We start from the raw sequence: 57,028 nt of genomic DNA on the forward strand, positions 1-57,028 counted from the left end.
CACCTGCAACGAGCGTCTTAAAGACCGAACCGGGTTCATACGCATCGGTGACCAAGCGCAAGTTCATATCCTCGGTCTTGGCGTTCTCCAGATTGGTCGGGTCGTAGGTCGGATACGAACAGGCGGCCAGAATCTCGCCGGTAGTAGGGTCTGTCACCAAAGCCGAACCGTTCTTGGCTTTGGTCTTCTCGACCGCCTCCGCCAGAGCGTCCTCTGCTGCACGCTGGATATTGACATCCAGCGTCGTCACGATGTCAACGCCATCGATGGCGGCAACCTTTTTATAGGCGCCACCCGCAATATAGCTATCGTCCCTCGCACGCTCTCGTACCAGCGTGCCGTTTGTTCCGGTCAGCAATTTGTCATATTGCTTTTCAAGTCCCGTTAGGCCCACGTTGTCAACGTTCACCACGCCTAGAACCTGCGAAGCCAGATTGCCGTATGGATACACCCGCTTCATCGCCTGCTCAAAGAGCACGCCGGGCAGATTTTTCTTCTTCAATGCCGCGGCATCGTCCTCGTCTACCTGGCGCTTGATATACACCCAGGTGCCATCGGACTGAACCAGCTTGCGGCAAGTCTTCTTATCGATTCCAGTCGCCTTAACCAAGGCCGATACCGTTTTATCGACATCCTCGATCAGCTGTGGATTCACGGCGACATTGCTGCACTCGACCGACGACGTCAGCACGTTGCCGTTTCGGTCGTAGATCGTGCCGCGTTTGGCGTAAAGCGTCTCCGCAAGCAGGCGTCGAGCATCGGCGCGCCCGCGCAACTCATCGGCATTTACGATCTGGTAGTCGGTAAGGCGGATGGCGTCCGCAGCCAGGCCCAAACCGATACAACCCATGACGACATTACGGCGAGGCAATGGCGTCCCCGTAAGCCATTCGGTCGAAGATCGTCTATTCGATCTGCTATTGCGTACTTGAGGGTCATCCGAGCCGCGAAGGCGCGACGTTGGGTCGTTGCCACGATTCGACCCCAAGTTGTAAGATGACCGACCCGATCCTTGATAACCAGAACGTCCCCGCGAAGAGGGACGTCCCTGCCCGCGACTCCCGTCTGGACCGCGGTGATAATCATTTGTCATACTCAGCTACCGCCTTATTACTGGACAGCCGCAGCCGAGCTAGCGCCCGCGGCTGCATCCTGCGAAAAATCAAGTGTAACGCTCTCACTGGGCTCCACCATGCCATAAGCGCCCGCAAGATCGCGAATGCGCGTATCGGCACCATAAACAGAGTGCATGACCTCAAGGTCAGAGCTCTCATCGGTCGCCTTCTCGAGCGTGTTGGTAAGCTCGGCGTTGCTGTTGAGCACCTGGGCCGTAACGCTTGCAAGCGCCACGCGGGCGACGCCAATCGTCATGAAGATAGCCGCAATGATGCAAAACGTTTTAAGAACGCTCATGAAAACCGGGCTTACCGCCTGGTTTGCCTGACGGCCCGCGCCCGTGTAGACATCAAAGCGCGGTGTGCGCTGCTCACGAGGAGCAGCGGGCGCCTGCGGTGCCTCGCGGTAGGCGGGCATGGCGTTCATATCATAGGCGAGTGCTGCGTTTGAGGTGTTGTAGCCCATGATATGCCGCCTCCCATCCCGAGTACGTTGGTAGTGTGTTTAAGCTTCGTTTATGGCGCGAGCGGGAGGTCCAATATCGCGCGCGTAACGCTACAAGCGCTCCGCCACGCGGATTTTGGCTGATCTCGCCCGAGGGTTGCGCGCAACCTCATCGGGTTGGGCAACCAAGGGTTTGCGGGTGATGACCTTGAGTATCGGCACGTTGCCGCACACGCACACCGGAATCTCCGGCGGACACGTGCACCCCTGGCTCATCTCCTTAAAGTGGTTCTTTACGATACGGTCCTCGAGCGAGTGATACGAGATGACGCAGATGCGTCCGCCCGGGTTGAGCCACCTGGTGGCGGCGTCAAGTCCTCTCTCGAGCACATCGAGTTCATGATTGACCTCGATGCGAATGGCCTGGAAACTTTTCTTGGCCGGGTGTCCGCCATGCCGACGAGCGGCAGCCGGAATGCCAGCCTTGATGATCTCGACAAACTGACCGGTGGTTTCAATCGGTTCGGACTCGCGTCGACGCACGATCTCGCGTGCGATCTGCGAGGCGAACTTCTCTTCGCCATAGACGCGTAGAATCCGGGCGAGGTCGTGTTCGTTATAGGTGTTGATGACCTCAGCTGCGTTTAGGGTGTTGTTACCCGGATCCATCCGCATGTCCAATGGGGCATCTTCGTTATACGAAAAGCCCCTGCCAGGGATATCGAGTTGCGGTGACGAAACGCCCAAATCGAACAGGAAGCCATCGACCCCGGGCACCTCGGCCGAGCAAAGCAGCTCGTCCAAGTCGCCAAAGTTGCCCTTCAGCAGCTGATGCGGGACGCCGGGGACCTCGCGGTCCAGACGGGCACCAGCGGCCTCGAGGGCCATGTCGTCCTGATCGACGCCAAGCAAAAGACCCGTCTCCCCCACCTGCGCGGCCATCTTTACCGAATGACCGGCACCGCCAAGGGTGCAATCGCAGACGACAGATCCGCTCTTTAGCTGCAGCGACTCAAGCACTTCGCCGAGCATGACAGGTTCATGCCGATATTCTTGTGTCAAGATCCCACGCTCCATCCGTTACTCATGCCTTGCCCTTACGAGAAGAAGAGGTCCAGCAGAGCCTCATCGTCATCGTCCTCATCGGCCGTAGCACGGTCCCAAACCTCGAGGTGGTCGTAGTTGCCCACAACCGTGACCTCGCGGTCGAGGTTCGCCTGCTTGCGGAGAGACTCAGAAAGACCGATACGACCGGCGCTGTCCACATCCATCGAGGTGGTGCGCTTGTTGATCGCCCTCATGAGTTTCTGGTCGTTGATGTCACGAGGGTTAAAACCCTCGTGGCCCTCACGACCCGCGAAGAGTCCTTCGACCCACTTATCGAAGGCCTCGGCAGAGAACACGTACAGAGCATCGACATCCAGGGCTTTGAACACGCGAACATGCTCTCCAAGCTCCTCGCGAAGGGGTGCAGGCAGGGACAGACGACCTTTTGCATCGAGATTGCGCTCGTATGCACCCGTCATTCCCATGTGCGCCCTCCCCTCGGTTACTCAGATGGCACGTACGCGGGGAACCACCCCGCCTGTCGACGTCATTAATAATATGGGGAACTGCCCCATTTTTCAACATCTTTCCCCACACCTTCCCCCACAACACCCCACCACTCCACCCTTTATGTGCTGTAAAACACCCTCGATCATATGTTCGAAAACACAACATGTTGTGTTTACAGCAAAGCCGGGATGCCATCTGTAGCAGCCCGGCTTTCAACCTCAACCTTCAAGTTGACCTTGAGGCGAATTTTGTGTCCCTTTACGCGCCGTTCACATCGCCCCCCAAACTTCCCCACCAACGTCACGCGCGACCCACCGGCGCATCGGCGCAAGACAAAAGATGGGGCGGGCCCCAGATTGCCGATACGCGCACAAAACCGCGTCACGACAACCTGGGGTCCGTCCCCCATTAGTTGTAAATATGCAGGTCAAAGAGTCGCTAGCGATGCGCCAACGGATGAGCCGCCAGGTAGACCTCGGTCAGCTGCGTGCGGTCGACATGCGTGTAGACCTGTGTGGTCGAAATGTCGGCATGTCCCAAAATCTCCTGTAGCACGCGCAGGTCGGCACCGCCCGCAAGCATATGGGTCGCAAAGGAGTGACGCAAGGTATGAGGATGAAGCCCCACCAGTCCCACCTGACGCCCGTATCGCTCGCATATGACGTGAACACTCTGACGCGACAGGCGACCACCGTTCTTATTTAAAAAGACTGCCGGCGTCTTTGACCCGCGGGCATGAGCGGCCAGGCGCCGACGCCCATCAGCAATATATTGAGCCATAGCCCGTGCGGCACTTCCCGCGAGTGGGGCAAGCCGCTCCTTCGAGCCCTTGCCGCGCACCAGCACAAAGCCGTCGTCAAAATGGACGTCGCCCACATCGAGCCCCACCAACTCGCTCACGCGCAGGCCACATCCATAGAGCACTTCCAAAATGGCATGGTCCCGCAAACCCATCTCCCCTTCCGGGAAATCTTGGTCGAGGAGCGCCGAGACATCCCCTACCGAGAGACACTCCGGAAGGCGCTCCGCCTTTTTGGGCAGGCGCAGTGCAGCCGTCGGGTTTTGGGCGACGATTCCATCGCGAACCAAAAAGGCATGCAAACCTTTCACGGCCGCAACTGCACGCTCCACCGAGGCATCGGAGTAGCCCCCGTCGCGCCGATCACCGACAAAACCCTCTATTATCTGACGGTTCACGCCTTCAAAGGACTCAACACCGGCCCGCTCCAGGTAGGAACAGTAAGTCGTCAAGTCACGACGATATGCCGCGATCGTATTGCGCGCCAAGCCTCGCTCGACCGCAAGGTAATCAAGATACTCCCCCGTCACCGTATCGAGCAACGAGGGAGTATCTTCGGTATGTCTTTCGTTCGCTGACACCCTTAGTCCGTCGCGAGGTTCATGGGCGTCACCTGCAGGCGATCGACACCCTCGTGCTGGCCAATCGAGGCGCGCACGAACTCGCGGAACAGAGGCTGCGGCTTGGTCGGACGGCTCTTAAACTCGGGGTGGGCCTGGGTGGCCACATACCACGGATGCACGTCACGCGGCAGCTCGACCATCTCGACCAGACGCTCGTCAGGCGAAAGACCCGAGATAACCAAACCCGAGTCCTCGAGCTGGTCGCGGAAGGCATTGTTGAACTCAAAGCGATGACGGTGGCGCTCATAGACAAGCTCCTCGCCATAGGCCTCGCGCGCAAGGGTATCGGCAGCGAGCTTGCACGGATAGGCGCCCAGGCGCATGGTGCCGCCCTTCTCGGTCACGTCCTCCTGCGAGCTCATCAGGTCAATCACGCTAAACGGACCGTCCGGATCGAACTCGGAGGAGCTAGCGCCGGCAAGGCCGACCACGTTGCGGGCAAACTCGCACACGGCGACCTGCATGCCCAGACAAATGCCCAGATACGGAATCTTATGCTCGCGAGCAAACTCGGCAGCAAGAATCTTGCCCTCCAGGGCACGCTTGCCAAAGCCGCCGGGCACCAAAATGCCCGATGCGTCGCCCAGCACCTCGGAGACGTTCTGCTCGTCGAGGCTCTCGCCGTCGACCAGCTGCACGTCCACATGACGATCATAGAAAACGCCTGCATGATGCAGGGCCTCGATAACCGACAGGTAGGCATCGGGGAGCTGGGTATACTTGCCCACAACGGCGATCTTGACCTTGTCGGCATGGTGGTTGGCATGATTCTGTTTGCGCAGGAACTCGTTCCACTCGCTCATGTCGCGCTCGCGCGGGTCCAAGCCCAGGCGCTCGCAAATGCGCAGGTCAAAGTCCTGCTCGGCGAGCAGCTGCGGCACATCGTAAATACTCGCGCAATCTTCGTTGGTAAAGACGCAGTCGGTATCGACGTCGCAGAAGCTTGCGATCTTGCCACGGATGGCATCGTCGATATGGTGATCAGAACGCAGCACAATGATGTCGGGCTGAATGCCAAAGCTGCGAAGCTCCTTGACCGAATGCTGCGTGGGCTTGGTCTTGACCTCGTGCGCGGCGGCGATATAGGGGACGAGCGACACGTGGATGTAGCAGACGTTCTCGGGACCGGCCTCTTTACGATACTGGCGGATGGCCTCCACGAACGGCTGCGACTCGATATCGCCAATCGTGCCGCCCAGCTCGGTGATGACCACGTCGGAACCGGTCTGCTCCTCGATGCGGCGGAACTTATCCTTAATGGCGTTGGTGACGTGCGGAATCACCTGAACGGTGCCGCCTAAAAAGTCACCGCGACGCTCGCGGGCAATCAGGCTCTTGTAGATAGCGCCGGTCGTAAAGTTGGAATCACGGGTCAGATTCTCGTCAATAAAGCGCTCATAATGGCCCAGGTCCAGGTCGGACTCGTAGCCATCCTCGGTCACGAAGACCTCACCATGCTGAAACGGGCTCATGGTGCCGGGGTCGACGTTCAGATACGGGTCGGCCTTCTGCATCGTCACCTTGTAGCCGCGCGATTTGAGCAGACGGCCCAACGAGGCCGCAGTGATGCCCTTACCCAAGGACGAAACTACGCCGCCGGTTACAAACACATGCTTGGTCATATTGAATTACCTGCGCTTCCCGTAGAAGTTTTCCATTCACATCTTACGGGTCTTCATTGTAATACTCGAAAAGCAAGCCGCTCGCTATTTTTCACCCGCATGCCCGCATTTCTCCATCTCGAAACAAAACACCGCCCAAGTAGCTTTGGGCGGTGCAGGCTCGTCGAAACTGCCGTGTTGTTACCGATCGGCAGTCTCATCCTTCAACATATCTTGAACAAGCATGCCGGCACGAACACCCTTAAGGTACCACTCGCCTCGCCCGGTCAGGCATATGCCATTTGCAAGCTGGCCGCCATCATCGTTATAACGAGAAACGACCTCGATAAGGCCTTCAGAATCCAAACGGTCGATTGCAGCGCGGGCACGATACGGCGAAACCCCTACGCACTCGGAGAGTGTCTTGCGCGAGAAACCGTACGGCACACCGTTTCCCTTAGATTGCCGAGCGATCTCCATCAGCACCAGCACCTCGACACGCTTCATATCGTTGACACTCGCACGACCCTTGCCCGCCATGGCAGCCTCCTCAAACCGAGCACGAGCATCAAAAGCACCGCGCATGACCGGCGCATCCCTCGATGGCCGGCAACATCCATCATGGGTAGCCCCGCAAAGGATGTATCCACTGAGGTAATTGTATACCGCGCAAATCGCTTTTGGGCAGGTAAACGGCCTAAATTTCGGCAAATTAAGCCCTAAAAACCCCTAAGCGCCGCATCGAGTGCGCACTCCGATGCGGCGTCTCATCTCAATCTTAGCGATGGAAGAAACCGCGGCGCTCAAACTTGGGCTCACAGCACACGTTAATGCCCAGCTTGCGCAGCACCGTCTCGTCCGTAGGCGAGATAATCACGCTAAAGAAGGCGTCGCAGCCGCGCAGCTGCTCAAGACCCGAAAGAACACGAGTAGCCGTCTCGCTCGTGGCCGAGGTGATAGAGAGCGCCATGAGCGTCTCGTCGGTGTGGAGACGCGGGTTTTTGCTGCCAAGGAAATGCGTCTTGAGCTTGCTGATAGGCTCAATCGCCTCATCGCTGATGACCTCGAGCTCAAGATCGACGCCCGAAACATGCTTAAGCGCGTTCATGATGAGCGAGCTCGCGGCACCCAGACGCGTTGAGGTCTTTCCGGTCACTACCGAACCGTCCGGCATCACCATGGCGCCCACGGGACCGCCCGTCAGTTGCTCCCTGGTGAGAGCAGCCGAGCGTGCCGGCGAATAGTTCTTGTCGATGCCGGCTTTTTTCATAATGAGTTTGAGACGGTCGACCTGCTCATCGCCCACGCCAGTACGGCGCACGCTTTCAACCGCGGCAAAATAGCGGCGCACGATCTCCATCTTGGAGGCATCTCGGCATGCATCGTCATCGGTAATGGCAAAACCGACCATATTGACGCCCATGTCCGTGGGGCTCTGATAGGGGCTCTCGCCCAAGATCTTTTCCATCAGGGCGCGAACAACCGGGAACGCCTCAACGTCTCGGTTGTAGTTGACCGTGGTCTTGTTATATGCCTCAAGGTGGAACGAGTCGATGATGTTGGCGTCATCGAGGTCTGCCGTGGCAGCCTCATAGGCAATGTTCACGGGATGCGTGAGGGGGAGATTCCAGACCGGGAAGGTCTCAAACTTGGCATAGCCGGCAGCGGTGCCATGCTTGTGCTCGTGATACAGCTGCGACAGGCAGGTGGCGAGCTTACCCGAGCCAGGGCCGGGCGCCGTCACGACAACGAGCGGACGCGTGGTCTCGACAAACTCGTTCTTGCCGTAGCCTTCATCAGAAACGATCAGGTCGACATCGTGCGGATAGCCCTCGATGGGATAGTGCAGCTTGGCGGGAATGCCGAGCGCGTTTAGACGATTGCGGAAGACGTCGGCAGCGGGCTGACCGGCATACTGCGTGATGACCACGGCGGCAACGGCAAATCCGTTCCCGCGGAACAGATCGACCAGACGCAGGACGTCCTCGTCATAGGTAATGCCCAAGTCGCCACGGGCCTTGTTCTTCTCGATATGGTTAGCATTGATTGCGATGATGACCTCGACGTCGTCGGCAATGCTCTTGAGCATGCGGAACTTGCTGTCCGGTTCAAAACCCGGCAGCACGCGGCTCGCATGATAGTCATCGAACAGCTTGCCGCCAAACTCCAAATACAGCTTGCCGCCAAACTGCGAGATGCGCTCCTTAATGTGAGCAGCCTGCAGCTCGATATACTTCGCGTTGTCGAAACCCTGGCGCATGTATGGCTCCCGTCCCGTTTCCATTTAATGTCCTAGGCGATTATAGCGGAGCAGACCCTCCCCCACCGACGAGGCCGGGGCAGCTAATTTGGGACGGGGCTTTTTTGACTACTCCCACATAAAGGGTAGTCAAAAAAGCCCCGTCCCAAATTAGCTGCCCCAAACGCACTTCCCCTGCACCAACAATGGCAACATCGCAGGTTGAGCATAAGTCAGCGAGCGCCGTCCAGAACGTACAATTTGTCATTCTGGGCGGCGCGCAGCGTCAACTGGTTGCGCGGTTCGTAGAACCGCGCAACATAAGAGCGCCCCCTCCCGCGCACGGAACGGGAGGGGGCTAAAGGTAGGAGTCTACCGGTGGGTTGACCCCACCGGACAGACGATGACCAAGTGATCCTCTACAGGATCGTCAAGGTTTCCGTGGGGCACCCGTTGGGTACTTAGATCAACACGCAGGCGACGGTCAGGATGATGGCGCAGACGACGGAGAGAACGACGATGAGCTTAAGGGCAAACTTGAGCCAGGTCGTCCACTCGATCTTGGCCAGGGCGAGACCGCCCATGATGGCACCGGAGGTCGGGGTGAACAGGTTCACGACACCGATGGCGGCGGAGAAGATCATGACCATGACCTCGGGCGAGAAGCCGAGCTTAACAGCCAGCGGTCCCATGATGGGCATGGAGACGGTAGCCATACCAGAGGTCGAGGGGATCAGGAAGGACAGGCCGAAGTAGACCAGGAAGCTCATGGGAGCGAAGATCACGCCGGACAGACCAGCCAGGGCACTGGCGGCAGCGTCGAGGACGTAGACGTCGAGACCGGTGTTGGCCATGAGGACGGAGATGCCACGGGCGAGGGCGATGACGAGAACAACGGACATCATGTCGGCAGCGCCGGTGATGAAGGTGTTAACGATCTGCTTCTCGGACAGGCCACCGATGATACCGATCAGGATAGCCATGAGGAAGAACCAGGTGGAAGCCTCGTCGAAGTACCACTGGCCAATGGGCAGGCCGGTGATCAGGGCAGACCAGCCCTGGACGACGGTGTTACCGTCGGCATCGTAGACAGCGCCAGCGTCAAAGAAGTTGGCAACGCCCTCGTTGAGGTCGGCCAGCGGAATGAAGCCGACGATCATGACGACGAAGGTGAAGGCGAAGGCGATCAGAACACCCTTCTGACGACCGGTGAGCTTGACCTCCTTGTTAACCTCGGAAGCAGCCTTGCCGTGAGCCTCTTCGGCGTCCTTGAGCTCCTGCATCGACAGGATGGTGGAACCCTTGTCAGCCTTGACCTTCTTGGCATAGCCCATGACGAAGAAGATGGAAATGGCCGTGGTAACAATCCACAGGACGGCACCGAGGCCGATGATGATGGACTGGTTGACCTCAATGCCAACGCCGGTCAGAGCGTCGACGGCAGCGCCGACGGCGAACGGGTTAACCGTGGAGCCCAGGCAGCCGCAGCCAGCGCCGAGCAGGACGGTAGCGGCGCCGACCATGGGGTCGAAGCCGGCAGCCATCATGGTAGCGGCGAGCAGGGCGTAGAAGGGAACGGTCTCCTCGCACATACCATAGGTGGTACCACCGAGGGAGAAGATGAGCATAAGGACAGGAACGAGCATGATCTCGTTGCCCTTAAGCTTCTGCACCAGAACGGCGATGCCGTTGTCCAGAGCGCCAGTCTCGGTCATCATACCGAGGAAGCCGCCGAGGATCATAACGAAGAGGCAGACGGGCAGAGCGTCAGCGAAGCCCAGAATCGGGGCGGTGCAGAAATCGCTCAGGCGGGCTGCAGTAACAGCGCCGCCGGACGTGCCGGAGACGATAACGGTAATCACTGCAACAATTGCCAGCAGAGCTAGAAGAATGGTGAACGATGAAGGCATACCGCGCTTTTTCTTAGCGGTCTCAGTCATAGTTCTCATCCCCCCTTCATAAATCAATTAACTTTCTCGCGCGAAGCGGATCTTCCGTGCCGTGCCCACCGCCCGACGCAAGATATTTACCAGACAAACCGCTCGGGGTGTGCAGCAATACACCCCGAGCGAAATGCTTAAAGGCTCTTACTTGAGCGTTGCGTACATGACAGCCTTGATGGTGTGCATGCGGTTCTCGGCCTCGTCGAAAACCTTGGAAGCGGGGCTCTCGAAGACCTCGTCGGTGACCTCCTGCTCGGTAATGCCGAACTGCTCGCACTTCTCGGCGCCAATCGTGGTGTTGGTGTCGTGGAAGCTGGGCAGGCAGTGCAGGAAGATGGCACCCGGGTTGGCCATAGCCATGACCTCGGAGGTGACACGATACGGGGTGAGCTGAGCGATGCGCTCGGCCCAGACCTCGTCAGGCTCGCCCATGGAGACCCACACGTCGGTGTAGATAACGTCGGCACCGGTGACGCCGTCCTTGACGTCGGTGGTCAGCTTGATGGTGCAGTCGTTAGCCTCGGCGATGGGCTTGCAGGCCTCGATGACGTCGTCAGCGGGCATGCACTCCTCGGGGCCACAGGCCACGAAATTCATGCCGAGCTTGGAGCAGACAACCATGAGGGAGCGAGCAACGTTGTTCTTGCAGTCGCCCATGAAGACGAGGGTCTTGCCCTTGATGTCGTAGTTGAAGTTCTCCTGGACGGTCAGGATGTCGGCGAGCATCTGGGTGGGATGCCACTCAGTGGTCAGGCCGTTCCACACGGGCACGCCGGACTTAGCGGCGAGCTCCTCGACGTCGTCCTGGGCAAAGCCACGGAACTCGATGCCGTCATACATGCGGCCGAGAACGCGGGCGGTGTCCTCGATGGACTCCTTCTTGCCCATCTGCGACGAACCCGGATCGAGGTAGGTGACGCCCATGCCCAGATCCATGCCGCCGACCTCGAAGGCGCAGCGGGTACGAGTGGAGGTCTTCTGGAAGAGCAGAACGATGTTCTTGCCCTCGAGATAGCGATGCGGAACGCCAGCGCGCTTCATGTCCTTGAAGTTCTTGGAGAGCTTGAGCAGGTACTCGATCTCCTCGGTGGTGAGGTCGAGGAGCTTGAGGAAGCTACGGCCAGAGAGGTTAACACCCATGGTTCGTTTCCTTTCGAAAAAATAAATTACGCAAGTATTCGTGTTGCCCGTTTGACGGGCGAAACCGGTGCGGTTGTAGGGGGACCGCACCGGAAACGGAAAGACTTAGAGGTCCTCGCGCCAGAAGGGCATGCTCATGCAGCGCGGGCCGCCACGGCCGCGGGAGAGCTCGGCGGAGGGCACGACGAGAAGGTCCAGGCCCTCCTTGTACAGCACGTCGTTGGTGACGGTGTTGCGGGCGTAGACGCAGATCTTGCCGGGCTCGACGCACAGGGTGTTGGAGCCGTCGTTCCACTGCTCGCGGGAGGCCGCGATCGGGTCGCCGCCGCCGCAGGGGATCAGCTTGACCTGGTCGACGCCGGTGGCGTCCTCCAGGACGTGCTCGAGGGTGTCCTCGATCAGGCGGATGTTCACGTCGCCCGGGTTCTTGCCGGCGGTCAGCTCGTAGACGCGCAGGGTGCCCATGATGGCGGGGTGGATCGTGAACTTATCGACGTCGATCTGGGTGAAGACCGTGTCGAGGTGCATGAAGGCGCGCGAGACCGGGATGTCGAAGGCCAGGATGCGCTCGACCTTGGAGTCGGAGTTCCAGAAGATGTTCTGGGCCATGACGTCGATAGCGGCGGCCTGGGTGCGCTGGGAGATGCCGACGGCGAGGGTCTTCTCGTTGATGTTCAGCACGTCGCCGCCCTCGGTGTGGAACTGGCAGTCGCGGCGGAAGTACAGGGAGACGTCCTTGTAGTCGGGGTGGTACTTGAAGACGTACTTGCCGTACAGGGTCTCGCGGTTGCGGGTGACCGAGTACATGCGGTTGAGGTTGACGCCCTCGCCGACGACCGCGAACGGGTCGCGGGTGAAGTAGAGGTTGGGCATCGGGTCGATGATCAGGTCGGACTCGGACTCGGAGTTGACCAGGGAGTCGAGGGTCGTGGAGGCCGTGAGGGGCATCTCGATCTCGGCCTTGGTCATGCCGGCCATGGTCTTCTTGACGAACTCGAGGTTGTCCTCGATGGAGTCCAGCTTCTCGCGGACGATCTGCGGCATGTGCTTCCCGCGGATGCCGGCCTCGGCGATGTACTGGTCGGTGAACTCGGCGCGGGCGCCGGGGACCTGGTCGAACACCTCGGCGACGAGGTTCTCGAGGTAGAGCACCTCGACGCCCTGGTCCCTCAGGATCTGGGCGAAGGTGTCGTGCTCCTGCTGCGCGACCTCCAGGAACGGGACGTCGTCGAACAGGAGCCGCTCGAGCTCGTCGGGCGGCAGGTTGAGGAGCTCGTCGCCGGGACGGTGCAGGCAGACCTTCCTGAGCTTGCCGATCTCGGAAGGCACGTGCAGACCTTTCGTCATGGCCTCCTACCTTTCTTTCGGGCCCTTGTCAGGGCCGATTCGTTAGCGCCCCTCCGTGTGAGGCGTTATTGCTGACGACATATTTATATCCAAAATCAACCCATACTTCCACCTTGCCCCCGAACGGTTTTTTATAGGGGGTGAACGGCATACACATATACTTCACGCATGGCACACTTTGATTTAATAAAGTTTATTTACGTGCTTAAACGCGTTTTCAATCCAAAAATCAAATGGAACTAAACTTTGTTAAACCACCCTCAGATTGCATATTTCGTGCAACGATTTGAATAGAATTCGCAATTCTTGCTGTCTCTCAACCATTTTAATTTTTATTCATAAAAAAGTTTGTCCTATTCATTTTTAGCAAACAGATTACCGTTTACCAGACGTTGGATACCGTTCACCGGAAACTTAGTATAAGGCCCGTCGAATACCCGATCGATCTTGCGTCCCCATTTGTAACAACTTGACTTTTCCGGCGGCAAAGACATGCAGACCCGCTCCCCAAAAGGGAGCGGGTCTGCATTCGGTACACCTAGGGCCAAGTAAGGTTTAGTCCTTCGAGGGCCTCAAGGGATTAGCGATCGAACTCGGCCAGAGCCTCGCCCAGAAGCCTCAGGCCCTCGCGAAGAACATTTTCGCTCGCGCAGTAGCCCAGGCGTGCGCCGCAGGGAAGCTCAAAACGGCTGCCGGGCACCAGCAGCACTCCCCTCTCGGACAACAGGCGCTTGCAGAACTCCTCGTCGTCCTCGGGAATATCAAGCTGGATAAACGAGGTAGACACGCCCTGCGGGGCCGTCCAGGAAACGCGATGTTGCGTATCGATCCAAGCCTGCGCGATATCGCGATTGCCAGACACGATCTTGCGGTTGCGCTCGAGAATCTTGTCCTTGTGCTCAAGCACATAGGTCGCCAGGGCATCGTTGAACACGCCGCCGCAGATCATGGTGTAATCGCGATAGGTACGGATGCGATTGGACACCTCTTCGTCGGCCACGACCCAACCCACGCGGGCTGCAGGCGTCGAATAGGTCTTAGACACCGAGTTGGTGACAATGGCCTTCTCATACACGTCGACCATCGACATAAAGGACTCGGTGTTCTCGAGCGGCAGATACACCTCGTCACACAGCACGTAGGCGCCCACCGAACGGGCGATCTCGGCAATCTGACCGAGCGTATCGGCATCAAGCACCGTACCGATGGGGTTCGATGCGTTATTGATGCAGATAAGCTTGGTGTTGGGGCGAACCAGGCGCTTGAGTTCCTCGATATCGGGCTTCCAGCCGAGCTCCTCGCGAAGCTCCCAATACTCGACCTCGGCGCCCAGTGTACGCGGGATCTCGTAGAGCGGCGCATAGGTAGGCCACTCGGCAATCACGTGGTCGCCGGGCTCGACAACGGCCATGATGGCGTTGAGGTTGGCACCCGTGCAGCCATTGGTCTGAAGAATGTGATCGGGATTGACCTCGCGACGATAGAGCTTGGCGACCTCGGCCTTAAAGTCGGGCGAGCCCTCGATCCAGCCGTAGTTCATCTTCTCGCGGTCCAGGCGCTCGTAGAAGGTAGCGCCGTCCTGCTCGTCGAGCGCGCGCAACTCGCCCATGGTAAGCGAGGAGATCGTCGACTGGGCGATATCCCACGTAGCGCTCTTCTCCCAAACGTTGAGCCATTCCTCAACGCCGATTGTCTTGATATCCATGGCTAGGCTCCAATCGCTAGAACACGGGGATGATGCCGGCAAAGGTCATGGGAATCGAGATGATGCCCAAAAGGCAAAGAAGCCGACACCGTTGGGGGGTATCAACGTGACTGCCCCTGGTCATATGGGCCGCCTTATCTGATGTTAATTAAGCTTCATTAAACAAGAACGGGGCGGTGCGAAAACCCGCACCGCCCCATTGGAAGACATCTAATGGCAGCTAGATGTTTGTATTAAGACCCGTACGGGTCTTTGAAAACCTTAGAGGTCCTCGCGCCAGAAGGGCATGCTCATGCAGCGCGGGCCGCCACGGCCGCGGGAGAGCTCGGCGGAGGGCACGACGAGAAGGTCCAGGCCCTCCTTGTACAGCACGTCGTTGGTGACGGTGTTGCGGGCGTAGACGCAGATCTTGCCGGGCTCGACGCACAGGGTGTTGGAGCCGTCGTTCCACTGCTCGCGGGAGGCCGCGATCGGGTCGCCGCCGCCGCAGGGGATCAGCTTGACCTGGTCGACGCCGGTGGCGTCCTCCAGGACGTGCTCGAGGGTGTCCTCGATCAGGCGGATGTTCACGTCGCCCGGGTTCTTGCCGGCGGTCAGCTCGTAGACGCGCAGGGTGCCCATGATGGCGGGGTGGATCGTGAACTTATCGACGTCGATCTGGGTGAAGACCGTGTCGAGGTGCATGAAGGCGCGCGAGACCGGGATGTCGAAGGCCAGGATGCGCTCGACCTTGGAGTCGGAGTTCCAGAAGATGTTCTGGGCCATGACGTCGATAGCGGCGGCCTGGGTGCGCTGGGAGATGCCGACGGCGAGGGTCTTCTCGTTGATGTTCAGCACGTCGCCGCCCTCGGTGTGGAACTGGCAGTCGCGGCGGAAGTACAGGGAGACGTCCTTGTAGTCGGGGTGGTACTTGAAGACGTACTTGCCGTACAGGGTCTCGCGGTTGCGGGTGACCGAGTACATGCGGTTGAGGTTGACGCCCTCGCCGACGACCGCGAACGGGTCGCGGGTGAAGTAGAGGTTGGGCATCGGGTCGATGATCAGGTCGGACTCGGACTCGGAGTTGACCAGGGAGTCGAGGGTCGTGGAGGCCGTGAGGGGCATCTCGATCTCGGCCTTGGTCATGCCGGCCATGGTCTTCTTGACGAACTCGAGGTTGTCCTCGATGGAGTCCAGCTTCTCGCGGACGATCTGCGGCATGTGCTTCCCGCGGATGCCGGCCTCGGCGATGTACTGGTCGGTGAACTCGGCGCGGGCGCCGGGGACCTGGTCGAACACCTCGGCGACGAGGTTCTCGAGGTAGAGCACCTCGACGCCCTGGTCCCTCAGGATCTGGGCGAAGGTGTCGTGCTCCTGCTGCGCGACCTCCAGGAACGGGACGTCGTCGAACAGGAGCCGCTCGAGCTCGTCGGGCGGCAGGTTGAGGAGCTCGTCGCCGGGACGGTGCAGGCAGACCTTCCTGAGCTTGCCGATCTCGGAAGGCACGTGCAGACCTTTCGTCATGGCCTCCTACCTTTCTTTCGGGCCTTACTGGCCAAATGTATCAGCGCCCCTCTGTATGGAGCGCTGCTTGCTGACAGCTCTAGTTATATCCAATTTCCACCCGCAATTCCACCTCGCCCCCGAACGGTCAACAAAGTACGATGAACGGTATATCGCATATGATTTCCCATGATGCACTTCAGTTTCATAAAGCAGATTTTCCTAGGTAAACGTTATTTTTCTAGGAAATCAAGATTGAACACTCAAAGTTATCCATGATTCAAAATTGCATAGCGAAAACGGTTTTCTGCATATAAATGACGCTTGTCCTCGATTCGACCTAAATTCGATTATATTCAGCTTGCTATCATTCTTATTCATACATTCTCACCAGTTGAGTGAGGATATAGATCGCTTGCTCAAAGCACCGGACGTTAGTGCTTCGGATCGTCAGCGTAATAAGTAGGTAAAGATACCGTTCGCGCGATACGTCCGCGCCATAGGTCGACTAAATTGAGACAATAAGAAATAGTGTTAGGCTACCGTCCCCTGTAGGGACTGAACGGACAGATGCATATGCCGAGCAAAATCGAAAAGAAGCAGAACGCCGCCAAGCTGCGCAAGAAACCGCGCGATTTCTCGTATACGCAAAATCGAGAGCTTAGCTGGCTGCGCTTTGATAACCGCGTACTCGACGAAGCCTTCGATGAGTCTGTGCCACTGTTCGAGCGCCTTAAGTTCGTCTCGATCTTCGAGTCAAACCTCGACGAGTTTCTCATGGTGCGCGTGGGCGGCTTGTCCGATCTGGCAGAGCTCAAAAAACAGCCCGTCGACAACAAGAGCAATATGACCGCCTCCGAACAGGTCGATGCTGTCATGGCAGAGCTGCCCGGGCTCCTTACCCGCTGGGAGTCAATCTTTAAGAGCATCGAGGACAAGCTCGACGCTTTGGGCGTTCACCGCGCCCGCATCGATTCGCTTACGCCCGAGGAACATACCTTTGTAACCCGCTACTTCCAGGCCTACGTATCACCGGTCATCTCGCCGCTGGTCATCGATCCGCGCCATCCCTTCCCCAACCTGCGCAACGGCGCGCTCTATCTGGCTTGTGGCCTGGACGGCATCACCGACGAGGAGAGCCTGCTGGGCCTTATCGAGATTCCCGCCTCGATGAACCGCGTGGTCGAAATCCCCTCGCCCACCGGCACCTACTCCTACATTCTGCTCGAGGACGTCATCCTCGCCTGCCTGGACAGCTGCTTCGGCTCCTATAAGCCGCTCGACCGCGCGCTCATCCGCGTCACCCGCAACGCCGACATCGATCCGGACGGCGAGGGCGTCGAGGAGGAAGAGGATTACCGCCAGCACATGAAGCGCATCCTCAAGAAGCGCCTGCGTCTGCAGCCGGTGGTGCTCGCCGTATCGGGCTCGCTCGAAAAGCCAACGCTCAAGACCATCCGCAAAGCGCTCGAGCTTTCGCGCCGCTCGGTTTTTACCTGCGATATCCCGCTCAACCTGGGCTATGTCTTTGGCATTGAGGGCAAAATACCCGAGCATCTACGAAACGAGTTGCTCTTTACGCCGTTTAGGCCGCAGCCCAACCCCACCATCGATATGACCCGCTCCATCCGCGATCAGGTGCTGCAGCACGACAAGCTGCTCTTTTACCCTTACGAGACCATGAATCCGTTCTTGGACCTGGTGCACGAAGCAGCCTACGACCCCGAGTGCATCTCGCTTCGCATCACGCTCTACCGCGTGGCCAAACAAAGCCGCCTGTGCGAGTCGCTCATCGATGCTGCCGAAAACGGCAAAGAGGTTACAGTGCTCATGGAGCTCCGCGCCCGCTTTGACGAGCAAAACAACATCGAATGGGCCGAGCGGCTGGAAGAAGCCGGCTGCACCGTTATCTACGGCTCCGAGGGCTTTAAATGCCATTCCAAGATCTGCCAGCTCACCTATCGCGAGGGCATGGCGCTTACCCGTCTGACGCTTTTGGGTACCGGCAACTTTAACGAGAAGACGGCCAAGCTCTACAGCGACTTTATGCTCATGACCGCGCATCCCGGCATCGGCGAGGACGCTAACCTGTTCTTCCGCAACCTGTCGCTGGGCAACCTGCGCGGCGACTACCGCTTCCTGGGCGTGGCGCCCGTGGGCCTCAAGCCGCTCATCATGCGCGGCCTGGACCGCGAGATTCAGCGTGCCCTTGTCGGCGAGCCCGCCCGCGTGTTCTTTAAGCTCAACTCGCTTACCGACCGCGAGGTCATCGACAAGATCGCCGAGGCATCGTGTGCCGGTGTGCGCGTGGACATGATCATCCGCGGTATCTCGTGCCTCAAGCCCGGTGTTCCGGGCAAGACCGAGAACGTGCACGTGCGCTCCATCGTCGGACGCTTTTTGGAGCATGCGCGCGTCTATGCCTTTGGCGTGGACTCGGATATGATCTACCTGAGCTCGGCAGACATGATGACGCGCAACACCGAGCACCGCGTGGAGATCGCCTTCCCCGTGCTCGACCCCACCTGCCGCGCCCAGGTGCACGAGTACATGGGCATGCAGCTGCGCGACAACGTGAAGGCACGCAGTCTGACGAGTGACGGCACCTGGATTCCCGTGGAGCGCAAAGAAGGCGAGAAGCCCTTCAACTCGCAGGAAGCTCTGCTGGAGCGTGCCTATCGCAACGCCGAGGCCGTCGCCAAGGCAGAACCTACGCTCGCATCCAAGCCTGAGCTCGAACCGCAGCCGGCCGCACCCGAGGTCCAGAAGGTTCAGGCAACCGTCATAGAGCCTGAGTCCGAGCCTGCTCCTCGGCCCCAACCGCAGACGGCCAACCCCGCGTCCGAGAAGGGCGCCCGCCGCGAGAAGCCCGCTGGCAAGACCAAGACCATCGAGCGCCATCGCCCCGGTCGTGTGCGCATGGGACTGGGTCTGATCGGCCTAGGCCTTAAGACGCTCATTACCGGCAAGACGAAATAGACGTTTGTAGAAGCGCCCCGTATTTGAGGAATACCCCAAATACGGGGCGCTTTTCACTGCTACCATGGTTGCGAACAATACCGCGAATGACAGGCAGGAACATGAAGCTCACCATAGAATCGATGACCTACGGCGCCGACGGACTGGCGCACGCCGACAACGGCAAGGCCGTCTTTGTGCAGGGCGCCGTGGCAGGCGACACCGTCGAGGCCAAGATCGTGCAGGACGGCAAGTCGTTTATGCGCGCCCGCACGACCGAGATTCTGGAGCCGGGCCCCGATCGCATTCAGCCCCCCTGCCCCTTCGTGGGCGTCTGCGGCGGTTGTTCGTGGGGCAATCTCTCGCGCACCGCGCAGCTTGCCGCCAAAGAGCAAAACCTGCGCTCCACGCTCGAGCGCATTGGCAAGTTCGCCCCCGAGCAGGTCAACGATCTTGTCCAGCCCATCCGCCACACCAAGGACGACTGGGGCTACCGCAACAAGATTGAGCTGGAGCCCACCCTCGTTAACGGCCGCGTTCGCCTCGGCATGCACGGCGTCGATCCCAGCAAGATCGTCACCGTAGATTCGTGCCCGCTGTTCGATAAGCGTTTTCCCAAGGCGCTCAAATCGGTCGTCGGCGCGCTCAACTATCTGAGCGGCAGTCACGATCTGGGTCTGGAGCGCGTGGGCATTCGCGCTTCGCGTCGCACCAAGGCACTCGAGGTCGCACTTTGGACGCCCACGGGCTCCTTCCCGCGCTCGCAGGTCTCGCGCGTGTTGGCAGACGCCGCTCGCCCCACGAGCGTAGTGCGCGTCATGAGCAAGGGCGAGAAGAAGGCCCGCCGCGTCTCCAAGGTGGAGGTGCTCGCCGGCGAGGGCTCCTGGACCGAGAACATCGCCGACGGCCAGATGCGCCTTTCGGCCCCATCGTTTTTCCAGGTCAACACCAAGGGCGCCGAGATTTTGATCGAGCTTGCCATGGAGGCGCTCGACCCGCAAGAAGACGAGCTTGCCATGGACCTGTACTGCGGCGCCGGCACCTTTACCCTGCCGCTCGCCCGCCGCTGTGATTTTGTTGCCGCCGTCGAGGCCTACGGCCCGGCCGTGCGCGACCTGCGCCGCAACCTCGAGATCAACAAGCTCGATAACGTCGATGTCATCGGCGGCGATGCCGTGCGCGAGTTCCCCGACCAGGATGCCGATGTCCTGGTGGTCGACCCGCCGCGTGCAGGTCTGGCACCCGAGGCAATCGACCTCATCGCCAGCACGAGCGCCCGCGACGTGGCCTACGTGAGCTGTGATCCGGCGACTTTGGCACGCGATCTTAAGCGCTTTGTCGAGGAAGGCACCTTCTCCCCCGTCAAGATCACGCCGGTCGACCTGTTCCCGCAAACCTTCCACTGCGAAACCGTCGTCCATCTCAAGCGCAACTAGACTGTTTGCCCAAGACCACACCCGATGATTTTTCTGGGACGGGGATAAAAATAAATTTGTTCCGAATGATTATTTAATCCCCGTCCCGAAATTAAACCGCCCCCCATTTCTTGGACATTGAACTGCCGCCCGAGAAAGCTAAACGCCTTCTGGCAGGTTGTCCCGGACCGAGGGCGGCCGCCTCGACCGCCCTCGGCCCTCACCCACCTCAACTGCCCTCAACTACATAGAGCTGGTCGAGAAGGGCCCAAGCTAGCAGGCGCCTTCCTCGTCGTCGTTGGGCCGGTAGGTGATGAACTCGATGACGAAGGCCAGAACGGCAGAGACGAGCGAGGCGATGATCGCGAAGATCATGTGGGAGATTCCGGCGCCACCAGGGGTCCCGTCGATGAAGTTGAGCAGGTTGAAGACACCGAGGCCACCCGAGATGTACATGAGGGCGCCCGTCATTCCCACGATGGCGCCGCCCACGGCGGAGCTCAGGCATGCCACGACGAACGCGCGCTTGTTGGGGAGGGCGATGCCGTAGATGCCCGGCTCGGTGACGCCGAAGAAGAAGGCGGAGATCATCGCGGGAAGGGCGATGCCGCGGAAGCGCTCGTCCTTGTTTCTGAGATACATGGCAAAGATGACCGCTCCGAGCGCGAACCCGTGGCCGATGGTGGCGGCGAGCACGCTGTCGTGGCCGAGGGTGTTCAGGTTCATGATGGAGATGGGGATGAGGCTCCAGTGGAAGCCAAAGATGACGAGGCACATCCACAGTCCGCCGACCAGGGCGCTGCCCAAGACGGAACCAACCACGGGAAGCTGGAAGATGAACGAGAACGCCGCGCTCAGCAGGTTGGTGATGAGGGTGGCCACCGGGCCGATGACGAGGTAGCCCAAGACGATGGAGACCGTCATCGTGGCGAGCGGGACGAGGAACATCTTGAGCGCAGCCGGCATCCAGCTCTTGAGCCAGCGCTCAATGACAGAGCCGAACCACACCATGAGAAGGACGGGGATAACCGAGCTCACGTAGCCGGACACGGGCATGATGATGGGGACCCCGAGGGCGGTGGCGTACCACGAGAACGTGCCGGCCACGCCGAGGTCGATGCTGCCGAGCGCCTCGCCCGAGGTCAGGGCGACCATCGTCGGGTAGAGGAGCGCCACGCCGATTGCCACGCCAGTGAACTCGTTCATGCGGAACTTGCGCGCGGCACTGAACGCCAGGGCGACGGGAAGGAAGTAGAAGAAGCCGTCAGCCACGGTGTAGAGCAGCGTGTAGAGGCCGTCGTTTGCAAAGGCTGGGACGAAGTAGGTGATGAGGGCAAGCAGTCCCTTCATGATGCCTGCGGCGGCAAGCGGTCCCAGGATGGGCTGGAAGATGCCAGAGATGAGGTCGATGATGACGGAGGCAACGGTCTTATCGCCCTGGGGCTCGTCGTCGGCGCTTGCGCCGCCCGAGAAGTTACCGGCCTCCAGGACCGCGTCGTAGACGTCCTCGACGATGTTACCCACGACCACCTGGTACTGGCCGTTGGCCTGGATGACCTGGATGACGCCCTTGAGGGCCTCGATCTTGGCCGTGTTGGCGCGGGACTCGTCCTTGAGCTTGAAACGCACGCGCGTGATGCAGTGCGCGACGCTGGCGACGTTCTCGGCGCCGCCTACGTTCTCGAGTATGGATCTGGCCAGATCGTCGTATTTTTCAGCCATTATTTTCTCCTTAGTGATATTGCCCGGGCGGCTAGCCCAGGTCGCCTCCGTTGGTGGCGATGGCCTGTTGGTACCAGTAGAAGCTCTTCTTGCGCCTGCGCTCGAGCGTGCCGTTGCCCAGGTTGTCGCGGTCCACGTAGATGAAGCCGTAGCGCTTCTCCATCTCGCCGGAGCCCGCGCTCACGAGGTCGATCGGCCCCCAGGTGGTGTAGCCGAGCATCTCGACGCCGTCCTGCTCGATGGCGTCGCGCATGGCCTCGATGTGCTCGCGCAGGTAGGCGATACGGTAGTCGTCCTCGATCGTGCCGTCGGGAAGCACCTCGTCATAGGCGCCGAGGCCGTTCTCCACCACAAAGAGCGGCTTTTGGTAGCGGTCCCAGAGGTCGTTGATCGTGATGCGGAATCCCAGCGGGTCGATGACCCAGCCCCAGTCGCTCGTGCGCACGTAGGGGTTCTCCACGCCGGCGAAGGCGTTGCCCTCGGCGACGCCGCCCACGGAATCGGGGTCGCCCGCGGTGCAGCGCGAGGAGTAGTAGCTAAACGAGATGAAGTCGACGGTGTTCTCCGCAAGGATGCGCTCGTCCTCGGCGGTCATGCCCACGTCGATGCCCTCGCGCTCGAGCATCTTGAGCGCGTAGCCGGGGTAGTGCCCGCGCGCCTGCACGTCCACGAAGAAGAGGTCCTCCTGGTTCTTGACCTGCGCCGCGCGGACGTCCTCGGGGCGGCAGGAGTAGGGGTAGTAGCTTCCCGCGGCGAGCATGCAGCCCACCTTGTTCTCCGGGTCGACCTCGTGGGCGATCTTGGTGGCCCAGGCGCTGGCCACGAGCTCGTTGTGCGCGGCGCGGTACTCGGCCTCGCGGGCATTCTCCCCGGGCTCGAGGACGATGCCGGCACCCATGAAGGGGCGGTGCAAGATCATGTTCATCTCGTTGAACGTGATCCACCAGCGCACGAGGCCGCGGTAGCGGTTGAAGAGCACCGTCACGAGCCGCTTGTAGAGCTCAATAAGGGTGCGGTTTCGCCAGGCGCCGTACTTCTTGACGAGGTGTATGGGGCAGTCGAAGTGCGTGATGGTCACGAGGGGCTCGATCCCGTGCTCGCGGCAGCAGCGGAACACGTCCTCGTAGAAGGCGAGCCCGGCCTCGTTGGGCTCCTCCTCGTCGCCGTTGGGAAAGATGCGACTCCAGGCGATGGAGAGGCGAAAGACCTTGAAGCCCATCTCCGCGAAGAGGGCTATGTCCTCGCGGTAGCGGTGGTAGAAGTCGATGCCCGTCTGGGCCGGGTAGTAGTACCCGAGCTCGAAGTCGAGCATGCGCCTCAGGCCGCGACTCACGTCGTTGCGCTCCGGCCCGTGTGGGATGACGTCGACATTGGCAAGGCCGCGGCCGCCCTCGTCATAACCTCCCTCGCATTGGTTGGCGGCGGTGGCTCCTCCCCAAAGGAACCCTTTTGGAAATGGCATGGTGCCTCCTTCTCTCTGGCGTCCCCACCTCTGCGGGGGACGCTTTAATAACGTCCTTGCGACCTCACGCGCCGGGCCCGTGGCCCTTTCCCTGATGCGCGCGGGCCGCCTGTGAAGGGATGACTAGCTGACGGCTTGTCCTGCGGCGGTGCGACGTGCCTCCCGGCCTCCAAGCAGGGAGGGGACCTGCGCCAGGCACACGCCGGCGAGGATGATGGCGACGCCCAGCCACTCGACGACGCCGAGCGGCTCGCCGAGGACGATCATGGCGATGAGCAGGCCGGCGGGGAGTTCCGCGGCGGCCATGACAGTGGAGAGGCCCGCGGGCAGGTGCGGAGAGCCCATGCCGAAGAGCAGGACCGGGCAGAGCATGCCAAAGAAGCCGGCGATGACGGCAAAGGGCAGGATGCCCTGGGCGAGGACGCCCGAGACGACGTAGTCTGGGCACACCGTGAGCGACATGACCACGGAGCCCGCGCATACGATGACGCCACGCTGCTCGGACGAGCAGGGGGCCTCGACCTTGCCGGAGAGGGTGACAAAGAGGGAACAGGACACGGCCGCCCCCAGCGCGCAGAGCAGGGCCACGGGGTCGTACCCGGCGATGCCGGTCTTGTAAACGCCGCTGGCGAACACCGTTCCGAAGACGATGACCAGGGCGGAGACCACTTGGAGGGCCCTCGGCGGTCGGCGCGTCATGACGGTCTGCCACAGGAGCCCCAGCCACGTGAACTGGAAGAGGAGCGTGAGCGCCACCGGGGCGGGCAGCACGCTCATGGCGTAGCAGTAGAGGATTGAGGTGAGGCAGGTGAGGGCTCCCAGGCCCATGAGCTTAAGGGCGAGCTTCCAGCCCACGCGCTGCCATCGGTGCCCGAGTGCGTGGCCCGCGAGTGTGGCGAGAGCGAAGAAGAGGCAGCCGAACCACGCCTGGCTCGCCACCACCTGCGCCGAGGTGAAGCCCGCGGCGTAGGCGAGCTTGTAGGTCGTGGCCATCGCGCCGTAGCAGGCGCCGCCCGCAAAGACCTGGAGCGCAGCCTTGGCCTGTCCCGCGCCCGTGGCTCCTGCCCCGGCGGCCTGTTGCTTGATTGTGTTTGTTCCTGCCATTAGGCTCCCTTCCGTCTGCTGTCTTGCAGATGCACGTCTCGTGCGTCTGTTCCCTGCAGTCGGAAGGTGGGCTCGTGCGGTCTTCTGGCGGTGCATGTGGCACCTGCTGCCAAGACGAAAAAAGCCACGCAACCGACTGCTCGGTTGCGTGGCAAAAAGGTGGCTAGCGCCCAGAAAAGTCCACGCGTTTTTAGACTGAGACAAAGTACTACAACAGGTGAGATTCCGTCAAGAAAAACCGAGAAAAAAGTGAGTCTCTGCCCGCCGTACCTGTGGCGGTCGTTCCCCGAACGGGGCGGTGCGTTGGGGACTGTCTCGATCTGTAACAGTAAGACCCGGTTTTGGTCCGTAGATGTTACAGATTTAGATGTTTTGTCGAGGCGGTTTCCGTTTGTCTTGATCTGTAACAGTTAGGGGTCAAAAGTGGGTCTAGATGTTACAGATTGAGATTGTTGAGGATGGGTGGGGGTAGCTAAAATAGCCCCGTCCCTTTTTAAACATTGGGAAATCGAGCGTGGCAAGCATGGGTCTTCGGGGTATAAGACGGCTAATTGTATGCCGCCTTACGAAAGGAATTCTCATGCCCAGCGTTGCCGTTCTCGCCGCCGATGGCTTTGAAACTATTGAATGCCTGACCATGGTCGATGTCATGCGTCGCGGCGGCGTGCGCGCCACGCTCGTCTCGATCATGCCCACACGCGAGGTCGTGAGCTCGCTGCAGATTCCCGTGACCTGCGATGCGCTCTTTGATGAGATCAACTTTGAGGAGTACGACTGCATCGTGCTGCCCGGCGGCCTGCCCGGAGCCACCAACCTGCGCGCCGACCAGCGTGTCTGCGATGTAGTCTGCGAGTTCGCCGCAACCAAGCACGTTGCCGCCATCTGCGCCGCCCCGTTTATCCTGGGCGAGCTTGGTCTGCTCGAGGGACGCCGAGCCACGTGCTTCCCCGGCTTTGAGAAGAGCTTCCCCGAGGGTGCTTATACCGGCGAGAAGGTCACGCAAGACGGCAACATCATCACTGCCAGCGGCATGGCACAGTCACTTCCCTTTGCCTTGGAGCTGCTGCGCACACTCGCCGGCGACAAGGCCGTCGAGAAGGTTGCCGAGGGCATCCAGCTATGATTTTGGCTTCGCAATCGCCGCGCCGCATAGAGCTGATGCGCGAGGCGGGCTATGACGTTCGCGTAATTCCCGCAGATATCGACGAAACACCTTTTGATGGCGAAGCTCCGCTTACGCTTGTCGAACGCTTGGCACGCGCCAAAGCCGCTGCCGTTGCCTCCGAGCACGCCGAACCCAACGAACTGACTGTCGCAGCCGATACCATTGTCACCTTTGACGGGCAAATTTTGGGCAAGCCGGCAGACGAGGACGAGGCACGCACCATGCTCCGCGAGCTTTCGGGCCGCACGCACCAGGTGGCAACCGGCGTCTGCATCGTTAAAGCCGGCGACGCTGCAGCTCCGCATGCCGCCGAAAGTCTGTCGTTTGTCGATGTGACCGACGTGACGTTCTATGAGCTTACCGAGGAGCAGATCGGGCACTATGTTGCCTCCGGCGAACCCATGGACAAGGCCGGAGCCTACGGTATCCAGGGCACAGGCGGCCGCATGCTCGTGCATGACATTTCGGGCGACTTCTACAACGTGGTGGGCTTACCCATCGCTCGCGTCGCACGCGCGATTCAAAAACTCTCGTAATTGCATCTGGCGCTGGGTATCCCCCGGCGCCTACAATTTTGCCGTACCGTACGGATCCCGACCGAGCATAAGGCCCGGCGGAAAACCGATAGGAGAAAACATGGACACACTGCTCGAAGCCATTGACGTTTGCGATGTCGATGGCTTTTGCTTTGGCAACTATACAGACGGGGAGGCCGGCACCGGCTGCACCGTAATCGTGGCGCCCGAGGGTGCCATCGGCGGCGTTGACGTACGTGGTGGCGCTCCCGCTTCGCGCGAGACCGATCTGCTGCGTCCCGAGAACACCGTCGATAAGGTCCACGCCGTCTGCCTTTCGGGCGGCTCGGCCTTTGGTCTCGAAGCGGCAAGCGGCGTGGCCCGCGAACTCGAGAGCCGCGGCATCGGCCTGCCCGTCGGCCCCACGCAAGTGCCCATCGTGTGTTCCAGCTGCATCTTCGACCTCGCCTTTGGCGATCCCACCGTGCGTCCCGACATTGAGGCCGGTATCGCCGCCGTGCGCGAGGCGCTCGACCATACCCCCACCACACTCGAGCAGGGCAATGTAGGTGCCGGCACCGGCGCCACCGTAGGCAAGCTCATGGGGCCCGCCACCTGCATGAAGGCTGGCCTTGGAGCTTCTGCCGTGGCACTCGGCACCGTCAAGGTGGGCGCCGTGGTCTCGGTCAACGCCTGTGGCAACGTGGTCGACCCGACCACCGGCGAGTGGGTGGCCGGCATGCGCGCCGCAGCCGATAGCGACCAGATCGTCGACATGGAGCTCGCCGCCCTTGCCGCCGCCGGCTCTATGAAAATGCCACTCGACCGCACCAACACCACCATCAGCTGCATCGTCACCAACGTGGAGCTCACTAAGGCCCAGGCCACCAAGGTCTCCCAGATGGCCGCAGACGCCTATGCACACGCCATCCGCCCCACACACACCACCAACGACGGTGACACCATCTACACCCTTGCCAGCGGCAAGCTGGGCAGCCAGGCAAGCGCCGCCGTTCCCCTAGACCTGCTGGGCATGCTCGCCGTAAGGGCCCTGGAAACCGCCATCGTAAACGGAGCCAAAACCGCCAAAACATCTCACGGCATCCCCGGCGTTGCGAAGTAATCCACTCGACCGTCGGTCGGAGGCGGGCGGGCGTTACGTTTGCTGCTCTACAGTCCTATGCAAGACGAAGGCCACATTAAGTGGCCTTCTTTGCATGCGGAACTCGCGACAAACGTAACGCCCGCCCGTCTCCGACCGACTACCAACTAAAAACTTTTCAGCCCAGGCCCCTGTGTACCGCGCGTCCAAGATCTTCAAATTCAGGCAGCCTGACAAACGATTCTTATAGCAAAGGCCCCTTGGCCTTTAGTTTGATACAAGTTCCGCACGAGCCGGAAAGCACTTAATGTGCTTTCCGTGCGAGCAGGACTGTTCGCAGTAGCAAACTAAAGGCCAAGGGGCCCAGTCAACCTATCAGCAGCGATTACTCAACAGCTAGTTGAATTTGAAGATCTTTGAGGCAAGACGGTATAGGCCGAGTGTGGTTTTGTCTCCAGCCCGCCCGTGCAGGTTGGTAAAGAAGCCGACCACACCGTAGCGTGCACGACGATACATACGCTCGTCGTAGGCCTTCAAATCACTCCACAATGTCGTCAGGCGCTCGTCGGCGCAATCCTCATCGGAAAGCTTGGTTAGCACCGAACAAATTGCCATCATCATGGTGAAATAGCCCATCATGTACGCGCGCAGACGCGACGACTCGACATCGCTGTACAGATGGAACGCCTCCATCATAATGCGCGTCACGCGAAACTGCTGGTCCAGACGTTTGACCATCGTGGCCTCGTTGACGCTCTGGCCCTCGCGACCGATAAAATAACGATAGAGGTCGATGTCGGCGTAGTACATGGTCTTGCAGCGCGGCAGCGGCACATAGGCGTAGATATTGTCGACATAGAACGTGTGCGGCGGCATAGGCAGATTGGACGCGCGCAGCACATCCGTGCGATAACACAGGCTGTGCATGAGCAGATTCTGATCGGGACGGAAGTGTCCGATCTGGTCCCAAGAGAAAATCTTTTTGCGCGGCAGGGCAAACTTGTAGCCAATAGCGGTATGCGTACCCTCGTAAACCTTCTCGTACACATAGTTCGAGATAAACAGATCGACGCGCTGGTCGCGCTCCTCAAAGCCACGCAGAATCGAAAGCATGGTCGAAAGCGCCGCACCGTCGAGCCAGTCGTCCGAGTCGACGACCTTGTAGTAGGTGCCCTGCGCCTCGCGCAGGCCCGAGAGGACGGCCATGCCGTGACCGCCGTTCTCCTGATGCACCGCGCGGATGATACCGGGGTAACGCGCCTCCCACTCATCGGCCTTAGCTGCCGTCTCGTCCTTGGAACCGTCATCGACGATGATGATCTCGATATCGGTGGCATAATCGCTCCCCTCCAGAATGGAGGTGATGCAATGGTCCATGTCCTTGGCGGCGTTATACGAGGGAATACCGAATGATATGACTTTATGCATGGCAGGCGATAATCTCATCCGAAAGATCGAGGGCAGAGTTGGTCACGGCATCCATATCGTAGTAACGATACTCGGCCAGGCGACCCACCGGGTGGAAGTTCGTCAGGTTCTGGACGCGCTCAAGATAGCGCTCATAGAGCTCGCGGTTCTCGGGCTCCAGAATGGCGTAATAGGGCGTCTCGCCCGAGCCGGGCGTATAGGCCTTGGAATACTCCTTCATGATGGTGGTCTTGCCGGGCAGGACCTGACCAGTCATGTTCTTGAACTCGGTGATACGCGTGTAATCCTCGCTCGTGGTGTAATTGACGGTGCCCACGGGCTGGAACTGGTCCATATCGAGCGTCTCGAACTTCATGTCGAGCGTACGGTACGGCAGAGCGCCCAAGTCGAGGTTGAACAGCTCGTCGAGCGGACCGGTGTAGACGATCTCGCCGCCATAGACCTTGCCGTCGATCTTGACGGTGGTCTCGTCGATCTCAAAGAGGTCGCGGGCGTCCACGTCGCAGAACACATCAATCAGATCGTGGTCGAGCATATGCTCGAACAACGCGGTATAGCCGTCCTGCGGCATGCCCTGGAAGGGGGCCTGCGGGAAATAGCGGTCATCGTCGCCCACAAAGACGGGAACGCGGCCGGTGATCGAGGGATCGATCTGGTCGGGCGTCTGGCCCCACTGCTTCATGGTGTAATGCAAAAAGACGTTCTCGTAGACATAATCGGCGACCTCGGCAAGATCCGGGTCGTTCTTCTTGCGCAGCTCCATGATGGGCACCTTGACGTCCTTGCCAAAGGTCTCCACGAGCTTCTGATACAGCTCCTCGCCGCGCTCATCGCCAAAGGCGAGCTTGAGGCTCGCGTGGTTAAAGGGCACGGGCATAAGGGTGCCGTTGATATTGGCAAGCACCTTGTGCTGGTAGTCCGTCCACTTGGTAAAGCGCGACAGAAAATTGTGGACGCGCTCGTTAAAGGTATGGTAAATGTGCGGACCATACTCGTGGACCAGGATCCCGGCCTCATCAAAGCAGTCGTAAGCATTGCCCGCAATGTGGCCACGGCGCTCCAAAACGGCAACGCGATAGCCGATGGTCTCGGCAAGACGGCGGGCACAAACGGCACCGGCATACCCGGCACCGACGACAATCATGTCGTATGCGCCGGCGTTAAAGCCTTCAGGCAGGCCTGAGGTAATCTGCATCGATACTCCTTGTCAAAAGCCACGGGCTCGTTAGCTGGGCTTTTCTCGAACATTCTTCGAGACATATTTATCAGAGCGATTATAGCGCTAATGCGTCCTATAATGAGCTTGCCACACAAGGAAAGCTCAAGCACCCCGGCGTACATATTTGAAAGGTAAACCCGCTAGCAGCGGGTTTATTCGTGGACAGCCGGGTGCCTGGAGCTTAGCGAAACGCTTGTAAGGAGTAACATGAGCGATTTCCTAAACCGTATGAAGTCTGCCGCCAAGGCCGACCTTAAGACGATCGTCCTGCCCGAGGGCGAAGATCCGCGCACCATCATCGCAGCTACCAAGATCATCGAGGAGGGCCTGGCAAAGATCGTCATCTTGGGCAACCCCGACGAGATCAACGTTCCCGGCGCTACCGTCATCGACCCGCGCAATGCCGAGAAGCACGAGGAGTACGCGCAGAAGTTTGCCGAGCTCCGCGCCAAGAAGGGCGTCACCATCGAGCAGGCTCGCGCCCAGGTGATGGACGCCACCTACTTTGGCACCATGATGGTCAAGATGGGCGATGCCGATGGTCTGGTCTCCGGCGCCTGCCACTCCACCGCCGACACCCTGCGCCCCGCGCTGCAGATCCTCAAGACCGCCCCGGGCACCAAGCTGGTCTCGGCCTTCTTTGTGATGTGCACCGACACCCCGCAGTTCGGCACCGACGGCACGCTGATCTTCGCCGACTGCGGCCTCAACATCAACCCGTCCTCCGATGAGCTCTCCGAGATCGCCATCGCCTCCGCTCACTCCTGGTCCACCTTCATGGGCAACGTTGAGCCGCACGTGGCTATGCTCTCCTACTCCACCATGGGTTCCGCCGGCGGCGAGGTCGCCAAGAAGGTCCAGGAGGCCGTGAAGTTCTGCAAGGAGAAGGCCCCCGAGCTCGCCATCGATGGCGACCTGCAGCTCGACGCCGCCATCGTCCCCAACGTGGCCCAGCTCAAGGCTCCCGGCTCCTCCGTTGCCGGCAAGGCCAACGTGCTCGTGTTTCCCGACCTCGAGGCCGGCAACATCGGCTACAAGCTGGTCCAGCGCTTCGCCGGCGCCGACGCCTACGGCCCCATCCTGCAGGGCATCGCCAAGCCGGTTAACGACCTTTCGCGCGGCTGCTCTGCCGACGACATCGTGGGTGTCGTGGCCATCACCGCCGTCCAGGCTCAGATGGCTGAGTAGCGGACGTATCCCCTCGGGACCCTACAGGGTAAAGCTCTGAAAACGTCCTCGGACATGCATGAAACCCCCGCTGCGCACTTCGTGCGGCGGGGGTTTCATGCGTCCTGCGGAATGTTTTCAGAGCTTTACCTTGTAGGGTCCCTGCCGCCACGTGGTGCTCAGGGGATCTGGAGTGGACGGCGGCTTGGCTACGAGCTGGGGCTGAGAAACTGAATGGATGGGTGCCGTTGCTGGGGGGCAAACGATGCGGATATGGTCACTTTGGATTTGAAAGGCTGATAGGGCCTCGGCGGTTGTTGTGCCGGAAAGCGTGTCCCGGTTTGGAGGCGGATTGCGGGATGCAGCTTCCGCTTGGGGCTTGTTTGGGAAACTATGGGACGGAATTTTGCTTTATTGTGGGTCGCACTTTCCGCAACGTGCCTCAACCGGAAAGCGTGTCCCAGAATTTGTGCTCGAAACGGGATGGAGTTTCCGCTGTCCTTCTGCTAGTAAAAAAGGCCTCCGGAGCTGTTGCTCAGGAGGCCTTTCGTTTACATGCAATCGGCACGCTAGTTGTTCTTGGTCAGACGCTCGACGTCGCGGGCGATCATGTATTCCTCGTCGGTGGGGATGACCATGACGGTGACGGCGGAACCGGCGGAGCTGATGACCTGCGGGCCGTTGCCCACGGCCTCACGGTTCTTGTTGTTGTCGATGCGCACGCCCAGCCACTCAAAGCAGTCGCAGAAGGCCTTGCGGATCGACCAGTCGTTCTCGCCGATGCCGGCGGTAAAGGTGATGGTGTCCACGCCCGCCATAGAAGCGATCATGGAGCCAGCCTGCTGCATGGCTTTGTAGGCGAACATATCGAAGGCGAGCAGGCAGCGCTCGTCGCCCTCGGAGGCGCGTGTACGGATGTCGCGGGCGTCGTTGGAGATGCCCGAGATGGCAAGCAGACCAGACTGCTTGTTCATCATGTCATCGACTTCCTGATAGCTGTAGCCGCCCTCGCGCTGGAGGTAGCACACGGTGGCCGGGTCAATGGAACCACAGCGGGTACCCATCATCAGACCGTCAAGCGGCGTGAGGCCCATCGTGGTGTCGCGGCACACGCCGTCCTCAATGGCGGCAAGCGAAGCACCGTTACCCAAATGGCACGAAAGCAGACGGTGGCAGCGCGAACCCAGGATCTCCTTGGCCATCATCCACTCATAGCGGTGGCTCGTGCCGTGGGCGCCGTACTTGCGCACGTGGTACTTGTCGCACACGTCCTTGGGCAGCGCGTAGGTATAGGCGACCTCGGGCATGGTCATGTGGAACGAGGTATCGAAGACGGCGACGTTGGGCAGCTCCGGATACTTCTCGCGGCAATACTCGATTGCTGCGGCCTCGCCGTAGTTGTGCAGCGGAGCAAGCGGTGCCACCTCAAGAATCTTGGCCATAACCTCGTCGTCGACAACTGCGGAATCATCGAAGTGCCAGCCGCCCTGAACGATACGATGGCCAATGCCATCAATCGTAAAGTCGGTCTTCTCGAGCTCCTCGAGCACGCGAGCGATAGCAGAGCGATGATCGGGGAAAGGGACCTCCTCGGTCTGCTTGGCGCCACCGTTCTCGGAGTGGCCAAAGATGCCCATGTCCGAACCGATACGTTCGCAGTTGCCCTTGGCGAAAACCTCTCGGGTATCGGTATCCAAAAGCTGATATTTAAGGCTTGAGCTGCCGGCGTTGACAACAAGTACGTTCATGAGACTCCTTTGCAGTGCAATACGGTCGACGCAGACCCCTTAAGGCGGCCGCATTTTAATAAGAAGTTATCACAACTTGATAAATAGCTATCAAGCATATCGCCCAACGAGCACAAAAGAGGGGCCGAACGGCGCTCGGTCGTCCAGCCCCTCCCCTCTTGCAATTACTTGCCGTTGACGATGCGCTCGACGTCGGAAGCGATCATGAATTCCTCGTCCGTGGGGATGACGAAGATCTTGACCTTGGAATCCTTAGCGGACAGGCACCAAGCGCCATCGCCACGCAGAGCGTTGCGAGCGTGATCCATCTTGACGCCCATAAAGGCCAGACGATCGGCCACACCGGCGCGGACAGCCGGAGCGTGCTCGCCGATACCGGCGGTAAAGACGAGCGTGTCCATGCCGCACATGGAGGTTGCCATCTCGGCTGCCTTGGCGGCAATCTTGTAGACGAACATATCGAAGGCGAGCTGAGCCTCGGGGTCACCAGCAGCGGCGAGCTCCTCGACGTTACGGCAGTCGTTGGTCTTGCCGCCGGTCACAGCCAAAAGGCCGGACTTCTTGTTCATCATCTCGTCGACCTCGTCGAAGGTGTAGCCGCCCTCGCGCTGCAGGTAGCACACGGTAGCCGGGTCGATGGAGCCGCAGCGGGTGCCCATCATGACGCCGTCGAGCGGCGTCAAGCCCATGGTGGTGTCCATGCACTTGCCGTCCTCGATGGCGCACAGGGAGGCGCCAGAACCGATGTGGCACACGACGACCTTGCGGGCCTCGCCGTTGGTCATCTCGGCGACCTTCTTGGAGATGTAGCGATAGCTGGTACCGTGAGCGCCGTACTTACGGATGTGCAGCTTGTCGCAGACGTCCTTGGGCAGGGCGTAAGTCTTGGCGACCTCGGGCATGTTGAAGTGGAAAGCAGTGTCGTAGACCGTGACGTTGGGCAGGTCGGGATACTGCTCGAGGCAGTACTCGATAACGTTGGCCTCGGGGTTGTTGTGCAGCGGGGCGAGCGGAGCGACCTCGCGGATCTTGGCGAGGACGTCCTCGTCGACGAGGGAGGAATCGCCGAAGTACCAACCGCCCTGAACGATACGGTGGCCGATGCCCTCGATCTTGACGCCGTTGGCCTCGAGGTCCTTCAGGACGACCTCGATGGCGACCTTGTGGTCGGGGAACTCGATGTTCTCGGTCACCTTCTTGGAGCCGTTGGCAGCGTGGGTGAAGGTACCGCCGGTAAAGCAGACGCGCTCGCAGGAGCCCTTTGCGGACACCTTGTGAGACTTGGTATCGATGACCTGATACTTAAGGGTCGAAGATCCTGCGTTGACGACCAGAACGTTCATGTGTCTCCCTACTAACAGGCGGTGTGGCGCCGCCAGGTTACATACGCCTCAATAATAAACCCAAACGCCCTCGCGCTCGGGTTTATTGCGTTGATATATAAGTTATCGGTGCCCAAGCTTTCGCCTCATCCCACGGAAGAAGCGTCCTCAGATGAGGTTCTCGCCCAGGTTCTTGCCGCCGAGGACATGCATGTGGAAGTGCATGACGGTCTGGCCGGCATTGACGCCCTTGTTGGAGATGACGCGGAAGCCGTCCTCCAGGCCCTTGGCCTTAGCGACCTCCTGGATGGCGTGGGCCATGGCGCCCATGGTCTCGGCAGGTACGTTGTCGGCGATGTCGCTGTAGTGCTTCTTGGGGATTACGAGCGTGTGGACCGGCGCCTGGGGGTTGAGGTCGTCAAAGGCGATGACCTGATCGTCCTCATAGACAACGGTTGAGGGGATCTCGTGGTTGGCAATTTTGCAGAAGATGCAATCACACATGGTTGGTTCCTTTCTCACAGACCAAGGTAGTCTTTTTGGGACGGGGCTTTTTTGACTACTTTTTCGCAAGCGCAGGCACCTGGCGAGCCGTCGCGCAAGGGTAGTCAAAAAAGCCCCGTCCCAAAAAGACTACCCCAAAGTAGGCTGCGAGGTGGTTAGAACGAGAGGTTGTCGTCGGTGTTGGCGGCTTCGCCGTCGGCGAGCACGTCGTTGCCGTCGACGTCCTTCAGGAGCACCGAGACCTTCTGCTCGGCATCGGACAGGCGGGTACGCAGGCTCTTGAGGAGCTCGACGCCGCGGGTATAACTCTCGAGCGACTCCTCGAGCTCCATATCGCCCGACTCCAGGCTGCGGATGATGAGCTCCAGCTCCTGCGAGGCCTGCTTGTACGTAAGCTGCTCGACCGGGGTCTTCTCTGCCATATCTGTTTCCTTTCCTAAGGGTCTATCACTGTGAAACGCGGTCTACTCGACCGCGTTGACGGTTGCTGCCACGTTGCCGTCCGCCATGCGCACGCGAATAGCGTCGCCGGGCTTAAAGGTCTTGGCGCTCGTAGCCACACCGTCATCGCTGTACGCGATGGAGTAACCGCGGGCAAGCACCTTGAGCGGCGACAAGGCATCGAGCGACGCAGCAGCTCGGCCCAGGTCGGACGCGGGTTTGCTGAGCATCGTGCGCCCCTGATGCTCCAGACGGGAGCTCGCAAGCGTGAGCGCATGGCGTTTGCCATCGAGCCCCGAGGTGCTTGCAACCAGACGCTCGGGCAGGTGCTCAAAGTCGGAGCGGAAGGCCCCAACCGAACGCGTTATGGCGCCGGACAGGCGATCGGCCGTCAGGGCAAGCTCGGACTCGCGACGCTCGACCATAAACGTTGGATCGTTGAGGCACGGGCGGCACGCGGCCGCATCGAGCGCATCGCCCAGACGGGCCGTATAGGTATCCCAAGCGCGGCGACCGCGCTGGTCGAGCATTTCCAGATCAACCTGATCCGACCCGATCATCGAAGCCATCGCGGCGCCCAGACGCTGATGGCGCGTCTCAAGCACGTCGGCCAACTCCGTCATAGCCGGCGCCACCGATTCTGCCGCCGCCGTGGGCGTGGAGGCGCGACGGTCGCTCACCATGTCGCAGATCGAGGTATCGGGCTCATGGCCAATGCCGGTCACCACGGGCACAGGACAAGCCGCCACCGCGCGGGCAAGCTCCTCGTCGTTAAAGGTCATGAGGTCCTCGAAGGAACCGCCGCCACGCACCAGCAAAATGCAATCGGGCGCCGGCGTAATGGAAGCGGCGCGACGCAAGCCTTCAATAAGCTCTGCCGGCGCACCCTCGCCTTGAACCTTGGCACCCACGCAAACGAGCTCGACGAGTGGGTTGCGACGACGCAATGTGCGCTTGACGTCATCGATTACGGCACCCGAAAGCGAGGTGACGACCGCCACACGCGAGCAGAACACCGGGATGCGGCGCTTGCGCGCTTCGTCCATCAGGCCCTCGCGGCTCAGCTTTTCGGCCAGTTGCGCCACTTGTTGACGCAGCAGACCCTCCCCCGCCAGCGAAAACGAGCGGGCGACAAAACTCATGCGGCCCGTGGGCTTATAGAGATTGAAGCTACCCTTAAAGCTCACCTGCATGCCGTCGCGCAGATCGAACGTGCGCTTGAGATAGGCACCCTTCCAAATGATGCAGTCAACGGCGGCCGAATCGTCCTTAATCTGGAAGTAGCAGTGGCCGCTTCGGGCATTGGGGCCACGAAAACCCGTGACCTCGCCCAAGACACTCAGCTGCGGAATAGCATCGAGTGCACCGGCGGCGATCTCCACCGCCTGGCTCACGCTGAGTTCCTTGCGCTCCCGATCGTCCGAGCCGTCAAACTCGGCGGAAACAGCATTGCCGGTTAGATTCCAGCCTGCCACGCAGCCTCCTTTCGTTATCGCGCACAAAGGCTCCAGCCCTGCGCAAATTCAAGTCCAACACATAGTACAGCGCCGCGGGGACACAAATCCCCGCGGCGCCTGTCAAGCCAATTTGTTATCGGTTGGAGTTTCTGTTGTAGCGAGCCATCAGGTAGAGCAGCTGAATGATCGAGGTGAGCGCTGCGGCAACATAGGTAAGTGCGGCTGCCGTCAGGACCTTCTTGGCACCGTTGACCTGCTTGGAGCTCATGCCCGACCGCTCGATGTACGCCACGGCGCGGCGGCTGGCATCAATCTCGACCGGCAGCGTAACCAGCTGGAACAACACACTAAACGAGAAGAAGATCAGCGCGAGGGTCGTGAGTCCCGCGATGTTCATAAACAGGCCCATGAGTAGCACGATGGTCCAGGTGTTCTGGGTAAAGTTGACGACCGGGACCAGGGCAGTGCGCACCTTCATCATGGCATAGCCGCTTTGGCGCTGGGCGGCGTGGCCCGCCTCGTGGCAGGCGACGGCAACGCTTGCGACCGATCCGCCCGAACGGTTGGCATCCGAGAGATACAGGTTGTTATCCTGCGGGTTGTAATGGTCGGTGAGCTCACCGGCAACGCCCTTGATACCCACGGCATTGCAACCGCTGGCGTCGAGCATGCGGCGCGCGACCGCAGCGCCCGTGTCGCCGTCCGAGCGAACCTTGGACCAGGTTTTATACGTCGAGTTGATGTAGCTCTGCGCGGCAAGACCGAGCACCGTACAAACAAGGACGACCAGCAGGTACAGCGGGTCGATGCCAAAGCCATAACCATAGTAATAGGGCATGCGAATTCCTCCGAATCGAGTTACACGTTGGAGGCATTCTACCCACTCGCCCAGCCAACGAGACAGTATCGATGTTTTGGCAATGTCAGCGAAAACGGCCGAGAGCGAGCAAGGTGACGTGAAAGAGAAGCGACGCGTACTTTGGTACGCGAGCGACGATTGAACGTCAGATTGCCGCTCTCGCCCGTTTGCAGCGTCGAGTTGTTACGCGGTTTGGTAAAACCGCGTAACCATATACCTACAGGAGCTCGATTTTGCCGTCCTTCACCGTCAACCCCATGTTGCCCGAGAGCAGATCGTCCAGGCGCGAGCCCACAAGCTCAAAGCGCCAACCTTCGCGCAGGCGGCTCTGCTCGGGATGCTCAATATAGTCGGCCAGGTCATCGCGCGAGGCAATGACCGAGGTCGCCACGCCCGAACGCTCGGCAACCAGGCGAATGAGCGCGTACATGAGATCCGTCACGCTCTCCAGCTCCGGAGAGATCTGGCGATGTCCGCGCACCATGAGCGGCAGGCGATCGTGCGGGCAGCTCGCGCCACGCTTGATGGCCATGAGCGCGCCGTCCACATCGCGCTCCCCCAGTTGATCGGTGCCGCGGATGCTGCGGAACTCCTCAACGCGCACAGGATTGCGCTTGACGAGCGCCAGCAGCGTATCGTCGGACATGACCCACTTGCGCGGGATGTTGCGGCGCTCGGCGCGGTCCTCGCGCCAGGCGGCAAGCTCGCGCGCAATGCCCAGCTGATGGCGGCTACACGAGTTGATGCGCTTGACCTTGCGGAATGCCTCATGCCGGTCGGCGCGGTAGTGCGACTCGTCTGCCAGCGGGCGCAACTCGTCGAGCACCCAGTCCACGCGGCCAAGCTCGCGCAAACGGCTCATCATCTCGGTATAGGCGACGATCAGATACTTGACGTCATCGATCGCGTACTCAATCTGCTTATCGCTCAGCGGGCGGCGCGACCAATCGGTCAGCGACTCGGTCTTGGGCAGCGATACGCCGCAGAACGTCTGAACGAGCGCGCCGTAGGAAATCTGCTGGCGCTCGCCCAAAAAGGCGGCGGCGACCTGTGTGTCAAAAATCGGTCGCGGCAGCGCGCCCACGGTGTGGAGCATGACCTCCATATCCTGCGAGCAGGCGTGGAAGACCTTGACCACGCTCTCGTCGGCCATAAGCTCGGCCAGCGGCGATAAGTCGTCGATCACCAAAGGATCGACCGCGACGCTCTCGGCAGGGGTGGCAATCTGAACCAGGCACAGGCGCGGATGAAACGTGCGCTCGCGCAAAAACTCGGTATCGACGGCAATCGCGTCGAACTCACGAGCGCGCTGACAAAAGTCGAGTAGAGCCTGATGTGTGGAAATGTACATATCAACCCATCGAATAAGGTTAGGCCCGAAAAACACGGGTAGGATATCGGCATTGCCCTACAACTATACTCGGTTAGTCACAGAACGGGAACGTAAGTATGCGCTGCCTTATCATCCACAACCCGGCATCGGGTCCCAGCTCCGATGAAATCTACGCATTCACGCACGCTCTTGCACAGGGCGGCGACGAGGTCGTAATGCGCTTTATCGGCGATGGCATGGAGCCCGAGGACGCGGTAGCGGACGTTCGGGAGTTCGACCGCGTAGTCGTTTCGGGCGGCGACGGCACCGTCTCCAACGTGCTCGACCAGATGCGCGGGTGCGGTGTCCCTACGCTCATCTTCCCCTCAGGCACGGCCTGCCTGTTCTTTAACAACATCGGTAATGCCCCCGAGGCGGCGGCGCTTGCCAAGGCTTGCCGCGCCGGCCGCACGGTCAAGGTGGACATGGGTGAGCTCTTTTGGATCGACGAGAACGGTAACGAGAAGCGCCACGGCTTTATCATCATCGCCGGCTCGGGCTTCGACGCCGAGATCATGATGAAGGCCGCTCCCACCAAAAACGACATTGGCGAGATCGCCTACTTCCTCTCCGCGCTCGCCACGCCCAACCCCACGGTGGCGCACTTTACCATTGAACACGACGGCATGGTCGAGGAGCTCGACGGCATCTGCTGCATGGCGGGCAATACCTCAGTCATCCAAAACGACATCAACCTGTTCCCCAACTGCCGCATGAACGACGGCATGGTCGACATCGTCGTTATTGAACCCGTGCGCACGGTGCAGCTGCTCCCCACGGTGATCACCGCCGCGCTCGACCCCGCCGGCAAGGTGCTCGGCCGCCCGCAGTTTAAGATTATCCAGACCAAGGAAGCCAAGATTACCTGCACGCCGTCGCTGGGCATGCAGTTCGATGGCGAGATCATCTCCAGCAACTCCGGTGTCTTTGGCGCCCGCGCGCTTCCGCAATGCCTCGACCTCATCGTCGACGAATTCTCACCACTCGGAAAATAGGAGAACCCCGTGAACGACAACCCTATCCTTGGCTTTATCGTCATCGTTCTGGCCCTGCTCGTGGGCTACGCCATCAACCTGATTCACCGCCGAAAGAAGTAAATCCACATTGGTATGATATTCATCCAATCACCGAGGAGAAGTCCAAGGGCAACAACATGGCCGCCATGGGTGTTGGCGCCATCATCATCGGTGTCTGTGGCTTCGTGATCTATCGTCGCAAGAAGGCCTAAGAACCCCACACCTTAAGGCGCGGGCGGGATGGCCAAGGTCGCCCCCCGCTCAGCCCGCCCCTTCGACCGGCGGGAAACGTCGCTGAAATCTTTCAAAAAAGATTCCCCGCAAACACTTTGCTGTGCTATAGTGCAACGCAACAGAAACAAGGTGCGACTGCGCCATGGCATCACGAAAGGAGCCACCAAGATGAAGAACGCGATGAAGTCCCTCAACAACTGGTGGTGGCGTGATGCGAATACGATCGGTCGACAGTGAGTCCCTCACGCCTGTTTTTGCGCTCTAGGTGATTGAAAGGCCTCCGGTTTCGACCGGGGGCCTTTTTCTATCTCGAGCCCGATCGCATTCGCATCACGCGCCTCCGCTTTTCCCTTGCACTCCCCTTCCGAAAGGATTTTCAACATGTCTCAGAACACCACCGCCCAGCCCCGCACCGTCCAGACCACTGACCGCGGCAAACTCGACCTCAAGGCACTCACTCTCTATGCCATCCTCCTCGCCGCCGGTTTCGTCCTCAACATGACCGTCTCCAAGTTCTTTAGCGGCCTCACCGGAGGCTTCCTCTCGCCCGAGTTCATCATCGCGGCTTTCTGCCTCGAGATTCTCATCGTCAAGCCCAACATCGGCCAATCCGCGATTATCGGCCTCCTCGCCGGCGTGGTAATCCAAATCACCGCCTCCGTCAAGGGCCCCGACCTGATCGCCGAGCCCGTCGCCGCCATGGTCATGGCTCTGCTCGTCTCCGTGCTCGCCGACTCCAAGGTCAAGGGCCTGCTCCCGCTCGTCAGCACCTTTGTTGTCACCTTCATCTCCGGCATGATCTACGCGGCGATCTTCTCCTTTGGCGTCATGAACAACCCGGCTTTCATGGGCGTCATGGCTCCTGTCGTCGTCGCCACCGGTGTTGCCAACGCCATCATCGTGACCGCCCTCTACATCCCCATTAAGAAGGCCCTCAAGCTTAACGACTAAGTAGCCGACAAGCCACACGCAGGCACCGCCGTCTTCAACGCCATCCTGGTCCAGGCCCTCAGCATTCCGCTCAAGAAGGTCTTCTCCAAGTAGTAATACTTGCTACCATGTAGACCGCCGTTCGTTTTGCGGCCGGTGCTCTTTTACGATAGAAAGGCCCCCATGAGCTCCAGCAATACCATCATCAAGCTCGATGACGTCTCATTTTCCTATGGGCACGAGGCGCAGAATGCCCTCGATCACGTCTCACTCGCCATCGAAAAGGGTGAGTTTGTGGGCGTCATCGGCCCCTCAGGCGCCGGCAAATCGACGCTTGCCGCCGTTATGAGCGGAGCCATCCCCCACCATTACACCGGCCAGCTCTTTGGAGCCACGCTCGTCGATGACCGCGACACCTGCGAGATCACCCTCACGGATATCTCGCGCGTGGTGGGAAGCGTGCTGCAGGACATCGATGCCCAGATGGTTGCGCCCATCGTTGAAGACGAGATGCTCTTTGGCCTCGAGAACTTTGGCATACCGCACGATCAAATCGAGGAGCGCATCAGTCAGACGCTGACGACCGTCGGCATTAGCGACCTGCGCCACCGCGAGATTGCCACGCTTTCGGGCGGGCAGAAGCAGAAAGTCGCAATCGCCGCGATCATCGCCATGGCGCCCAACGTGCTCGTGCTCGACGAGCCCACGGCAGCGCTCGACCCGGCAAGCTCCACGCTCGTTTTTGACACGCTGCGCCAGATCAACCGCGAACACGGCATCACCGTGGTTGTTATCGAGCAGAAGGTCGCGCTGTTGTCGAAATACTGCAGCCGCGTCCTCGTCATGGCAGACGGCAAGCTCGCGTTTGACGGCGAACCCCACCAGGTCTTTGCCCACGCAAGCGAGCTGCGCCAGATGGGCGTCGACAGTCCCCGCGTCGCGCGCATCGCAAACAGCCTGGCAGAAGTGGGTCTGTTGCCGAGCGATCAGGCGCCCTGCCTCAATGTTTCCGAAGCGCACCAGCTTATCTCGTCCTTACTTGCGGATGCAACGAGCAAGGACGCGCCCGCCGATGTGCCCGAGACCTCTCCCCATATCCCGGCGGTTCCCCGCGGCGTCAATCAGGAGCCAGTAGTCGAACTCACCGATGTGACCTTTGCCTACCCGCATGGCGGTGCCTCGGTCAGCGACCTCAACATGTGCGTCTATCCCGGCGAGCTCGTAGGCATCATCGGCCAGAACGGTGCTGGCAAGACCACGCTCACCAAGCTGTTGAACGGCCTTCTGCATCCAGCGTCGGGAACCGTGCGTATGGCGGGGATGAACACCGCCGACGTCCCCACCAGCGCGATCGCTGCAAAATGCGCGACGCTGTTCCAGAACCCCGACCGCCAGCTCTGCCGCGACACCGTACTCGACGAGGTTGCCTTTGGTCTTGAACTGCACGGTGTCGGCACCGACGAGGCCCGCCAGCGTGCACGGGTGGCGGCGGAGCGCTTTGGGCTCCCCTTGGACGAATCGCCGTTCTCGCTTTCGCGCGGACAGCGACAGATGGTCGCCCTAGCGTCCGTGGTTGTGCTCGATCCACAGGTGGTTCTGCTCGATGAGCCCACGAGCGGCCTCGATTACCGCGAGTGCATGACCGTGATGGAGACGGTGAGCGAGATGGCCGAGCGCGGCTGCGCCGTGATCATGGTGTGCCACGACATGGAGGTCGTCTCGGACTTTGCCCAGCGCCTGGTAGTCATGGCAGACGGACGCATCCTCGAGCGCGGCGACGCGAACCGGATCTTCGCCGACGATGCCCTCATGCGCGCCGCCTACGTGGAGCCACCGCAGGTTGTGGCCCTGTCCAAAGAACTCGCGCGCGACGTTTCGCCCCGATTCGCCGGAATCAGTCAGGTCTCCGATCTGGTCGACCTGGTAAAGGAGATGCTCAAGCATGACTAACGTGATCGACTACGTGCCCGGAGACTCACTGCTGCACCGGCTGAACCCCGTGACCAAGCTAGCCCTGGCCGCGGCTATTATCTTGGCGACCTTCCTCGGCGACACTTATGTGCTCCTGATCGCCCTGCTTGTGCTGACTTTTATCTTGGGCATCTACGCCAAATCGACCGCAGGCCTAGTCTCGCTCGTCAAGCTCATGGTGCCGCTCTCACTAATCATGCTGGTCCTGCAGACCGCCTTTATCCGCACCGGAGCCCCCATCTTTGCCTGGATTACCACAGATGGTCTTATCACCGGCACCAAGGCGGCGCTTCGCCTGCTCGGCGTGGCACTGCCGCTCATCCTCATGCTCACCATCACGCAGCTCGGCGATCTCGCTAACGCTTGCGTGGAGGTGCTGCACGTGCCGTACCGCTATGCGTTCACGTTTACCACGGCACTGCGCTTTGTACCGGTCTTTAGCCAGGAGATGAACGCCATCATGGAGGCGCAGACCGCGCGCGGCGTTGAATACGACACCAAGAACCCCCTCAAGAAGATTCAGCTCATGCTACCGCTCTGCGTGCCGCTGCTGGTGAGCTCCGTGGGCAAGACCGATGCCACTGCCCTGGCGGCCGAGCAACGTGGCTTTTATCTGCGTACGCGCGCGAGCTCGTACAAGCGCTATCCCATTAAGGGAATGGACATTGCCATACTTATTGCCAGCATTGCCCTCATCGTCCTCGGATTCTTGTTCTAACCTGCCAAAAAGGGACAGGTTTATTTTGGTCGGTTTTATATGGGCAAATGTCAGTCTCGTCCTTTAAGCTCCAGCACCAAGCAGCAACCGCAAAATGCAAAAGGCCCCGGCTCGCACAAACGAGCCGAGGCCTTTACTGTTTTCCCAGATAAAACCTACCAAAATAAACCTGTCCCTTTTTGGCAGGTCGAGAGCTACAGGCGGTAGGGGGCGCCGCTGCGGATGATGGACTCGCGTACCAAAACGTCCATGGCGTCGAGGGTGATCTCGGGCATCTCGCGATACTTTTGCAGCACCGAAAGCTCCGTGCAGGCCAGAATGACGCGGTCGCAGCCGCTGCGGGCAAACTCCCACATCACACGATCAAACTTATCCATATCGGGCTCGCGTCCTGCCTTCACGTCATCGTAAATAAGCGACATCACATCGGCCTGGCGCTTCTCGCTGGGATAGACGACTTCGACGCCCGCCGCCTCGCACTCGCGACCGTAGACGCCGGCACCCACGGTGCCATCGGTACCCATGATGCCGATCTTGCGCACCGGCTCGGCCGGCATGCTCAAGTTGGGGTCGAACTCACACTCCCCCATCACCACGCCGGCAAGCGCATAGCGCACCGACTCGCGCGGCATATGGATGATGGGGACCGAGGTAAACGACTGAATCTGATCGTAGAAGTAGTGCGACGTGTTGCAGGGAATGGCAATGTGCGCGCAGCCCAGCGTCTCGAGCGCCTGCGCGCATTCCTTCATGGTCGCCAGCAGCTCGGTATGGTCGCCGGTCTTAATGGCCAGCGTGCGGTCGGGCATGGTCGACTTAGAGAGCACCACCATGTCGATATGTTCCTGATCGCGGGCGGCCGCCGTGTGACGCACCACCTGGTCGTAGTAATACGACGTGGCCTCGGCGCCCATACCGCCGATAACTCCCAGCTTTTCCATCGCCGCCTCCTTGGTGACGCTCGCAGCATTGCGCGTATCATACCCGCGCCCGTCCGATACAAACCGGGCGGGCGCGACGTTCATCCTATTTGTAATACGTCTTAAACAGCTTAAAGTGACGCAGCTTGGTGTGCCACATGCGCAGCCAGCGGTTAAAGACAAAGTCGCCCTTCATAAACGAGGGGTCGGCGGCCTTACCCTCCTTGACCAGGCGATGCGCCTTAGCGCGCAGCTCGGGATCCTTGACGTATTTATCGACCACGCCCATGGGGACAACCATCCACAGCGCCTCGTTCTGCGCCGTCACAAACTCGGGCTCAAACGGGCGGTTGTACACATACTCGTCCACTACGTACTTGGCAACGTTAAAGCCACTGTTGGTGACGTAGTAGTTACTGCGGCCCTGGCGAGTGTTGAAGTCGAAGAACTTAAACGAACCGTCGCGCTCGTCGTATTTGACGTCAAAGTTGGAGAAGCCCGTAAACTTGAGGTCCTCGAGCAACTTGCGCACGCCGCCCATGAGCTCGTCATTGGGCTCGGTGATGATGCAGGCGTGGTTGCCAACGCCGTGAGGCTGGTGCTCCTCGAGCAGCACGTGGCCCAGGCACATCATGCGCACTTTGCCGTTACGGTCGGAATAGCTGGTAAGCACGCGCATGTACTCGTCGTTGCCGGGCACGCGATCCTGCAGGATCAGATCATCGGTGTAGCCACTCGCATATACGTCGCGAATGACCTGCTCCAGCTCGGCGCGATCGGCGATCTCGTAGGCCTTTTTCTGGCCCTCGAACTCGTGCTCCCACCACATGATGCCGTCGGAAGGCTTCAGGATCATCGGGAAGGGAAAATCGATCTGGTCGAGCACCTCGGCAGGAGCCTCTCCCTGGGCGTTGAGCATGGCCATGGTAAAGGTAAACGTATGCGGATAGGGAACACCGTGCTTCTCGCACAGCTCGTAGAAGATTTCCTTCTTCTGGCACTGTTCGAGCATGCTGTAGGGCGCATAGGGCGCGATGACGTTTGAGGCAAGCTCGCCGGCATCCTGAGCCTGTGCGGCAAGCGCGACATAGTTGTCGCCGCAGCCCATGAGAATAATCTTCTTATCGGGATTGGCCTGCGCGACACCGTTAATGGTCTCGATCATGACCGGCATGGTGTCGATATCAACATTGGGCGTGTAGTCGATAATCTGGCTGCGGTACGCAGGACCGGTCTGGTACTTGCCAAAGACCAGGCTCTTGACCTGATACTCCTCGTAAAAGGCGCGCGCCACCGAATAGGCGTTGATGTCGCCGCCGAGCAGCACGGGGATAAACTCGCGCTCTGTAAACTGCAATGCCATGGAAACTTCCTATCTAGAACTGCCCACGACGGGCGGTCTTTATGCAACCCGTTTATTTTAGCGTGCCGGACCGTTTCCTCCTAAAGCTCCACTGTATCTATGACAATCAACGCAATTATCCAGCATGAAGGCCGCACTCACCGCCGTATGACAAACGGCAATGAACCCACCGTTGTTGTAGGGTTCAGCATATTGATACCCCCGAGTGAAAGGCGCACGCGTGCTCCAGGACCTTCCAACCGATAACCCCATCCTCGATGCCGCAAAACGCGAGTTGGCGCAGCGCGCAAGCGACTGATCCTCTGCGCACCGCAAACGACGCTTACGACGGCGCCGCCTACATCACCTCCATCGATACATCGGCGCACAAAAGCACGCGCAAGACGCCCGTCGCCGGCGGACACGATACCGCCATCGAGCAGTTTGGCCTCGTCTCCGATGCCCACGCCGGGGACAACATCAGGGTAATCAAACTCGGCGACGGCACCTGTTCGTTCACCCCCGCCCAGGCGCTCAACAAAGTAGGGCAAGCTCGCCGCAATGGGACCTTATAGCCACAAACCCCAACGTTGAGATAGCTTTCACAGTCCAAAGCCCGTCCCAAACAGGCCCCCGTAACGTTAAAGTTGAACTCTATGGTTTCTCAACAATTCGATATAACTGCAGGTCAAAGCCAAAGTCTCAAGTTCAACTTGACCCTTTAAAACCTTTAAGGTTCAAGTTGAGGTCGAAAGCAGTAGTAGAATACCTGAGGAACAATAACCTACGATTGATTGCAGAGGGACTGGATGCAGCATTCGAATCATCGCACCGCAGCGCTCATCGCGTCGAAGCCGGCTCGTATCATCACGAGCGCCGCGCTCGCCGTTGCGTTGACGGCCACGCCGATGCTCTCCCCCGTCGCGGCGTATGCCGCCTCGCAGGCAACGCAGGATCAGCTTGCCGCCGCCCAGCAGAAGATCGAAGCCGCCACGAGCGCCTACAACGATGCCCGCACCAAGCTCGGCGATCTGCAGAAGCAGATTGACGCCAACGAGGCAAGTATCGAAAAGATCGAGGCGAAGCTTCCCGATCAGCAGGAAAAGGCATGCACCGCCATGCGCGATCTGTACAAGTACCAGAAGGGCACCAACCCCATCGTGAGCTTCCTGGTCAACGCACAGAGCCTGGGTGAGTTCATCACGACCTGCAAATACACCAACCAGATCACAAGCTCGAGCGTCGACGAGATCGAAGAGCTCAATAACATGCAAACCGAACTCGAGCAGAACAAGGCCGAGCTCCAGCAGGCCAAGTCTCAGCTTGAGGCAGAGCAGAAAAACGCCGAGGATGCGCTGGCGCAGGCCCAGCAGCTCCGCAGCGAGGCACAGGCAAAAGCCGAGCAGGAAAATGCCGCCGAGCTTGCCAAGCTTGAGGCCGATAAGGCCGCTGCCGCCGAAAAGCTCTCGGGCGAGGGCGTGAGCGGCAGCAATTCCAGCAGCCAGGCCACCAACGCCAACACCACCATCGACACCACGGTGAACAACGCCAACACCGGTAGTTCCGATTACGATTCGTTCATTAATGAGTGGACGAGCCGCATCGACAATTACCTCGCCGGCTCCCCTATGGCAGGCCAGGGCTATAACTTTGCCGTCGCCGCTTGGAATACCGGCGTCGACCCCCGTTGGTCCCCCGCCATCGCCTGCATCGAGAGCACCAAGGGTGCTTATTGCGCCAATTCTTACAACGCCTGGGGCTGGAGTGCACGTGGCGGCGGTTGGCGCAGCTTTGGCAGCTGGAGCGAGGGCATCTTCGCTCACGTTGCCTATCTGGGCGCCAACTACGGCTCCACCCTTACCCCGGCTGCGGCCAAAAAGTACTGCCCACCCACGTGGCAGGACTGGTACAACAAAGTCGCCGCTCAGATGAACCGCATCTAAGTGCAACTGCAAAGGGCCCCAATGGGGCCCTTTTCTTTTAGGTAGCGGAGGTATCGACGACGCCGGTCGCATTGGCAACTGCGACTATGACGATCATGCATAGGAGCAGCACACCCAATGCCTTGAGCCAGAGTTTCGCGAGCTTCTTGCCGCGATAGCTGTCGAGCACTGCGAATCGCCGACGAAGACGGCGCTTATCGAGCACCGCAAAATGCATAAGCGCCATAAGGCCATCGACAAAGAAAAAATACTCGATTATGAGAAGCCACGTCGGGTAGCTTTGGTTTGCTCCCGTGGGTTGAAAGACGGCAAAGTGACTTCCGGCAAAGAACACAAGCAGCGAGAAGCAGACGAGCGTATTCCAAATGCGCCCCAGGGACTCCGGAACGCGAGAGAGCAGACCGCATGCAGCGGAGGTGGCAGGCCTAGGAAGCCTTGCGGGGTTCTGGAGCCCTTGGGGCGTCAACAACTTCTCCGAGGCCGGAGTACGGACAGGCGCAGGCGCAGGAGGCCGCACGGGGCGACTCAGATCGTATGCCGCGCGCGTCGCCCGTCCCAACGCTTCCGCACTTGCAAAGCGCTTGGCCGGATCGAGCGCCATCGCCATGCAAACGACATCGGCCAATGGGCCGGGAACGCCGCATGCCTCGCATTGTTCGCGCATGTCCCGACCCGGCTTGGGGTCGACTCCCGTCAAACAAAAGAACAGCAGGGCACCGAGCGCGTAGACGTCGCTTCGCACGCTCGTCTGTCCAAACCCATACTGCTCGGGAGGCGCATAGGGCCGTGTCCCAAACTTGACAGTATCGGCATCGGCGCCATCGCGCCACACGCGCGCGATCCCCAAGTCGATAATCACCAGCGATGAAAACGTCAGGCCGTCATCAGGCGTATAGTTGGCACCTGTCACGATGATATTCGACGGCTTGAGGTCGCGATGGATCACCGGCGCCGAAGCCTCCCCCACCATTGCAAAACCGGCATGGAGCTCGCCCACGGCGTCGCAAAGGACAGGATACAATTCACGCGCATAATCGGGAGCGGATCCCAGACGGTCCACCAGTGCCCCGAGTGTCTCCCCTTCTATGTATTCCATAACCACGTTGAGCTCGTCGCCCGCACGACGACAATCGACGATTCTGGGCAGGTGCTCAAAACGCCTGCCTGCCCGCTGAGCGGCAAACAGACGCTCGTATGCCCCGCCGATTTGAGCCGAAGCATCGATGCGTTTACGGACAAAGGGACCGAGCGAACCACCGCCGGTTCCTTCAAAGTACACGAGCTCGGTTGTTTCAACGGACGAGCGCTTAAGTACACGCTCCACGCGATAGCTGTCGTCGCAATCGAGCGACGCCAGGTGCTCGGCAAGCGCTGCGGTCAGCTCGTCATTGGAATATGTTGGGGTCTGAGTATCCATAGCCTCCATCATAGCGCAGGGCGCAGACACCCCATGGCATCCGCGCCCCGTTCGTTTGCATCGTTGTTCGACAGCTCCGCCGGCTCAGATATCAGCGGCTAATTCACCGTCTCCTCGCCAAAGCGATACAGCTCCTCGTTGACCTTTTGGAGGCTGCACCCGCGATCGATGCAAAAGATGATAATCGCATCGCGGCGGTCCTTGCAGTTAAGGACGCTTACCCCGGCAGCCGTCAGCGCACGGTTGGTCTCTTTGAGCGTCAGCGCCATCGCAAAGGCAATCTGCAGTACCTTATTGCGACTCGGATGACGCGCACCGGTAAAGATCTGATAGCCAAAGGTCTCATTGAGATCGGCCATACGAACCACGCGCGAGCGCTCCAAGCCCTTTTCCTGCAGTAGCTGCTTCAGGTAATCCGAAAGCGACGGGGCGGCAAAGTCGTGCTCCCTGATATAGCCATCGATGTTCGGCGCATCGAGAAGCTCATTGAGCAACTCCTCGGTCAGCTTTTTATCGGGCATACGACTTCACCTCCCATCCGGCGCAACGGTAGCGACATGCTAGGCCAGCACCCAGCTTGCAGTGGCAGACTTATCAAACATGTTGGCAAAATACAGTGCCTTCTTGATATCGCCATCAAAGTAGATATTGCCCGCCACGGAGCCACCGGCGGAAAGGGTACCAGACTGCAGCTCATCGGAGCCCTCGCTGTAGTAACCCTGATTCTGTTGGGCGCCGTTGGCGTCCTCGCCCTTCCAGTCGTAGATATTGTAATCTGCACCCTCATCGCCATTGTTGACGTACGTGACGTGAATGCCCGTCATGGTCGAACCGTCATAATTAGTAAGGCCGGGCTGGACGGAATCGACAACGACGGAAAGACCGGCAGCCGTGGTCACCGTCGTGCCAACCGCCAGGTCAGTCGTAGGCTGCTCTTCCTTCTTCGCCTCTTCCTTCTTGTCGCCATCGCCAGCGTCCTCGGTGACGGTCGCCTTATCGCTACCACAACCGGCAAGAAGACCGGCAGTCCCCAAGGCGACGGTGGCGAATGCGCCAAGTGCAGCGCGACGGCTCAGCAGCACTTCGTTTTCGAGCTTTTTCATTATGCATCCTTCCTACGATCCGGCTACCGCGCCGGTACACAGCACATCGTAGGAAGGATTAAACTTGAATTCATTAGCTGAGAGCTAAGGTTGCCATATAGAAGAGCATGAAGCGCGTGTCCATCGCCGATGACACCTCGAGGCTTGCCAACATCGATTTGAACTACTGGTTCTACGCCTGCAGCGCCTTGCCTCGATTTCCGACATGGCGAACCTGCACGGCGTGGTCCATACGGACGACGACGCTCTCGAGCATGCCCTGCACGCTCGATGCTTGCACGAGCTCGACAGAATCCTGGTAGATGCGGGCTGAGAACCGCCCAAGGGTCGCATGGCCCGACCACATTCAACAACCACAAGGCCATCGTGGGCGGCAATGACACGGCCTGCGGCTCAAAGCAGACGATGGGCGCGATACGCCGCGACGACGGCGAGGGGCAGGCGGGTTAGCTGACGGCTGGATGAGGCTTGGAACTGAACCAAATAGCACCCCTGACGGCTGCGCAGACGTCTTTCCTGCGCTGCTGCCAGGAATGAGTGCGCCGCCCCAGCGTTGCAGGCTAGGCGTTGGGCGTAATGGCGCGTAGCAAGAACCGGCCTACCCCTCATTGAGATATTGCCTTCGGTCGGCCATGTGCTTTCCGGCGAGGGAACTTCCATGACGCAGTCCGTCCGAAATCGTCTCTCGGAAATAGTCGTCTTTCTCATCGCAGAGATTCTCGAGCTCCACCACTCGCGATGCCAAACGGTCTGAGACCTCGCGCTCTATTACGAGATCGTCTGACAGCTGAGCGTTTTCTTCCGTCAGCCGAGTATTCTTTTCCAGCAGCTGATCTTTCTCATGCGAGTTGTTGGCAACGTAGGCGACAGCCCCAATGGCAGCCGCCCAGGCAATCCCCTTCTTATGTTCTTTGACGAATTGGACGGCTTTCGCTGCGCCCTCCTTAACGATATCGGGAATGGCTTCCACCTTTTCTCGGGTGGCCTGCATGAGAGGCTTCTTTTCCGCATCGTCAAGCTCAAGGTCGGTTTCCGTCAGCGTTGTCTTCACGCTCTCTTCCTGCTGCTCGTCCTTGAACTCGAACTCTTCCATTTCAGCCTCCATTCCTTCCTCTTTGGCGTATTTTACCCCGTGCTTTAGGCCGATTACTCAGTTGCCAGCTGATTTGTGACCACAGCGGATAATGCACTCGCAAGTTGACCTATGTCCTGCCAGGAGATCCAGTGGAGTCTATTGCAGTGACGCTCATCGGCGTCACTGCAACACCGATCGGAGTGGTCGAGTCCAACTCGCGCAGCCGCGCGGTTATGGAGCTCAAGATCGACGAGCTCACATCGAGCGAGCCTACAAACTCGAGCAGGAAATGGCCGTGGTCAGGCTCGACGTTGACGCGCTTTTGCGATGGGCTGGCATGGGGGCTGGCGATTGCGGCCTGCATCCCCGTGTTGCTGGCGGCGGTGCTCTCGCGCCAAACGCTTGCGCATTCGGATTGCTACACAACGAATGAAACTTGTTGATGCGAGGCGCGGTTCATTCAGGGTCCGCCCCCTCGCTTCATCCTCAAGAAGCTCGTCGAAGCCTACCCCACCGTTACGGATTCCCCGGTAAAGGCACTGATCATCAACAGGACAAAGAACACCAGGCAGCTGACACTCAGCGGGTACGCAATAATCAGGAAGACGACCCCCGCCGACATTGGTTTTACCGTCGGCACGGCGTTGCTCACGATTGCGGCAGAGCCAAATCGTCACGCCAATAGCCACGATCAACAGCAAACTGCCGCTGCCGCCAACCCGGCAAGCGCAAACATAACGCCAATGCTCACAGCAATAACCGGAAGCAACAACAAGCCGCATCCACACCCACCGGGACTATAAACGGCAGACTGTCGGCGTCGCCCCATCGTCACTCCAACCTCAACATCTTTGAACACTACAATGCGATAGCCTGCTGAACAGGAACGATCTTATCCAGTTCCGGCTCGATGCGCCTCTTTTCCGCCTCGAGGTCAAACGCTATCTGGGCGCGCAGCCAATAACCATCCGTTAGGCCAAAGTAGCGGCAAAGGCGAAGATCGGTGTCAGCCGTAACACGACGCCTCCCCAAAATAATCTGCCCAATACGCTGTGCCGGAATCCCGGTCTCCTTAGCAAGACGATATTGAGAAATGCCCATAGGAACAAGAAATTCCTCTTTGAGAAGTTCACCAGGAGTCACCGGTGACAGCAAATCGGGCGCGGTCTCATCACTTGTGATAATCGACGATTTCGACATTCCAAGCCATCCCCTGTCTCCACTCAAAGCAGACCCGATAGCGCTCATTAACACGGATACTATATTGGCCGGCGCGATCGCCCTTCAACGCTTCAAGACGATTGCCCGGAGGAACGCGAAGGTCATCAAGTGAAGCACAAACCTGCAGTTGACGAATCTTCCTCAATGCGACCCGCTCAAAGGGCACGAACCTCCTGACCCGCACACCCATTGCAAAACGTTCGGTATCCTCATCTTTGTACGATGCAATCATAGTATCGCCTTACGTTAATAACGTCAAACGTTTCTACAGACATACATCTCTATTATACCGTACATTTGTTCGTATTTTCTAGAACATGCGCCAGCGCCGATTAACCAAGCAAAAGCAATCGTTTGTAGACATCGAGGCCCTTGAGCAAAATTCCCTCGTCAAAGAGCATGGTATCGGTGTGAAGGGCGCTCGTGGCATAGGCGGGACAGCCATCCGAATCGCTCGGGTTTTCTTGACCCTCCGGCACACCCGTGCCCAACAAGAAGAATACGCCCGGCAGATGGCGCTGATAGAACGCAAAGTCCTCGGCAATTAACAGCGGCTCCTCCACAAGCTGCAGGCCGGGCAAGGCAGGCGCGACACAGGCAAACAACTCGGGGTCGTTGTTGACCGGCGGATAGCCCTCGGCAAAGTCGAGATCGTACGTGCAGCCCGTTGCAGCGCATGCCTCATCAAGCACGCGGCGCACGCCTTCGCGCGCCCGGTCGAACATGCCGTCCGTAAACACACGCAGGCTTCCGGCCACATGGGCCTCCCCCGCCACCGCGTTGCAAACCGTACCGGCCTGCAGCAGACCAAACTTGCCGATGCAGGGCTCGTCGCCGCCCAGCTCGTCCATCAGCTCGCGCTCGGCAACCAAAAACTTCGCTGCCGCCAACGCGGCATCGTGCGACTCCTCGACCGGCACGCCATAGGTCTTAGCAATATGGATGCTCGTACCGTGAATATAGATATGCGTCTCGCTCGAACGCGCCAGCAGCGGACCGGAACAGCTCGCCAACGTGCCGGCAGGCAGATCGGGCCACACATGGAAGCCAAAAATGCGGTCGGCCCCATAGCGCTCGAACACGCCGCTCTCGCATACCGTCTTGGCACCACCGGTCGTTTCCTCGGCCGGCTGGAACACAAAGAGCACGTTGCGCCTCATGGCGCCCGGCTGCTCGCGAATCGTACGGTCGACATACGTCGCGGCGGCAAGTGCCATGGCCATGTGACCGTCATGTCCGCAAGCGTGCATCTTGCCGGGATGGGTCGAGGCAAAGGCCGCCCCTGTCGCCTCCTCAATGGGCAGCGCATCCATATCGGCGCGAATCGCCGTGGCATGCGCGGCATCAACGCCGGCGTCGAAGAAAGCGCAGACGCAGCTGGGGCACGGATGGGTCACTTCGCAGGTGAGCGGTGCCAGCACGCCCTCGATATAGGCAATGGTTTGCGGAAGATCGAAATCGAGCTCCGGAATGCGATGGAGATCGCGGCGATAGCGACGGAGTTCTTGGAGCTCGGTCATAGAGGATCCCTTCGTGAGGCACATCTGTTGCAACTTATTGTGATACAGGATTGTGGCGCACATGTTTCCAGCATATCCCTGCATTTTTTAAACGTTATATACGAATACTCTTGTTTGGTAAAGTGCAACGTGATAGGGTCTTTACCACTTGATAGAGGCGCGGGCACGAAGAGCCGCGGGTGAGCCGGCAGGCTTTGACCCCGCGGGGAGGCGAAACCCGCCGAACTGGGTTTTTCGGGCACGAACAACCTGGTGGGCCTGTGGGAAACACCCACAGGACTGTCTGCAGCAATGCGGGAGCGCTATCCGGACATTGGGTCCACGCTATGCGGATTCGATGCGCAGATGGCGCCGTCTGGATAGCGAGGTTTACGGGACATGGCATTGACCCCCAACGAGGCATATGCGGCCAAGCAGCCGTTTGTGGACAAGGAGACGCTCGAGCATATCGTCGAGCAGTTCCCCACGCCGTTTCATCTATACGACGAGGCGGGCATCCGCCGCAACATGCAAGAGGTGCGCGACGCCTTTGCGTGGAACCCGGGCTTTAAGGAATACTTTGCCGTCAAGGCCAACCCCAACCCGGCACTCATCTCCATTCTCAACGAATACGGCTGCGGCTGCGATTGCTCGAGCTATACCGAGCTCATGATCGCCCGCTCGCTGGGTATCACGGGGCACGACATCATGTTCTCGTCCAACGACACGCCGGCTGCGGACTTTGAACTCGCCGACAAGCTGGGTGCCATCGTCAACTTTGACGACATCAGCCACATCGAGTTCTTTGAGCGTGTTGCGGGGCCCATCCCCAAGACGGTCAGCTGCCGCTTTAATCCGGGCGGCCTGTTCCAGCTCTCCAACGGCATCATGGACAACCCCGGCGACTCCAAATACGGCATGACCACCGAGCAACTCTTCGAGGCCTTCCGTATGCTCAAGACCAAGGGTGCCGAGGACTTTGGCATCCACGCCTTCCTTGCCAGCAACACCGTCACCAACGACTACTACCCCAAGCTCGCGCGCATCCTCTTTGAGCTTGCCGTGCGCCTGGAGCGCGAGACCGGCGCACACGTCGCCTTCATCAATCTATCCGGCGGCGTCGGCATCCCCTACCTGCCCGAGCAGCAGGCCAACGACATTCACGCCATCGGCGAGGGAGTGCACGCGGCATACGACGAGATCCTGGTCCCCGCAGGCATGGGCGATGTGGCAATCTACACCGAGATGGGCCGCTTTATGATGGGCCCCTACGGCTGCCTGGTCACCAAGGCCATCCACGAGAAGCAGATCTACAAGGACTATATCGGTGTCGATGCAAGCGCCGTCGATTTGATCCGCCCCGCCATGTATGGTGCCTACCACCACATTACGGTGATGGGTCAGCCGGGCGGCGCCGACAAGGGCACAGCGCCCGTCACGAACACCTATGACATCACGGGCAATCTGTGCGAGAACAACGACAAGTTCGCCATCGATCGCGAGCTACCGCATATCGACATGGGCGACCTGCTTGTAATCCACGATACCGGTGCGCATGGCTACTCCATGGGCTACAACTACAACGGACGGCTGCGCTCCGCCGAGGTCCTGCTGCGCCCCGATGGCGCGGCCGACCTCATCCGCCGCGCCGAGCGCCCGGGCGATTACTTTGCCACGCTCGACGTGCTGCCGTGCGGCCGAGAACTGTTGGCCAAGTCGCGCGCCGAAAGTGCCCGCCGCCGCGCCCAAGACGAGCGCCTGGCAGTCGCCGCCCAATGGAACAAGCGCATCCAGATCGCCGAAGCGAAGGAGAAGAACATGGACATCCGCAATCTCGAGGGCTCAATCGTCGCCCTGGTTACGCCGTTTAAAAAGGACGGCAGTGTCGACTTTGATGCACTCGAGCGCCTTATCGATTTCCACCTGCAAAATGGCACCGACGCCATCCTCGTCCTGGGCACCACCGGCGAGAGCGCCACGATGACCGACGACGAGGACAACTCCGTTGTCGCCGCGGTGGTCAAGCAGGTTGCAGGACGCGTCCCCGTCATCGCCGGCTCGGGCTCCAACTCCACGCAGACCATGCTCACCAAGTCGCTCACTTACCAGGGCTTGGGAGCCGACGGCCTGCTGCTCATTACCCCCTACTACAACAAATCCAACGAAGAGGGTATCTACCAGCACTTTAAGACCGTCGCCGATGCCGTAGACATCCCCTGCATCCTGTACAACATCCCCGGCCGCTGTGGCTGCGGCATCAGCGAGCGCAACGTGGAGCGCTTGGCCGCGCACCCCAACATCATGGGTATTAAGGAAGCCTCGGGCAACGTCGCCTACGCTGCCAAGATCGCCCACCTGCTGTCCGACGACTTCCGCATGTACTCGGGCGAGGACGCGCTCACCGTGCCGCTCATGAGCTTGGGTGCTTCGGGCACCATCAGCGTGTGGGCCGACGTGCAGCCGCAGCTCGTACATGACATGTGCCGCGCCTATCTGGACGGTGACGTGGCACGTGCCCGCGATATCCAGATTGCCGGCCAGCCGCTCATCAATGCCCTCTTTAGCGAGGTCAACCCCATCCCCGTCAAGGAAGCGCTCGCCCAGATGGGTATGATCGAGGCAAACTACCGCATGCCGCTGTGCCCCATGGCAGACGATACGCGCTCCGCACTTACCGATGCTC

Annotated in this window: 50 protein-coding genes and 1 riboswitch (2 of these 51 cut by a window edge); of the genes, 15 read left to right on the forward strand and 35 right to left on the reverse strand. The window is 59.8% G+C overall.

Annotated features, from left to right (window positions below; all coding sequences use genetic code 11):
- From ACTQ1E_RS00575 to arcA (ACTQ1E_RS00635), 13 genes are all read right to left on the reverse strand, one after another.
- Positions 1 to 871 carry the 5' portion of a peptidoglycan D,D-transpeptidase FtsI family protein gene (locus ACTQ1E_RS00575; protein ID WP_441537967.1) on the reverse strand. Its footprint begins 773 nt before the window's first position, so only the first 871 of its 1,644 coding nucleotides appear in the window; the start codon lies at positions 869 to 871; the stop codon falls past the left edge of the window.
- A gap of 239 nt (positions 872 to 1,110) precedes the next feature.
- Positions 1,111 to 1,581 (reverse strand): hypothetical protein, encoded by a 471-nt coding sequence (locus ACTQ1E_RS00580; protein ID WP_427719178.1) that lies wholly within the window; start codon positions 1,579 to 1,581, stop codon positions 1,111 to 1,113.
- A 90-nt stretch (positions 1,582 to 1,671) separates the two neighbouring features.
- Positions 1,672 to 2,637 carry a 16S rRNA (cytosine(1402)-N(4))-methyltransferase RsmH gene (gene rsmH / locus ACTQ1E_RS00585; RefSeq protein ID WP_154515233.1) on the reverse strand — a complete coding sequence of 322 codons (966 nt, stop codon included), beginning with the start codon at positions 2,635 to 2,637 and terminating at the stop codon, positions 1,672 to 1,674.
- 20 nt (positions 2,638 to 2,657) lie between these two features.
- On the reverse strand, positions 2,658 to 3,092 hold the full coding sequence (locus tag ACTQ1E_RS00590; protein ID WP_035137949.1) for a division/cell wall cluster transcriptional repressor MraZ: 435 nt from the start codon (positions 3,090 to 3,092) through the stop codon (positions 2,658 to 2,660).
- 463 nt (positions 3,093 to 3,555) lie between these two features.
- Complete coding sequence (gene xerD, locus ACTQ1E_RS00595; RefSeq protein WP_441041716.1) at positions 3,556 to 4,497, reverse strand: site-specific tyrosine recombinase XerD; 942 nt, start codon at positions 4,495 to 4,497, stop codon at positions 3,556 to 3,558.
- Between the two features lie 2 nt (positions 4,498 to 4,499).
- A complete protein-coding gene (locus ACTQ1E_RS00600; RefSeq protein ID WP_441564377.1) occupies positions 4,500 to 6,161 on the reverse strand; it encodes a CTP synthase in 1,662 nt (553 codons plus the stop codon).
- Positions 6,162 to 6,341: 180 nt separating this feature from the next.
- Positions 6,342 to 6,725, reverse strand: coding sequence for a hypothetical protein (locus tag ACTQ1E_RS00605; RefSeq protein WP_441083418.1), 384 nt, complete (start codon positions 6,723 to 6,725; stop codon positions 6,342 to 6,344).
- A gap of 193 nt (positions 6,726 to 6,918) precedes the next feature.
- Complete coding sequence (locus tag ACTQ1E_RS00610; RefSeq protein WP_154515227.1) at positions 6,919 to 8,400, reverse strand: DUF1846 domain-containing protein; 1,482 nt, start codon at positions 8,398 to 8,400, stop codon at positions 6,919 to 6,921.
- Between the two features lie 440 nt (positions 8,401 to 8,840).
- Positions 8,841 to 10,328 (reverse strand): YfcC family protein, encoded by a 1,488-nt coding sequence (locus ACTQ1E_RS00615; protein ID WP_370450555.1) that lies wholly within the window; start codon positions 10,326 to 10,328, stop codon positions 8,841 to 8,843.
- A gap of 138 nt (positions 10,329 to 10,466) precedes the next feature.
- Positions 10,467 to 11,462, reverse strand: coding sequence for an ornithine carbamoyltransferase (argF, locus tag ACTQ1E_RS00620; protein WP_154515223.1), 996 nt, complete (start codon positions 11,460 to 11,462; stop codon positions 10,467 to 10,469).
- 105 nt (positions 11,463 to 11,567) lie between these two features.
- A complete protein-coding gene (gene arcA / locus ACTQ1E_RS00625; protein ID WP_427719159.1) occupies positions 11,568 to 12,809 on the reverse strand; it encodes an arginine deiminase in 1,242 nt (413 codons plus the stop codon).
- A 580-nt stretch (positions 12,810 to 13,389) separates the two neighbouring features.
- Complete coding sequence (locus tag ACTQ1E_RS00630) at positions 13,390 to 14,514, reverse strand: aminotransferase (RefSeq protein WP_441040929.1); 1,125 nt, start codon at positions 14,512 to 14,514, stop codon at positions 13,390 to 13,392.
- Between the two features lie 261 nt (positions 14,515 to 14,775).
- Complete coding sequence (gene arcA / locus ACTQ1E_RS00635; protein ID WP_427719159.1) at positions 14,776 to 16,017, reverse strand: arginine deiminase; 1,242 nt, start codon at positions 16,015 to 16,017, stop codon at positions 14,776 to 14,778.
- Between the two features lie 549 nt (positions 16,018 to 16,566).
- Between arcA (ACTQ1E_RS00635) and ppk1 the strand changes: the two genes are divergently transcribed.
- Entirely contained in the window at positions 16,567 to 18,975 is a 2,409-nt protein-coding gene (gene ppk1 / locus ACTQ1E_RS00640; RefSeq protein WP_441564378.1) for a polyphosphate kinase 1, read from the forward strand.
- Positions 18,976 to 19,061: 86 nt separating this feature from the next.
- Positions 19,062 to 20,390, forward strand: a complete 1,329-nt coding sequence (gene rlmD, locus ACTQ1E_RS00645; RefSeq protein ID WP_441564379.1) for a 23S rRNA (uracil(1939)-C(5))-methyltransferase RlmD — start codon at positions 19,062 to 19,064, stop codon at positions 20,388 to 20,390.
- A 252-nt stretch (positions 20,391 to 20,642) separates the two neighbouring features.
- Here the strand turns inward: rlmD and ACTQ1E_RS00650 are convergent, their stop codons facing one another.
- The 3 genes from ACTQ1E_RS00650 to ACTQ1E_RS00660 all read right to left on the reverse strand — a co-directional run bounded on the left by ACTQ1E_RS00650 (position 20,643) and on the right by ACTQ1E_RS00660 (position 24,657).
- Entirely contained in the window at positions 20,643 to 22,091 is a 1,449-nt protein-coding gene (locus ACTQ1E_RS00650) for a PTS transporter subunit EIIC (protein ID WP_441564380.1), read from the reverse strand.
- Between the two features lie 31 nt (positions 22,092 to 22,122).
- Positions 22,123 to 23,553: a 6-phospho-beta-glucosidase gene (locus ACTQ1E_RS00655; protein WP_441564381.1), complete on the reverse strand. Its 1,431-nt coding sequence runs from the start codon at positions 23,551 to 23,553 to the stop codon at positions 22,123 to 22,125.
- A gap of 123 nt (positions 23,554 to 23,676) precedes the next feature.
- A complete protein-coding gene (locus ACTQ1E_RS00660; RefSeq protein WP_441564382.1) occupies positions 23,677 to 24,657 on the reverse strand; it encodes an EamA/RhaT family transporter in 981 nt (326 codons plus the stop codon).
- Between the two features lie 580 nt (positions 24,658 to 25,237).
- Here ACTQ1E_RS00660 and ACTQ1E_RS00665 point away from each other — a divergent pair.
- From ACTQ1E_RS00665 to ACTQ1E_RS00675, 3 genes are all read left to right on the forward strand, one after another.
- Positions 25,238 to 25,780: a DJ-1 family glyoxalase III gene (locus ACTQ1E_RS00665; protein ID WP_427718432.1), complete on the forward strand. Its 543-nt coding sequence runs from the start codon at positions 25,238 to 25,240 to the stop codon at positions 25,778 to 25,780.
- Positions 25,777 to 26,358, forward strand: coding sequence for a Maf family protein (locus tag ACTQ1E_RS00670; protein ID WP_154517256.1), 582 nt, complete (start codon positions 25,777 to 25,779; stop codon positions 26,356 to 26,358). The genes ACTQ1E_RS00665 and ACTQ1E_RS00670 overlap by 4 nt, the downstream gene beginning before the upstream one ends.
- A 100-nt stretch (positions 26,359 to 26,458) precedes the next feature.
- Positions 26,459 to 27,460, forward strand: coding sequence for a P1 family peptidase (locus tag ACTQ1E_RS00675; RefSeq protein ID WP_441564383.1), 1,002 nt, complete (start codon positions 26,459 to 26,461; stop codon positions 27,458 to 27,460).
- A gap of 375 nt (positions 27,461 to 27,835) precedes the next feature.
- Here ACTQ1E_RS00675 and ACTQ1E_RS00680 read toward each other — a convergent pair whose 3' ends face one another.
- Both ACTQ1E_RS00680 and glf read right to left on the reverse strand, forming a co-directional pair.
- Positions 27,836 to 28,867 (reverse strand): glycosyltransferase family 2 protein, encoded by a 1,032-nt coding sequence (locus tag ACTQ1E_RS00680; RefSeq protein WP_441564384.1) that lies wholly within the window; start codon positions 28,865 to 28,867, stop codon positions 27,836 to 27,838.
- Complete coding sequence (glf, locus tag ACTQ1E_RS00685; protein ID WP_427729079.1) at positions 28,860 to 30,062, reverse strand: UDP-galactopyranose mutase; 1,203 nt, start codon at positions 30,060 to 30,062, stop codon at positions 28,860 to 28,862. The genes ACTQ1E_RS00680 and glf overlap by 8 nt, the downstream gene beginning before the upstream one ends.
- Before the next feature lie 231 nt (positions 30,063 to 30,293).
- Here glf and pta point away from each other — a divergent pair, with 231 nt between their 5' ends.
- Positions 30,294 to 31,274, forward strand: a complete 981-nt coding sequence (gene pta / locus ACTQ1E_RS00690) for a phosphate acetyltransferase (protein ID WP_427718446.1) — start codon at positions 30,294 to 30,296, stop codon at positions 31,272 to 31,274.
- 548 nt (positions 31,275 to 31,822) lie between these two features.
- Here the strand turns inward: pta and ACTQ1E_RS00695 are convergent.
- From ACTQ1E_RS00695 to rnd, 7 genes are all read right to left on the reverse strand, one after another.
- The gene (locus ACTQ1E_RS00695; protein ID WP_441564385.1) at positions 31,823 to 33,001 is read right to left on the reverse strand and encodes an acetate/propionate family kinase; all 1,179 of its coding nucleotides are present in this window, start codon (positions 32,999 to 33,001) and stop codon (positions 31,823 to 31,825) included.
- A 164-nt stretch (positions 33,002 to 33,165) separates the two neighbouring features.
- Entirely contained in the window at positions 33,166 to 34,344 is a 1,179-nt protein-coding gene (locus ACTQ1E_RS00700; protein ID WP_006234305.1) for an acetate/propionate family kinase, read from the reverse strand.
- A gap of 147 nt (positions 34,345 to 34,491) precedes the next feature.
- Positions 34,492 to 34,827: a histidine triad nucleotide-binding protein gene (locus ACTQ1E_RS00705; RefSeq protein WP_035137921.1), complete on the reverse strand. Its 336-nt coding sequence runs from the start codon at positions 34,825 to 34,827 to the stop codon at positions 34,492 to 34,494.
- A 155-nt stretch (positions 34,828 to 34,982) separates the two neighbouring features.
- On the reverse strand, positions 34,983 to 35,249 hold the full coding sequence (gene xseB / locus ACTQ1E_RS00710; RefSeq protein WP_006234311.1) for an exodeoxyribonuclease VII small subunit: 267 nt from the start codon (positions 35,247 to 35,249) through the stop codon (positions 34,983 to 34,985).
- Between the two features lie 42 nt (positions 35,250 to 35,291).
- A complete protein-coding gene (gene xseA, locus ACTQ1E_RS00715; protein ID WP_441564386.1) occupies positions 35,292 to 36,743 on the reverse strand; it encodes an exodeoxyribonuclease VII large subunit in 1,452 nt (483 codons plus the stop codon).
- Between the two features lie 115 nt (positions 36,744 to 36,858).
- Positions 36,859 to 37,563: a zinc metallopeptidase gene (locus ACTQ1E_RS00720; RefSeq protein ID WP_154517280.1), complete on the reverse strand. Its 705-nt coding sequence runs from the start codon at positions 37,561 to 37,563 to the stop codon at positions 36,859 to 36,861.
- A 238-nt stretch (positions 37,564 to 37,801) separates the two neighbouring features.
- Complete coding sequence (gene rnd / locus ACTQ1E_RS00725) at positions 37,802 to 38,935, reverse strand: ribonuclease D (RefSeq protein WP_441564387.1); 1,134 nt, start codon at positions 38,933 to 38,935, stop codon at positions 37,802 to 37,804.
- A 98-nt stretch (positions 38,936 to 39,033) separates the two neighbouring features.
- On the opposite strand from rnd, the gene ACTQ1E_RS00730 reads away from it, so the two are divergent.
- The 5 genes from ACTQ1E_RS00730 (at position 39,034) to ACTQ1E_RS00750 (ending at position 43,825) form a co-directional block, all read left to right on the forward strand.
- The gene (locus tag ACTQ1E_RS00730; RefSeq protein WP_427727874.1) at positions 39,034 to 39,951 is read left to right on the forward strand and encodes a diacylglycerol/lipid kinase family protein; all 918 of its coding nucleotides are present in this window, start codon (positions 39,034 to 39,036) and stop codon (positions 39,949 to 39,951) included.
- Between the two features lie 261 nt (positions 39,952 to 40,212).
- Entirely contained in the window at positions 40,213 to 40,443 is a 231-nt protein-coding gene (locus tag ACTQ1E_RS00735) for a hypothetical protein (protein WP_441015732.1), read from the forward strand.
- 144 nt (positions 40,444 to 40,587) lie between these two features.
- Positions 40,588 to 41,157: a tryptophan transporter gene (locus ACTQ1E_RS00740; RefSeq protein ID WP_427794869.1), complete on the forward strand. Its 570-nt coding sequence runs from the start codon at positions 40,588 to 40,590 to the stop codon at positions 41,155 to 41,157.
- A gap of 162 nt (positions 41,158 to 41,319) precedes the next feature.
- Positions 41,320 to 43,086, forward strand: coding sequence for an ABC transporter ATP-binding protein (locus tag ACTQ1E_RS00745; RefSeq protein ID WP_441564388.1), 1,767 nt, complete (start codon positions 41,320 to 41,322; stop codon positions 43,084 to 43,086).
- Entirely contained in the window at positions 43,079 to 43,825 is a 747-nt protein-coding gene (locus ACTQ1E_RS00750; protein ID WP_427727867.1) for an energy-coupling factor transporter transmembrane component T family protein, read from the forward strand. The genes ACTQ1E_RS00745 and ACTQ1E_RS00750 overlap by 8 nt, the downstream gene beginning before the upstream one ends.
- 194 nt (positions 43,826 to 44,019) lie before the next feature.
- On the opposite strand, the gene ACTQ1E_RS00755 is transcribed toward ACTQ1E_RS00750, so the two are convergent.
- Positions 44,020 to 44,766 carry an aspartate/glutamate racemase family protein gene (locus ACTQ1E_RS00755; RefSeq protein WP_229770678.1) on the reverse strand — a complete coding sequence of 249 codons (747 nt, stop codon included), beginning with the start codon at positions 44,764 to 44,766 and terminating at the stop codon, positions 44,020 to 44,022.
- Between the two features lie 85 nt (positions 44,767 to 44,851).
- Positions 44,852 to 46,108 carry an ATP-grasp domain-containing protein gene (locus ACTQ1E_RS00760; protein WP_427748222.1) on the reverse strand — a complete coding sequence of 419 codons (1,257 nt, stop codon included), beginning with the start codon at positions 46,106 to 46,108 and terminating at the stop codon, positions 44,852 to 44,854.
- A gap of 257 nt (positions 46,109 to 46,365) precedes the next feature.
- On the opposite strand from ACTQ1E_RS00760, the gene ACTQ1E_RS00765 reads away from it, so the two are divergent.
- Both ACTQ1E_RS00765 and ACTQ1E_RS00770 read left to right on the forward strand, forming a co-directional pair.
- Positions 46,366 to 46,662 carry a hypothetical protein gene (locus ACTQ1E_RS00765; protein WP_441564389.1) on the forward strand — a complete coding sequence of 99 codons (297 nt, stop codon included), beginning with the start codon at positions 46,366 to 46,368 and terminating at the stop codon, positions 46,660 to 46,662.
- A gap of 234 nt (positions 46,663 to 46,896) precedes the next feature.
- Positions 46,897 to 48,030: a coiled-coil domain-containing protein gene (locus tag ACTQ1E_RS00770; protein WP_427718477.1), complete on the forward strand. Its 1,134-nt coding sequence runs from the start codon at positions 46,897 to 46,899 to the stop codon at positions 48,028 to 48,030.
- Between the two features lie 37 nt (positions 48,031 to 48,067).
- Here ACTQ1E_RS00770 and ACTQ1E_RS00775 read toward each other — a convergent pair whose 3' ends face one another.
- The 5 genes from ACTQ1E_RS00775 to ACTQ1E_RS00795 form a co-directional block, all read right to left on the reverse strand.
- Positions 48,068 to 49,447, reverse strand: coding sequence for a serine/threonine protein kinase (locus ACTQ1E_RS00775; protein WP_441564390.1), 1,380 nt, complete (start codon positions 49,445 to 49,447; stop codon positions 48,068 to 48,070).
- Positions 49,448 to 49,545: 98 nt separating this feature from the next.
- Positions 49,546 to 49,968, reverse strand: coding sequence for an XRE family transcriptional regulator (locus tag ACTQ1E_RS00780; protein WP_154517313.1), 423 nt, complete (start codon positions 49,966 to 49,968; stop codon positions 49,546 to 49,548).
- 39 nt (positions 49,969 to 50,007) lie between these two features.
- Positions 50,008 to 50,550, reverse strand: a complete 543-nt coding sequence (locus ACTQ1E_RS00785; protein WP_154517316.1) for a DUF4352 domain-containing protein — start codon at positions 50,548 to 50,550, stop codon at positions 50,008 to 50,010.
- Between the two features lie 172 nt (positions 50,551 to 50,722).
- Positions 50,723 to 50,896 (reverse strand): hypothetical protein, encoded by a 174-nt coding sequence (locus ACTQ1E_RS00790; RefSeq protein ID WP_441564391.1) that lies wholly within the window; start codon positions 50,894 to 50,896, stop codon positions 50,723 to 50,725.
- 252 nt (positions 50,897 to 51,148) lie between these two features.
- The gene (locus ACTQ1E_RS00795) at positions 51,149 to 51,643 is read right to left on the reverse strand and encodes a hypothetical protein (protein WP_427794864.1); all 495 of its coding nucleotides are present in this window, start codon (positions 51,641 to 51,643) and stop codon (positions 51,149 to 51,151) included.
- Between the two features lie 131 nt (positions 51,644 to 51,774).
- Here ACTQ1E_RS00795 and ACTQ1E_RS00800 point away from each other — a divergent pair, with 131 nt between their 5' ends.
- The gene (locus ACTQ1E_RS00800; RefSeq protein ID WP_427794863.1) at positions 51,775 to 52,068 is read left to right on the forward strand and encodes a hypothetical protein; all 294 of its coding nucleotides are present in this window, start codon (positions 51,775 to 51,777) and stop codon (positions 52,066 to 52,068) included.
- A 415-nt stretch (positions 52,069 to 52,483) separates the two neighbouring features.
- On the opposite strand, the gene ACTQ1E_RS00805 is transcribed toward ACTQ1E_RS00800, so the two are convergent.
- The 3 genes from ACTQ1E_RS00805 to ACTQ1E_RS00815 form a co-directional block, all read right to left on the reverse strand.
- Entirely contained in the window at positions 52,484 to 52,825 is a 342-nt protein-coding gene (locus ACTQ1E_RS00805; protein ID WP_427727846.1) for a HigA family addiction module antitoxin, read from the reverse strand.
- Positions 52,797 to 53,078 carry a type II toxin-antitoxin system RelE/ParE family toxin gene (locus ACTQ1E_RS00810; protein WP_427747940.1) on the reverse strand — a complete coding sequence of 94 codons (282 nt, stop codon included), beginning with the start codon at positions 53,076 to 53,078 and terminating at the stop codon, positions 52,797 to 52,799. The genes ACTQ1E_RS00805 and ACTQ1E_RS00810 overlap by 29 nt, the downstream gene beginning before the upstream one ends.
- A 100-nt stretch (positions 53,079 to 53,178) precedes the next feature.
- On the reverse strand, positions 53,179 to 54,366 hold the full coding sequence (locus ACTQ1E_RS00815; RefSeq protein ID WP_441564392.1) for an N-acetyldiaminopimelate deacetylase: 1,188 nt from the start codon (positions 54,364 to 54,366) through the stop codon (positions 53,179 to 53,181).
- A gap of 144 nt (positions 54,367 to 54,510) precedes the next feature.
- A riboswitch (Lysine riboswitch) is annotated at positions 54,511 to 54,679 on the forward strand.
- A gap of 65 nt (positions 54,680 to 54,744) precedes the next feature.
- Between ACTQ1E_RS00815 and dapA the strand changes: the two genes are divergently transcribed.
- On the forward strand, positions 54,745 to 57,028 hold the 5' portion of the coding sequence (gene dapA, locus ACTQ1E_RS00820; protein ID WP_441564393.1) for a 4-hydroxy-tetrahydrodipicolinate synthase. Its footprint extends 26 nt past the window's final position; only the first 2,284 of its 2,310 coding nucleotides appear in the window; the start codon lies at positions 54,745 to 54,747; its stop codon lies beyond the right edge, outside the window.

This window comes from Collinsella sp. LCP21S3_C7 (genome assembly GCF_052118485.1).
GTDB lineage: Bacteria > Actinomycetota > Coriobacteriia > Coriobacteriales > Coriobacteriaceae > Collinsella.

What these genes read in the sequence shown, in the direction of transcription:
- ACTQ1E_RS00675 (WP_441564383.1), top strand. Translation starts at nt 26,459, where the DNA reads ATGGACACACTGCTCGAAGCCATTGACGTTTGCGATGTCGATGGCTTT.
- ACTQ1E_RS00630 (WP_441040929.1), bottom strand. Translation starts at nt 14,514, where the DNA reads ATGGATATCAAGACAATCGGCGTTGAGGAATGGCTCAACGTTTGGGAG.
- ACTQ1E_RS00605 (WP_441083418.1), bottom strand. Translation starts at nt 6,725, where the DNA reads ATGCGCGGTGCTTTTGATGCTCGTGCTCGGTTTGAGGAGGCTGCCATG.
- rsmH (WP_154515233.1), bottom strand. Translation starts at nt 2,637, where the DNA reads ATGGAGCGTGGGATCTTGACACAAGAATATCGGCATGAACCTGTCATG.
- ACTQ1E_RS00780 (WP_154517313.1), bottom strand. Translation starts at nt 49,968, where the DNA reads ATGCCCGATAAAAAGCTGACCGAGGAGTTGCTCAATGAGCTTCTCGAT.
- ACTQ1E_RS00740 (WP_427794869.1), top strand. Translation starts at nt 40,588, where the DNA reads ATGTCTCAGAACACCACCGCCCAGCCCCGCACCGTCCAGACCACTGAC.
- ACTQ1E_RS00705 (WP_035137921.1), bottom strand. Translation starts at nt 34,827, where the DNA reads ATGTGTGATTGCATCTTCTGCAAAATTGCCAACCACGAGATCCCCTCA.
- ACTQ1E_RS00805 (WP_427727846.1), bottom strand. Translation starts at nt 52,825, where the DNA reads ATGTCGAAATCGTCGATTATCACAAGTGATGAGACCGCGCCCGATTTG.
- ACTQ1E_RS00735 (WP_441015732.1), top strand. Translation starts at nt 40,213, where the DNA reads ATGGCCAAGGTCGCCCCCCGCTCAGCCCGCCCCTTCGACCGGCGGGAA.
- ACTQ1E_RS00750 (WP_427727867.1), top strand. Translation starts at nt 43,079, where the DNA reads ATGACTAACGTGATCGACTACGTGCCCGGAGACTCACTGCTGCACCGG.
- ACTQ1E_RS00655 (WP_441564381.1), bottom strand. Translation starts at nt 23,553, where the DNA reads ATGCCATTTCCAAAAGGGTTCCTTTGGGGAGGAGCCACCGCCGCCAAC.
- ACTQ1E_RS00580 (WP_427719178.1), bottom strand. Translation starts at nt 1,581, where the DNA reads ATGGGCTACAACACCTCAAACGCAGCACTCGCCTATGATATGAACGCC.
- ACTQ1E_RS00665 (WP_427718432.1), top strand. Translation starts at nt 25,238, where the DNA reads ATGCCCAGCGTTGCCGTTCTCGCCGCCGATGGCTTTGAAACTATTGAA.
- argF (WP_154515223.1), bottom strand. Translation starts at nt 11,462, where the DNA reads ATGGGTGTTAACCTCTCTGGCCGTAGCTTCCTCAAGCTCCTCGACCTC.
- arcA (WP_427719159.1), bottom strand. Translation starts at nt 16,017, where the DNA reads ATGACGAAAGGTCTGCACGTGCCTTCCGAGATCGGCAAGCTCAGGAAG.
- rnd (WP_441564387.1), bottom strand. Translation starts at nt 38,935, where the DNA reads ATGTACATTTCCACACATCAGGCTCTACTCGACTTTTGTCAGCGCGCT.
- ACTQ1E_RS00600 (WP_441564377.1), bottom strand. Translation starts at nt 6,161, where the DNA reads ATGACCAAGCATGTGTTTGTAACCGGCGGCGTAGTTTCGTCCTTGGGT.
- ppk1 (WP_441564378.1), top strand. Translation starts at nt 16,567, where the DNA reads ATGCATATGCCGAGCAAAATCGAAAAGAAGCAGAACGCCGCCAAGCTG.
- rlmD (WP_441564379.1), top strand. Translation starts at nt 19,062, where the DNA reads ATGACAGGCAGGAACATGAAGCTCACCATAGAATCGATGACCTACGGC.
- ACTQ1E_RS00695 (WP_441564385.1), bottom strand. Translation starts at nt 33,001, where the DNA reads ATGAACGTACTTGTTGTCAACGCCGGCAGCTCAAGCCTTAAATATCAG.
- ACTQ1E_RS00810 (WP_427747940.1), bottom strand. Translation starts at nt 53,078, where the DNA reads ATGATTGCATCGTACAAAGATGAGGATACCGAACGTTTTGCAATGGGT.
- ACTQ1E_RS00720 (WP_154517280.1), bottom strand. Translation starts at nt 37,563, where the DNA reads ATGCCCTATTACTATGGTTATGGCTTTGGCATCGACCCGCTGTACCTG.
- glf (WP_427729079.1), bottom strand. Translation starts at nt 30,062, where the DNA reads ATGCAGATTACCTCAGGCCTGCCTGAAGGCTTTAACGCCGGCGCATAC.
- ACTQ1E_RS00765 (WP_441564389.1), top strand. Translation starts at nt 46,366, where the DNA reads ATGCCGCAAAACGCGAGTTGGCGCAGCGCGCAAGCGACTGATCCTCTG.
- ACTQ1E_RS00770 (WP_427718477.1), top strand. Translation starts at nt 46,897, where the DNA reads ATGCAGCATTCGAATCATCGCACCGCAGCGCTCATCGCGTCGAAGCCG.
- ACTQ1E_RS00700 (WP_006234305.1), bottom strand. Translation starts at nt 34,344, where the DNA reads ATGAACGTTCTGGTCGTCAACGCAGGATCTTCGACCCTTAAGTATCAG.
- xseB (WP_006234311.1), bottom strand. Translation starts at nt 35,249, where the DNA reads ATGGCAGAGAAGACCCCGGTCGAGCAGCTTACGTACAAGCAGGCCTCG.
- ACTQ1E_RS00815 (WP_441564392.1), bottom strand. Translation starts at nt 54,366, where the DNA reads ATGACCGAGCTCCAAGAACTCCGTCGCTATCGCCGCGATCTCCATCGC.
- ACTQ1E_RS00590 (WP_035137949.1), bottom strand. Translation starts at nt 3,092, where the DNA reads ATGGGAATGACGGGTGCATACGAGCGCAATCTCGATGCAAAAGGTCGT.
- ACTQ1E_RS00650 (WP_441564380.1), bottom strand. Translation starts at nt 22,091, where the DNA reads ATGGCTGAAAAATACGACGATCTGGCCAGATCCATACTCGAGAACGTA.
- arcA (WP_427719159.1), bottom strand. Translation starts at nt 12,809, where the DNA reads ATGACGAAAGGTCTGCACGTGCCTTCCGAGATCGGCAAGCTCAGGAAG.
- ACTQ1E_RS00745 (WP_441564388.1), top strand. Translation starts at nt 41,320, where the DNA reads ATGAGCTCCAGCAATACCATCATCAAGCTCGATGACGTCTCATTTTCC.
- ACTQ1E_RS00775 (WP_441564390.1), bottom strand. Translation starts at nt 49,447, where the DNA reads ATGGATACTCAGACCCCAACATATTCCAATGACGAGCTGACCGCAGCG.
- ACTQ1E_RS00670 (WP_154517256.1), top strand. Translation starts at nt 25,777, where the DNA reads ATGATTTTGGCTTCGCAATCGCCGCGCCGCATAGAGCTGATGCGCGAG.
- ACTQ1E_RS00615 (WP_370450555.1), bottom strand. Translation starts at nt 10,328, where the DNA reads ATGAGAACTATGACTGAGACCGCTAAGAAAAAGCGCGGTATGCCTTCA.
- ACTQ1E_RS00610 (WP_154515227.1), bottom strand. Translation starts at nt 8,400, where the DNA reads ATGCGCCAGGGTTTCGACAACGCGAAGTATATCGAGCTGCAGGCTGCT.
- ACTQ1E_RS00790 (WP_441564391.1), bottom strand. Translation starts at nt 50,896, where the DNA reads ATGTGGTCGGGCCATGCGACCCTTGGGCGGTTCTCAGCCCGCATCTAC.
- ACTQ1E_RS00680 (WP_441564384.1), bottom strand. Translation starts at nt 28,867, where the DNA reads ATGCATAAAGTCATATCATTCGGTATTCCCTCGTATAACGCCGCCAAG.
- ACTQ1E_RS00755 (WP_229770678.1), bottom strand. Translation starts at nt 44,766, where the DNA reads ATGGAAAAGCTGGGAGTTATCGGCGGTATGGGCGCCGAGGCCACGTCG.
- ACTQ1E_RS00730 (WP_427727874.1), top strand. Translation starts at nt 39,034, where the DNA reads ATGCGCTGCCTTATCATCCACAACCCGGCATCGGGTCCCAGCTCCGAT.
- ACTQ1E_RS00760 (WP_427748222.1), bottom strand. Translation starts at nt 46,108, where the DNA reads ATGGCATTGCAGTTTACAGAGCGCGAGTTTATCCCCGTGCTGCTCGGC.
- pta (WP_427718446.1), top strand. Translation starts at nt 30,294, where the DNA reads ATGAGCGATTTCCTAAACCGTATGAAGTCTGCCGCCAAGGCCGACCTT.
- ACTQ1E_RS00660 (WP_441564382.1), bottom strand. Translation starts at nt 24,657, where the DNA reads ATGGCAGGAACAAACACAATCAAGCAACAGGCCGCCGGGGCAGGAGCC.
- ACTQ1E_RS00795 (WP_427794864.1), bottom strand. Translation starts at nt 51,643, where the DNA reads ATGGAAGAGTTCGAGTTCAAGGACGAGCAGCAGGAAGAGAGCGTGAAG.
- ACTQ1E_RS00785 (WP_154517316.1), bottom strand. Translation starts at nt 50,550, where the DNA reads ATGAAAAAGCTCGAAAACGAAGTGCTGCTGAGCCGTCGCGCTGCACTT.